Source organism: Faecalibacillus sp. (assembly GCF_047023275.1).
Classification (GTDB): domain Bacteria; phylum Bacillota_I; class Bacilli_A; order Erysipelotrichales; family Coprobacillaceae; genus Faecalibacillus.
Genome location: NZ_JBKYAR010000002.1, coordinates 57672 through 114034, shown reverse-complemented (window position 1 = coordinate 114034; position 56363 = coordinate 57672). Strand labels below are relative to the sequence as shown.

Sequence of the window (56363 nt, the reverse complement as noted above, 5' to 3'; positions counted from 1 at the left end):
ACATCTAAATCAATGATTGGTTTAGCTGCTAGTAAAGGAACAGAAGTGCTTCCTACATGTTCAACAGCAAGCACTAAATCTTTTAAAGCTTCTTCTATTTCCCCTTTAATTTGATTGAAATCATTTACCCACTTCGAATCATAATCTACAACTTCAATATGTTCTGTTTTCATCTTTCAATATCTCCACATAAACGCTCACAAACAAGATTCATACAACGCTTTTTATGTGCTTCATGTAATGGATGATTTTGAAAATTCTTTAAAGCTTCTAAATTTTCAAACTCACTATAAAAAACAAGATCATAACCTGAAGTCAAGTTTTCTTCCATTTCCACACATAATAAGCCTTCAATTCCTTCTAAAGTTTGAACTGATTCTTTTAATTTTTGAAGTGTTTCTTTTTCTAAATGGTTTTCTTTAACTTCTTTTGTATAATTCCAAAATAAAATATGTCTAATCATTTTCATCACCTACTTTTATTATTTCTTTAACAATTTCTTCAATTGTTTTATTAGAAACATCAATTTTATATGTATTTAATTTTTGATACATTTCTAATCTTTCTACACTACGAGCAAGGACATCTGGTTTTCTAATTCCTTGATCAATATCTTTTTGAATACGTTTTTCTAAAGCTTCTTTTTGACAAACTAAAGAAATCGCTATTACTTTTACATCATTTAAATCTAGGCGTGAAAGCAGATCATCGATAATACTTTGTTCATGCATTACCCAACAAAAAATAATATGATCAAATACACTGCATTTTAAATCATTATTCAATAACATGCAGATATTCTCTAAAACTAACTTTTTTGTTTCTTCATTAACCATGAACGGATGCATATCCCAACACCAATCACCATCTAAAAATACACTTTTATCTAATTTTGTTTTTAAAACTTGGCATGTGGTTGTTTTGCCAACGCCCATTGTTCCACCTATTAAATATAATTTTTTCATACAAATACCTCAAATTTGATTCTACATTAAATATTTTAACATATATTAAAATAGAATTGATTTATTTATGATTATCAATTATTATTTTTATATAAAAGAGAGTAGTTAGCATCTTCGATGTTCTAATAATCGTCATCACGCTTATAGCCGGTTATTATGAGTAAATAACGAGACTTTTATCAATCAATTTTTTTGATGCGATAAAAGTCTTTTTTGTTGACTTTTTCGCAAGAAAGGGGAAAACATGGAATATATTTTATTAATTATTGGTTTTATTTTTCTAATTAAAGGTGCTGATTTATTTGTTGAGGGAAGCTGTAATCTGGCAAGATTTCTAAAAGTACCCAGTGTAATCATTGGTTTAACGATTGTAGCAATGGGAACGAGCGCGCCAGAAGCATCGGTAAGTATACGTGCTGCATTTACAGGAAATAACGAAATAGCTTTAAGCAATATTATTGGTTCTAATATTTTTAATGGTTTAATTGTTGTTGGTATCTGTGCTTTTTTAGCTTCATTTAAAACAGATAAAACGATTTTAAAAAAGGATCTTCCTTTTAATATCATCGTTACTTTCATTTTACTTATCATGTTATTTGATGGAAAACTTTCAAGATTAGAAGGAATATTTCTTATTTTATTAATGATTATCTATCTTGGAAGAATGATTTATGAAGCGATTTGTCACCAACAAAATGAAGACAACACAAAAACACGTTCTCTATTAACGAGTATTCTATTTATTGTTTTAGGATTAGCTTTCGTTATTTTGGGTGGACAACAAGTCGTTGATCAAGCTTGTATTATTGCTAGAAATTTAGGTGTTAGCGAAAATTTCATTGGACTTACGATTGTTGCTATTGGTACTTCTCTTCCTGAACTTGTAACTTCTATTGTTGCTACAAAAAAGGGAGAAAGTGGTTTAGCTTTAGGTAACGCTATTGGCTCTAATATCTTTAATATCTTATTTATTTTAGGATGTTCTGCGACACTTTCACCACTTACTGTTATAAATGAATCAATTATAGATTGTATTATCTTACTAGTAAGTAGCATTCTACTTTATCTATTTGCAAAAACAAATAAATCAATGAACAGAAAAGAAGGTCTTCTTTGTATTTTACTCTATATCATTTATACAGCTTATTTATTCATTAGATAAATCAAAGAGAGCATTCCAAATAGGAATACTCTCTCCTTTTTAACTCGCTCTTTTCCAAATTATATAACTTGATTTGGTGGCGTACACCGCTTTTTTAACTCCCTCTTAATGGTTGGGAACACCGCTTTTTTTGGTGGATTACCACACAACTTATAAGATTCAATACAATACTTTTTAAAAATTTGAACTATTTTATAGGTATTATTACTTTTTGTTGTTTCATTTTTAATTTTGTGTTGTCTTTTTTCTGTATTTGCATATAATAATAATGTAAATGGCACTTGGTGCGGAAGAAAACTCATGAATAATCATGAGTTTTTTCTTTACATAATTCTTTAATCATATTTAAATATTTTTTCCTATCAGATACTTTTCGTAGTTCATGGGTCTTAGGATTATAAAATCTAATTAATATTTCTAAACTATTACTACGCATTACACAATTACGAATAGAAACCAAACAAAAAATTTTATTAATAAAATCTGGTATCTTTTGTACATTTAAATTCATATTAAATCGCTTTAAATCTTCAAAAATTACATCTTGTTGTTTTTTATCAAGACACGTGAAAACAGTTAACATATTTCCTAAACTCATTCTATCAAAGAAACAATAAATATCTGCATAATTAAAAATTTGTTCTTTTAGTTTTTCTAAATGTGCATTCATATGTTTTATTCTTTGTTCATTATATCTATTTTCTAAAATTGCAGCTCTTATTTTTAAGCCATCAAAAAACATCCTCAATTGATTAGAATCTGTTAATTGATTCAAAGTTAAAATATGATAAGCTGTTATTGACTTGAAATGAATTTCAAAATCTAGTATGTTTTCAATAATCATCGGATATAATTTTCTTTCATTCATAAACAAATCATAATATTCACTAAATTCAACATTCCTTTCGTAAATATGTTCTCCATTTACTTTAATCACTTCTTTTTTTTCATTTGTTTTTGCAAAGTTATGTTTATACGGAGTTATTAAATTTATATAGTTATATTCTAATAATTTCTCACCCGCTATTTTTTTAGACATTATATTAAATTGAACATGCTTTTTATTTTCTAAATACTCAATTTGATTTGAAATTTTTTTCGCTAATTTATATTTTTGAACACGATTTTCATTCATATTATTTCCCCTTTTATTAAAATATATTATATCGAATCATATACTTTCTTCCAAGTAAACCTGCAATATTCAATAAAAATAATACTCTATAAATTTATTGTCTTTTTAACTCTCATCAATTAAGATTAAATTATACGAGGAGGTCATTCTATGATTTATTTAAGTAGCTTTAAATTAAGTAACAAAAAACTTAAAAACCCTAATATTTATCCTTATAGTGTCTTTAAAGATAAATACATTGAACCCTTTTCTTTTGCACCTATTACTATTTTCTATGGAAATAATGGTTGTGGAAAATCTACTCTTTTAAATATTATTGCTGGAAAACTAAAGATAAAAGGAAAAGAAAGCCCTGCAAGCAATAATTATGGTTCAGAAAATTATTGTCAAAGATTTGAAAATGAATGTGCCTATAGTTTGGGAAGTAATGAATACGGTGTTCCTTTTTATCATCTTCCTGAAAATAGTCGTTATATCAAAAGTGAAGATATTCTCTATGAAATTAAAAAAATACAACAAAAAGCAATTTTAGAACATGGATTAACTTATGATTATATGCAAGATGGTTTATCTTTAGAAAAAGCTCAAAGTATTTTGGATCATAAAAAAGAACTTAATTAACCATCTGACACATCTTTTGATTTAACTCCGTTATTCTCACTTTAAACCGAGGAGTATAATCTATCACTTCTTTAAAATATTATATACTTTTCTTAAAGAGGTGGATACTATGGCTAAAAATCAAAAACCAAAAAAGGATTCTTTAATTACTTTAACTAGAAAATATGCAAATAATCATGATGAATGTGTAAAATTCTTTTTTAAAATGAAATGGCCTGTTGGCTTTTACTGTGAAAAATGTGGATGTACACATTACTATTCCATTAAAAGAGGTGATGTCTTTCAATGTAAAGAATGTGGTCATCAACATTACTTACTTTCTAATACTATATTTCAAGATAATAAGCTAGATCTTTATAAATTGATTTTAGGAATGTATCTCTTTTTTACGGCAAATAAAGGTTTGTCTGCGATTGAATTAGCTAATGAATTAGAAATAAATTATAAAACAGCGCTATTACTTTGTAGAAAATGTAGGATTCTTATGTCCCAAAGTAACAGTGAAAAAATTCTGGACAGCTTTTTTTATGAAGCAGACGTTGCTTATATAGGCTCAAAAAGTAAAGAAGAACACAAACAAGGAGTTGCTACTGAACAGCAACCCTTTTTAGTAATGTTATCAACAGATAAAGAAAATAAATATCCAAAATTTTTAAAATTAATGCCAGTAGCTGTAGATAGTACAAATAATATTGTTAGATTCATCTCAAAAAAAGCAATACTTTCAAAAGAAAGAATACTAAACACTGATGGAAAAACAACTTTTTTAGGATTAACTGATAAAATAACATTAAAATCAGAAAAAATACTCTATGATGAAGAAAATCATAGATTGTATTGGCTTAATGTATTAATTGGTGATATAAAGAATAATATTACTGGTATATATCATGGAGTAACTAAACGTGACTTACCTTTGTTTTTGAATGAACAAGAATGGCGTTTCAACCATAGATATACTGGAAAGAACTTCATGAACAAAATACAGAAATATGTTTTGAAATCACATCCATGTCCTAAAAAAGCAATTATTACTGTACTCAATTTATCCGAACCATACTATGCACATGTGTCAGATGGTTAATTAAGAAAAAGAACAAAGAATAGAAAATATTATTTTTTCTCAAGAAAAGTATTCCAATGGAGAAACCTCTTTACAGTTTTTTCAAGAATACCTTATACCTGAAGCGCTTTATTTATTAGATGAACCTGAAGTTTCTTTATCCCCTGCCAACCAGGTTGCATTAGCCCATGAAATTAATAAACTCGCACATTATTTAGGATGTCAATTTGTTATTGCTACTCATTCTCCTTTTATGTTAGGAACTTTAGATGCTAAAATATATAATCTTGATGCTAAAGAATGCCAAGTCACGCCTTGGTATCAATTAGAAAACGTACGTTATTTTTATGACTTTTTCAAAAAACATGAAAAAGAGTTCACTCAATGAGCTCTTTTTTTCTTTACCTTATTGACAAATCATTAAATGTATTATACTGTATTAGTGTACTAGTGACACTAATACAGTTAGGAGGGCTCTATGTTTATAATAGATATTCAAAGTAAAATTCCTATCTTTGAACAACTCAAAAAACAAATCTTAGAGTTTATCTCTATTGGTATTTTACTTCCTAATGATAAATTACCTTCGGTAAGATCTCTTGCAACAGATATTGGCGTTAATCCTAATACTGTTTCTAAGGCCTATCAAGAATTAGAGAACCAAGGTTATATTTATTCCATTAAAGGAAAAGGATGTTTTATTGCTGATAATCAAACTGATCAATTGATTAAAGACGATAAATTAGATGATTTTAAAGGATGTGTCAATGAAATGAAAAAGCATCAAATTACCAAAGACAAATTATTAGAAATTATTGAAGAAGTATATAAGGAGGAAACTGTATGATTGAAATTAAAGATGTGATGAAATCTTTTGAAAATAAAAATGTTTTAAATCATTTAAATGTCACAATTTCCTCAGGAAGTATTTTTGGTTTGATTGGTCCTAATGGAGCTGGGAAATCAACCTTACTTTATTTATTAAATGGGATTTCTAAATGTGATGAAGGAAGTATTTTATTTGATGGAAAAGATGTTTATGAAAATCCTGATGTTAAAAAAGATATTTTATTCATTAGTGATGATCCCTACTATTTTCACTTTGCTACTATTGATGAAATGAAAGATTTCTATCTTACTTTTTATCCACAATTCAATTTAGAAACCTATCAACATTATGTCGATTTATTCCGTTTACCACAAAATAAACCTTTAAAAGACTATTCAAAAGGAATGAAAAGACAAGCAATGTTTGCTTTAGCACTTGCAATTGCACCAAAATATTTATTATTAGATGAAGCTTTTGATGGTTTAGACCCTGTTATGCGTTTAGCTTTTAAAAAAGCTATTAATCAAATCATTGATGAAAATATGACAGTCATTATTTCATCTCATAATTTAAGAGAATTAGAAGATATTTGTGATAGCTTTGGGATTTTAGACAATGGATGTATGACAACATCGGGTGATCTCTATGATATTAAAGATCATATTCATAAAATACAATTAGCTTTTAAAGAAGAATTAAACAAAGAAGAATTCAGTCATTTAGATGTTCTCTCTTTCCATAAACAATCTCGTGTGATTAATATGGTTGTTAAAGGAGACATCAATGAAATTAAAGATTATTTAAGAATGTTCAATCCAATTATGTTAGAAGTTTTACCTGTAAATTTAGAAGAAATATTTATTTATGAAATGGAAAGAAAGGGGTATGGTGTCTATGATTAATAAAGATTATTTTAAATATTTAATAAAACAAAATAAGAAATATCTTATTCTTATTTATGTAATTGGAATCATTATTCCTTTTCTACTAATCAATAAATTTGATTATGCACCTTTAAACGATGAAAATATAACGCGTTTTGCACAAATAATTCCTTTAGCTTATGGATTTATGTTATCTTTTATTGTCCCTATTTATCTGTTTTCTTTTTTACAAAAAAAGAAAAGTAATATACTTTACTTTTCCTTACCAATAAAAAAAGAATCACTTTATTTAACAACAAGTTTATTTTCTTACTTTGCAACTATTGTACCTGTTGTTATTTACCAAATTATAGATCAACTTATTGGTGCTTATATGTTTTCTTTTCCAGCTGACAAATTCATTCTAGCAATAATAATTACAATCGTCCATATGTTTGCAATGAATACAATTGTTACTTTTGTAACTCTCTTAACACAAAATGTTATTGACAGTTTAATTTGTTCAATTGCTTATATGGTTATCCCATTATTTGTCTTTGTTGCACTTAACACTTGTGCAACAAAGGTAGCAGAATCATTTATGTTAGGATATGGAAACTACACACAATCATTAAAAATAATCCTTAGTTATATAAGTCTTATTTATAGTGGTCTTTATCAACATTTGTATTTATTATCACATCTTGTTTCTCGTATCTTTATTTTGTATTGGATTGTTATAAGTGTTATCTTTTATTTTATAAATTATCGTTTATTTTTAACACGTACGGTTGAACAAAGTGAAACATATACAACATCAATCTTTATGTATCCACTTATCATTACCTTAAGTACATTATCAATGATGTTATTTGTCTATGATCTTGAAGATTTAAGAATGACGATTTTAATGTTTTCAATTATTTTTATTCTCTATTTAATTATGTATTATTTTTCAAAGAGAAAAGTTTACTTCACTTGGAAAATACCTTCACTTTTTATTGTTTTAATTGTTGCTTGTATTGGTTTTTCTAATATTTATTTAGATACTAAAGGTTTTAATACAATCTATGAGTTACCAAAAAGCTCTGATGTAGAAAGAATCGTTGTATCTTTTGATCACTATGAAGCAGATACTACAGATGAAAAGACATCTCTCACATTCAACAATCAAAAAATTGAAGATATGAAAATGAAAACTTACACAAAAGATGATAAGAATAATTTTATAAAATGTGTTCATGAAATGATAGATAAAAAACTCATTACTGAATATTATGACCCTACAGATAGTGGCACTTATGAGTTATCTATTTATTTTACAACTAAAAATAGGCTTGATCCAAATAGACATTACACTATTGATGATGAAAACATGCCAGCTGTCATTGATATTCTTTCAAAAAATAAATTAATTTAAATAGGTTGAGCTTTTTCTCAACCTATTTCTATAGAAGGAGTCTTTATGAAAAAAACTACACATATATTATTTACTATTTACATATTTTTAGTCATTTGGATTATACTTTTTAAATTAGCGATTTCTATCGATCAATTACCTCAATTTAGAAGCATTAATTTAATTCCTTTTTATTATCCAAATAAAACAACTTATCAAATAAGAGAAGTTCTTGATAATCTAATTATATTTATTCCATTTGGTCTCTATTTAAAAACATTAAATATTGATAGTAAAAGAACTGTTTTTCTAGGTTTTTTATTTAGCTTTTCATTAGAACTATCTCAATATATCTTTTGTATTGGAGCAAGCGATATTACTGATTTAATTACCAATACAACAGGAGCACTTGTAGGAGTAGGTATTTATTTTCTTTTAAAAAAGATTTTCAAAGATAAAACTAATAAAATTATTTTAACTTTAGCTTCCATAGTAACTTTTTTATTTGTTTCTTTGATTATGATTATACTTATAAACAATTAATGCACATAATTCACAAGTTATACACAATAAAAAAATGAGTTTTCTATACTCATTTTTTATTTACATAAAGCTTAATCTATACTTTATGCACATTAATGATAAAATTGTGCACAAAAAAGTGAATAACTTGAGTTATTCACTTCATTCACAACTATATTCACACTACACAAACAAAAAAACACATCTAGGATGTGCATTTCACAAACTGGCAGGGGTAGTAGGAGTCGAACCCACATCAACGGTTTTGGAGACCGGTATTCTACCATTGAACTATACCCCTAATTAGGTTTGCTCAATTAATATATCATATATTTTATAATTATGCAATAGATATTTGCCTATAAATAAAAAAAATTGTCACATAGGATAATTTTGAGGAGGTTAAATATGAATGAATTAGAATTAACAATATCCTCTATCAAGATACAATCATTTAAAGATATTTATAAAATGAATGTTGCTTTTGATAAAGGAACCATTTTTAAACAACTTGATAAGCCATGGGTGATGCATCGTGGATGATACATTATTACAAATAAGTAAATTAGATTTTTGTATTCAAGATGTTACCTTATTTTTAGATACACATCCTCATGATCAAGAAGCTATAAAATATTATAAAGAAGGGATGAAACATCTTTTAAAGATGAAAGAAACTTATTTAAAAAATGGTGGTGCTCTTACAAATAGAGACGGAAAGAATATTGAAAACTATATCAATGAACCATTTCCTTGGATGAAAGGAGGATCAACATGTGGTTGTATGAAAAACGCTTGCAATATCCCGTTAATGTAAGAAAACCTGATGCTAAAACTGCAAAAATTGTTATTTCACAACTTGGTGGTCCTAATGGTGAACTAGGTGCAGCACTTCGTTATTTAAGTCAACGTTATACGATGCCTTATCCAAGAATTCAAGCCTTATTGACAGACATTGGTACAGAAGAACTTGCTCATGTTGAAATTATTAGTACTCTTTTCTATCAACTTACAAATGGTCTAACACCTCAAGAAATTAAAGAGGGTGGACTAGATGCTTATTTTACTGATCACACTTTAGGAATTTATCCAACAAACAGTGCAGGTATTCCTTTTAGTGCAGATACTTTTCAATCTGTAGGAGACCCTATTTCTGATTTAACAGAAAACATGGCTGCAGAACAAAAAGCAAGGACGACATATGACAACATTCTTGCTTTAAGTAAAAATGAAGATGTTAATAAAGTCATTCGTTTTTTAAGAGAAAGAGAAATTGTTCATTATCAACGTTTTGCTGAAGGTCTTGAATATGTCAAGAGTCAATTAGATAAGAAAAATTATTATGCTTATAATCCTTCATTTACTTCATCAAAACGTGAACAAGTATGTGAATAAGGTGAATAACTTAAGTTATTCACCTTTTATGCACCCTATTCACATTTCCCCCACAAATATTCACTTAAATCAATTGCTAAAAACGTTTGTATTTCTTGATTTATATCCTCATTAATTTTAGAAATCCTTCCTTTATTTTCTACATAAACATCAATATATCTTTTTTTAGCAGGGATTTGTTTACAAAAAAAGTTCTTATTTTTTCCTTTATAGATACAATTTAATTGTTGATAACTCACCCATAATCTTTTAATTTCATTATCTTTTATCAACAAATGAATAAAGTCCTTTTCTTGAAGATAAAAATCATTTTCGGTGACTACACCTTTATTGACTGCTTTTTTAATAATGTAAGATAAATATTGCATTGCATAACGATCTTCATCACAAATATAAACATGTGCACACTTTAACATCATTCTTGTAAAAAGAATGGCCATTTCTTCATGTTTAAAAATAAGTTCATCTTGCGTGTCATTCACTTTTAAATCATTATAAATTGTTTGAATCGTTTCAAAATCACAAAATCCATAACTATACATATTTCCTAATGTATATTCTAAACGGTCTGCAGAAAGTTTAGGAGATTCATTATCACAAAGAGGATATAAATGATAATTACAAACATCATCTATCTTTAAATGATACCTATGAATTAAAGAAACTAACGAACTATCTCGTTCGATTATTTTTTTCGTATCTAACTCTGTTGATTCTTGTTTTAAATAATCTTGATGATAGAAATCAATTGTATGTGCAAAAACAGGAGTTGCTATATCATGAAGCAAACCTGCTGTTGCCTGTTTAAAATCATGTGTAAAATGATAAACAATTAAAGCAACCCCTATACTATGTTGATAACGTGAATATGGAACAATATTTGAAAAGAAATCAAAAGCAGTATATTCAACTCCACAATTCATTCCAATATCTTTAAGTCTTTGCATTGATAGCGCCTGTATAAAATTATTTATAAACTCTATCTGTTCTTTTTCATAGATTTTCCATAATTTTTTCAATTTTTTTCAACTCCTTAAAATCATAAATTATATACATTTTATCATACTTTTTTAAAGTATATTAAAATATGGTAAAATTTATTTTAATATTTTTTTAAAATAAAGCTTGATTAAAATGAAAATATATGTATAATTATAAGGGCAGTGACGGGAAGTAGCACAGCTTGGTAGTGCACCTGGTTTGGGACCAGGGGGTCGCAGGTTCAAATCCTGTCTTCCCGACCATTTATAAAATTGGGGCCATAGCTCAGCTGGGAGAGCACCTGCCTTGCACGCAGGGGGTCAGCGGTTCGATCCCGCTTGGCTCCACCAATTAATTTAATAAATTTCAATATTATGGCGGGATAGCTCAGTTGGCTAGAGCATTCGGTTCATACCCGGAGTGTCGAGGGTTCGAATCCCCCTCCCGCTACCATTAATATTGCGGAGATTTACCCAAGTCTGGCTGAAGGGACTGGTCTTGAAAACCAGCAGAGGATTAACGTCCTGCGGGGGTTCGAATCCCTCAATCTCCGCCATTTATTAAAAAACTTAATATCGCGGGATGGAGCAGTCTGGTAGCTCGTCGGGCTCATAACCCGAAGGTCGTTGGTTCAAATCCTTCTCCCGCAACCAAAATGGTCTGGTAGTTCAGCTGGTTAGAATGCCGCCCTGTCACGGCGGAGGTCGCGGGTTCGAGTCCCGTCCAGACCGCCAAATGATGGTTCCGTAGCTCAGTCGGTAGAGCAGAGGACTGAAAATCCTCGTGTCGGTGGTTCGATTCCGCCCGGAACCACCATTTTTTTATTTGATTTTACGTATACAAAAAAAGCATCTTACGATGCCTTTTTTTATAATCTTTTTTCAAACCCTCCATGAACCATCGGTCCTTGTGCAAGAGTCACAAATGCTTTTGGATCTAATGAAGAAACAATTTTATTGAGTTGTTGAATTTCATATTTATTGATGGCTACATAAAGGATTTCTTGTTCTGTTTCAGTATAAGCACCTTTACCCATCCAATAGGTAACTCCTCTTCCCATTTGTTCCATAATTGCTTTTTTGATCATTTTATTTTTTGTAAATATTAATACGGCTACATTGATATTTTGTAGATGGAACTTATCTGCTGTTGTATATAAAATAGCAACAAAAACAATTGAATACATGATAATTTTAATATCATAAATAAATAAACATATTCCAAATAAAACAACATTAAATATAATTGATAACTGTCCAGCTTTAAAATCAGGATTTTTCTTAACTAAACAAACTGTTGCAATATCAATACCTCCACAACAACCACTACTACGAAGAGCAAGTCCTACCCCTATTCCACAAATAATTGCTGCAAAAGCAACATTCAATAAAGCATCTTCTACAATTGGTTCTTTAATTGCTGGTAAAATGGATAATAATATTGTTTGAATAATTAAAGAAATAATTGTTTTAAAACAAAATTCTTTATTCATTATTTTATAACCAAATATAAATAATGGAATATTCATTGATAAATTGATAATTCCTAAAATATTAATTGATTTTGGAATAACAATAAACTTATGTATGAAATAATCTATTAATTGTGCTAAACCAATCATACCTCCAAAATTAATTTGATTCGGTGTAACAAATAACCAAATCCCAATTGATAACAACGTTGAACCTAAAATCAAATAAAAATATTGTTCTAATCTTTTATTCATATACTCCCTCACCCATGAAAAGTATAATCTACTTTAGTTTTTTCTACAACAAAAAAAAGAGTCAAATCAATGACTCTTAAAAAATTATTTTTTAATATATTCTGGATATGCTTCACATCCATGTTCTTCTAAATCAAGTCCTACAATTTCTTCTCTTTCAGAAACACGTAAACCAAATAACTTTTTAATAATATAGAAAGTAATTGTAATAGTAATTGCTGTCCAAATACCTACTGATAAAACACCTGTTAATTGTTTAATTAATAAATCAAATCCACCACCGTAGAATAAACCTGTTAAAGTACTTTCTGGTGCAGAAGTTGTCGCAAATAAACCAACAGCAATTGTTCCCCAAATACCATTGCAACAATGTACAGCAACAGCACCTACAGGATCATCAATGTGTAATTTATAATCTAAGAACCAAACTCCAAAGCAAACAAGTAATCCAGCAACAGTACCAATAATAATTGATCCTAAAACATCTGTGACGTCGCATCCAGCAGTGATTGCTACTAAACCTGCAAGTGAAGCATTTAAACACATACCAACATCAGGTTTACCATATTTGACCCAAGTAAAGATCAAACAAGAAACAGTTGCAATGGCTGGTGCCACTGTTGTTGTTACGAAAATTGAACCAAGTTGTGGAACAGTTGTAGCAGCCGCCCCATTGAATCCATACCATCCAAGCCAAAGAATAAATACACCTAAAGCACCAGCAGTAATGTTATGTCCAGGAATAGCGTTAACTTTAACGACTTTACCATTTTTATCTGTATCAAATTTACCAATACGTGGTCCTAAAATTTTAGCACCGATTAAAGCAGAGATACCACCAACCATATGAATCGCACATGATCCAGCAAAATCATGGAATCCTAGTTGTGATAACCATCCACCACCCCAAATCCAATGAGCTTCAATTGGATAAATAAGTGCTGAAATCACTCCTGAATAAACACAATAAGATAAGAATTTTGTTCTTTCTGCCATTGCTCCAGAAACGATTGTTGCTGTTGTTGCACAGAATACTAAGTTAAATACAAAGTTTGAAAAATCAAAGTTTGCATAATTTGTAAATATATCAAATCCTGGTTTACCAATAAAACCAAGTAAGTCTTCACCTAATAATAAACTAAAACCAATTAAAATAAATGTACATGTCCCTATACAAAAATCCATTAAGTTTTTCATAATGATGTTGCCAGTATTTTTGGATCTTGTAAATCCCGCTTCTACCATTGCAAATCCTGCTTGCATCCAAAATACTAAAGCAGCACCAATTAAAAACCATACCGCAAATGTCTCACTCATAATAAATCCCCCTCATTTTTTAAAGTGCATTTTCTCCTGTTTCTCCAGTTCTAATTCTGACTGCTTCTTCAACTGGATAAACAAATATTTTTCCATCTCCTACATTTCCACTAGATAAAACTTCAGTAATTTTATCAATAATGCTTTGTACAATATCATCTTTAACAACTGTTTCAACTCTTAATTTTGAAACTAAGTTAACTGAATAAGTAACTCCACGATATTGATGGGTATACCCCATTTGATTTCCAAATCCCATAATATTGGAAACCATCATTCCTGTAACACCAGAAACTGTTAAGATATCTTTTAAATCTTCTAACTTTTCTGGTCTAATAATGATTTCAAGTTTTTTCATTTGATTTCCCCCTTATATTTTTTGATTTCCGTTCCCCAATAGAAATCTTGACAAAAATATATCACGATGATAATTTACTGTCAATATATTTTTATTAATTTAATATTTTTTTATTACTTTAATAAATAAAAAAAGGAGTCTTACTCCTAATAATAATTTCTAATTACATTGACCATATCCTCAATATAGAGTCTTGCATTATCTATAATTGTCGGATCAATTTCTTTTCTTTGATTAAATGACATTTTAAATGTATATTGTTCCCTCATTAAGGGTAATTGTTGATCTTGACAAAGATGTATCACTTTCATCAATCTTTTATTATTTATAAAAAAGCAATTAATAAGTGCAACATTTTTTGCATTTTGTCTACTTAATGACTGAATAAACTCTAACAATTGTTTATCTTCAAACAATGTATCATCAAACCCTATGACAAGTAAATCAACATCACGCCCTTTTTGATAATGATTTAAGTCTTGTGCATGTGTTTTAACCCATCTTGCCATTTCGTCAGCAACATACTTTATATATTTAGATTTTGTTGTATAAACAATATCAACCTTCATTTTTATCACCTAATTTATTTTAATATAGAAATATGAACTAAAAATGTATTTAACTGTTAATAATTATAACAAAACATTTGCTTATTTGGAGGATTCTATGAAAAAAATAATAAAAATATGTATCATTTTATCTCTTTCTTTTATTTTAACAGGCTGTGTTGATTGTCTGATTTCTTTAAATTATTCTAAAATAAAAAAGCCTACTCTTTATAGTGAACTTACTATTGAACCTCAAGTTTTAGAAAAATATAATATGTCTATCGCACAAATCAAAAAACAATTATTAGAATATGATTTTTTTAAAGATTGGAAAATCAAAAAACAAACATCTTCTTCCCTTTCAATAGAAGCACCTGCTTCTTTTATCAAAGAAATTTCTCAATTAAAAAAACAAAACAATAAATATATTTTAACAATCAACATTAATAAAAAAATATTAGACACTTCAGAATTAAGTCATTATAAAAATACATTAAAACTTTTAAATTCAAGTAATGCCACTTGTAACTTTAAAATTACTATGCCTGGTACTATTATTTCTAGTAATATAGGTAAATATCAACAAAATGTTGTGACTATAAATCTTTTCGAGATTTTTATTGAAGGAAATGATTTATCTTTTCGTGTAATTTCTAAAAAAGAAAATCAACAGCTTTTGCTTTATTTTATTGTTCTCATTATTCTTGCTATTGTGATCTTAACACTTATTTTCATCAAAAAAAGACAAAAAGAATAAGAGATTGCTTTTATTTGACAAAGGTATTTGATAGAATAAAGGCGTTAAAGGAGACAGAAGAATATGAAAAGAAACTGTATTATTGGACAATCTGGAGGACCCACAATCGCAATTAATGCTAGTCTTGCTGGGATTATTCATCGTGCTAAAGCATCTCAAGAATTTGATAATGTTTATGGGATGATCAATGGTATCAAAGGTCTATTGGAAGGTAGATATATGGATTTATTAGAAGAATTTGATGATGGTGATAAAATCAACGCTTTAAAACAAACACCTGCCATGTATTTAGGTTCTTGCCGTTATAAATTACCTACTTTTCAAGATGATGAAGATACTTATGTTAAATTATTTAGAATTTTAAAAGAATTAGAAATCACTGACTTTTTCTATATTGGTGGTAATGATTCAATGGATACCGTTATGAAATTAGATAACTACGCTAAATATATCAATAGTGATATTCATTTTATCGGTATTCCTAAAACAATTGATAACGACTTAATGGGAACAGATCATACACCAGGATTTGGTTCTGCCGCTAAATATGTTGCAGCTTCAATCTTAGAAGTTGTGCATGATAGTTTAATTTATCAATTACAATCAGTGACAATCATTGAAATCATGGGAAGAAATGCAGGATGGTTAACAGCTGCTGCAGCTCTTGCAAGAAATGAATATAATGTTGCACCTGATCTTATTTATTTACCAGAAGTTGTTTTTGATAAAGATAAATTTTTAGTTGATATTCATGAAGTAATGAAAAGAAAAAGATGCGTTGTTATTGCTGTATCTGAAGGAATTAGAGATCAAAACGGTCATTTCTTAGATGATGATAGTAAATACGCTAAAAAAGATGCATTTGGACATGTTTTACATTCAGGAACAGGAAAGTTACTTGAATCTTTAGTATTTAAAGAATTTGGATGTAAAGTAAGAAGTATTGAATTAAATGTATTACAAAGATGTGCTATGCATATTGCTAGTAAAACTGATTTAAATGAATCATTTGTAATTGGTTCTAAAGCTGTTGATAAGGCTTTAGAAAATGTTTCAGGGCATGTAATGGGATTCAAACGTGTATCTAACCATCCTTATGAAATTGATTATATTTCTACTGATGTAAGAGAAGTAGCTAACTATGAACAAAAGATTCCTGTAGAATGGATCAACAAAGAAGGTAATGATATTACTCCAGAACTTTATGAATATTTATATCCACTTATTCAAGGAGAAGTTCATGTCACATATAAAGATGGTATTCCATCATATTATAGTTGTAAACATTTAGAAAAATAAAAGAAAGAAGGAAATGTATTTTCCTTCTTTTTAATGTTTTGCTTTAATATAATAATAACCAAAAATTGTTAAAACAATCGTCAAGGCAATAATAGAAATTGTAATCAATGGCGAAAAGTTAATTGTTTGTATCAAATTCATCATACACCTCCACTAAAGATCAATCGTAAGTGTCACTGGACAATGATCACTTCCCATAATTGATGTTTCAATTGTAGCGTCTATAATTTTATCTTTCAAACACTCACTAACAATAAAATAGTCAATACGCCAACCCGCGTTCTTTTCTCTTGCTTTAAAGCGATAAGACCACCAAGAATAAACTCCTTCTTTTAACGGATAAAGATAACGATACGTATCAATAAAACCATGACTTAATAATTGTGTCATCTTTGCTCTTTCTTCATCTGAAAAACCTGCATTTTTATGATTTGATTGAGGATTTTTTAAATCAATCTCTTGATGAGCAACATTTAAATCTCCACATAAAATAAGTGGCTTATCCAAACTTTCAAGATATGCTAAAAAATCATCTTCCCATTTCATTCGATAAGATAAACGTTTTAATTCATTTTGACTATTAGGAGTGTAACAAGTAATCACATAATAATCTTCAAATTCTAATGTAATCAATCTACCTTCTTGATCATGTTCTTCTTTATTCATTCCATAAAAAACATTTAATGGTTTCTTCTTAGTATAAATAAGTGTTCCACTATAACCTTTTTTTACCGCACTATTTAAATAAAAATCATAACCTTCAATTGTTAAATCAGCTTGTCCACTTTGCATTTTTGTTTCTTGAACACAAAAAATATCAGCATCTAATTGATGAAAACTATCTAAAAAACCTTTTTGTAAACATGCTCTTATTCCATTTACATTCCAACTTACTAATTTCATAGTTACCTCTTTCTCCAATATATTCTATTATATAACATCTCATTCATGATTTGAACGTCTATTTTTAATAAATATGGATATACTAAATTAGGTGAACATAATGAAAAAAAGAACATTTATAATAAATCTTATTATTCCATTACTTGTAGGTGGATTAAGTGCTTGGTTAACACGTCAACAAATGGAAACATATATGCATCTAAATAAACCTTTATTATCCCCTCCAGGATGGTTATTTCCAATTGTTTGGACTTTTCTTTATATTTTGATGGGTATCTCTAGTTATATGATTTATATAAGCCAGGATGATCGTCGAGAAAATGCTTTAATTATTTATACCTTTCAATTATTTATTAATTTTTGTTGGCCTCTTTTCTTCTTTAATCTTCATAATTATTTTATAGCTTTAATGATTTTACTTGTTTTGATAGTTACTGTTATTTATATGATGATTCTTTTTAAACAAATTAATAAAACAAGTTTTTATTTAAATATTCCTTATATTATTTGGCTATTTTTTGCTTTATATTTAAATTTTATGATTTTTATAAACAACTAAAGTAATAAAGAGTTTCTTCCATCGCTCTTGTTTTTAAACGATAATATGTACTTCGAGAATAATAATACACCCACCAATCTTTTCTTTCTTTTTCTATAAACTCTTTTTCAATAATCAATCTACTATCCTTTGATAAACAATCTAAAATAAATTCAAATGTTGAAATTACTTTTTCTAAATCTTCTTTCAACATTAAATCATCATTCAATCGACTTCCTTTATCTTGATAATACAATTTCTTTTCTTTAACAGTATCATATTGAATTGATGGATAAAAACTTTTCTCTTTTAAAAATTTAAGTTGCAAAAGAGCTCTATGATACTTTTTAAACAAATCTTCCAATACATCTTGCTTTTCTTTAAATGTTAATGCTTTCATAAAAAACCTCCTATGTTTATATATGACAATAGGAGGCCTTTTTTCTTTTAAATTATGAAATTTTCTTTAATTTCTTCAATTTCTTCATCATCAAAACCAATATTTAATAAATATCCTTTAGTACTACCATAAGTTTCTCTTAAATAAGCAATAAACTTCATCATCACTCTTGGATCAGAACCTAAGAATTTTTCATCTTCCTGTGGCATCATTTCTTCTAATTGTTTAATCATAGCCATATTATTTTCATAAGATTCTGAATAATCTTTAACAATATCATACTCATGACATCCAGCTAAATCTAACAGCATACAAGCGATAACACCTGTTCTATCTTTACCAGCTGAACAATTAAATAATGTACAATCATAAGGATGATTTAAAAAGATATTAAACACTTTTTTAAACTGTTTTTTATTGGCTTCAATCATAAAAATATAAAAACCACTTAAATCTTGATAATCTTTAATATCATCAGGTAAAACCGATAAGTTTTCATTTTGTAAAAGATCAATATGATAATATTCAATATCTTTATAATCTTTTAAACTATGTGGTTGATGAATAAGTTCATAATCACTTCTTAAATCAATTACTGTACGAATTCCATATTGATAAAATTGTTCTTTTAACTCATCACTTATACCACTAGGACACGTACTTCTTACATATTTATGAGATTTAGTATAATACCCTTCTTGAGTCTCATATCCTCCTAAATCTCTTACATTTGTCATTTTTCCTATGTGAAGTAATCTTTCTTCACGAGATAATTGCATCATCTTTTCTTTCCTCACTAATCTTCAAATGGTCTTATTCTAAGTGTTACTCCAATATTTTGAGCAATTTGTTTACAAATTTCTACATCTTTTTCAGGAATTGTTGTATCAACAATTGTTAAAACAACATGAGGTACATAAGATTTACATTTTTTAGCAAAATCTAATAATTCATCAAAAGACTCAATACCATATTGGCTTCTTGTAAGTTTTAAATAATCTTCTTTATTACTTGTATTTAAACTAATTGAAACAGTATCTAATAACCCCTTAAATTCTGGTGTAATATCTCTTTTATTATATAAAGAAGATAAACCATTTGTATTTACTCTTGTAGGTAAATCAGGTCTTCTTTCTTTTAAATATTTAGCAACTTTCATTAAATCATCATGTCTAATAAGTGGTTCTCCAAAACCACAAAAAACAACTTCTTTAAAATCATTTAAATCATATTTTTCAAATTCTTGAATAATTTCTTCAACAGTTGGTTCTTTTTTTAACCATAAAGAATTATTTTCAATCATTTCTTTAGTTTGTCTTAAACAAAATGTACATGAACATGTACAACGATTTGTTGAATTTACATAACATGTAATTCCTTTAGTACTTTCTAAATGAGCAATATCAATATAACTATTTTTATATAATGTATATAAAATCATTTTATTAATCCTCCAATTCTTTTAATAATGGCTCAAAACATAATCCCATATGAGGATGAGCATCAATATCTACTGAATGTTGAATACATTTAGAAGCAAAATCTGTTGATTTTTTTACAGCTTCTAAAAAACTCTTTCCTTTTAAATAACTTCCAGCAATTACCGCAGAAATAACATCTCCTGTACCACTACGATCTTCACCAATACGTTTAACATATATTTTTTCAATTTGACCATGATCATAAACAAAGTTCAAGATTTGCTGACCAATAGAAATTCCTGTTACAACAATACTTTGTGGACCCATCTTGCTTAATTTTTCACACATGCGCGTAAGTTCTTGTTCATTGTCTGTTTCATGATATTCTTCATCTATTAATGCACATAGCTCTGTTAAATTAGGTGTTACAATTGTAGCATAAGGCATTAAATCTCTCATTTTTTCTTGCATTTCTGGTGTATATGTTGGATATAACTTTCCATGATCACCCATGACAGGATCTACTAAAATAAAGTTTTGTGATGTTTTAAAATCTTTAAAAAATTCTTTAACAATTTCTATTTGTTTAGCTGATCCTAAAAAACCACTACAAATACCATCAAAATCAATATGCATTTTCTTATATGTTTCAATATAATCATTCATCTTTGATGTATAGTCATCAAAAAAGAAATCTTTATGATACGTATTAATGGATAAAATAGCAGTTGGTACAAACGCTGTTTCAATTCCCATTGCAGATATAATTGGTAATTGACAAGCTACTGAACATCTTGATAATCCTGTTACATCATTTACTAATACAATTCTCTTTTCTCTCATCTTTAAAACCTCTTTCATGTATTTTAGCACAATCATGTCTTATTGAGTATCTTTTTTTCATAATTCATATTTGTTATAATGATGATTGAGGTGAAAATAAATGAAAAAAATACTAAAAGTTCTTTTAGTTTTAATGACTGTTGTTTCTATTGCTGGATGTTCTTCTAAAACAACAGAAAAAACAACTAAAAAAACAAAGACATTATCTGGAAACTATCAAGTTGAAATTAAAGTTAAAGATTATGGAACAATTTATGCTGAAATTGATGCTGATACTGCTCCTATTACTGTAACAAACTTTGTTAAATTAAGTAAAGAAAAGTTTTATGATGGTTTAACTTTCCATCGTATTATTGATGGTTTCATGATTCAAGGTGGTGATCCTAAAGGAGATGGAACTGGTGGAAGTAAAGAAACAATTAAGGGAGAATTTTCAGATAATGGAGTAAAGAATCCTTTAAGTCATACACGTGGAGCTCTTTCTATGGCAAGAAGTCAAGATAACGATAGTGCTTCTTCACAATTCTTTATTGTTCAAAGTGACTCTACTTATTTAGATGGTCAATATGCTGTCTTTGGCTACGTTTATGAAGGAATGGATATTGTTGATCAAATTTGTAAAGATGTAAAAGTAGAAGATAATAATGGAACTGTTAAAAAGGAAAACCAACCTGTTATTGAATCTATTCGTTGTAAAAAAATGGCTAATCAAAAAATATAATTAAAAAGAAGCTCAGGCTTCTTTTTTTAATATCTTTTTTAATAATAGAACAGTAATAATAAATGCCGATAAATCCGCAACAGGAACAGCCATAAAAATACCATCTAAACCTATAATTGATGAAAAAATTATAATACAAGGAATTAAAATAATAATTTGTCTTAATAAATTTAAAACACTTGAAATCTTTATTTTACCAACTGCCTGAAAATAGTTTGCACACATTACTTGTGCCCCAATAACAGGTAAACACATAAACCAAATATGTAAAGCATGGCTACATAATTTTACAACATCTGCTTCATTATTAAACATATAAACAATACTTTTCGTAAAAAACTGTACTGCAATAAAACCAATCATAGCAATTACTGTCGCACCTATAATTGCATATTTTAAGGTTTCTTTAACACGATCCATTTTTAAAGCACCATAATTATATGAAATCAAAGGTTGTTGACCTTGCATTAAACCAGTAATCGGCATCAAAATAAGTGTTTGAATACTTGTAACAATCCCAATTGCACTTAACGCTAAATCACCACCATATTTAACAAGTGAAGCATTTAAAATAATATTTAAAACACTATTAGATATTTGCATTAAAAATGCTGGTATTCCTGTTTGAATAATTTGTTTTGAAATATTCAATTTTAATTTCAACAAAGAAATATTTAAAGGTATTAAAGTTCTCTTTCCAAATAAAAATGCCAATTGCCATAAAGCACTTAAAAGTTGTCCTCCAATAGTTGCAAGTGCTGCTCCTTGCATTCCCATATGAAAAAGACAAATTAAAATATAATCAAATAAAATATTAAAACCTGCTCCTATCAATTGAGAAATCATTGCATTCTTAGGATTACCTTGAGCTCTAGAAAAATTATTTCCTGCCATTGCAATACATTGAAAAACAGCTCCATACAAAATAATACTTAAATAACTTTCAGCATAAGGTAAAACCGTTTTAGAAGCACCCAACAAACGTAACATTGGTGCTAAAAAGAGATTTCCTAAAATCATAAAAATAAGCCCTAGTATAATTGTTAAAGTTAAACCATTTCCCATATACTTTCCAGCTTCTTCTTTTTTACCTTGTCCTAAAGCAATAGAAAAACGTGTTGCTCCACCCATTCCAATCATTAAAGAAATAGCCATTAAAACAAGGGTTACTGGATAACAAATACTAATACCAGCTAAACCAATCGATCCTAATTCTGGAGCATTTCCAATAAACATACGATCGACAATATTATAAATTGCATTAACAAGCATCCCTATAATTGCAGGAATTGAAAATTCTACTAATAAAGGTAATATTTTTTTAGTTCCCATTTTATCATCATTTTTCATAGGTATCCTCCAAATTCATTTTCATCTTTAATAACAATTCTTCTAAAAGAAGTTGTTGATTTTGATCAATATCTTTTAACATAACTTCGGTTGTTTCTTTAATAACATTTTTAATTTGAGGATAAAGCATTTTTCCATTAGAAGTTAATGAAAGAATATGATTTCTTTTATCTTCTTGAGAAGTTTCTTTGATAATCAATTGCTTATCCTCTAAAGTTTTTAATATTCTTGTAACTGCACTTTTATCAATTTGTAATCTTTTATTTAAATCTTCTTGTTTGATATTATTTTCTTCATAAATAATTTTTAAGGCTATTGCCTGTCCATGAGATAGACCTATCTCTTTAAGTTGAACATTCATGTAACTATTTTTTTGATTATGAAGAATGGAAATTAAACGTGATAAATTCATAGCTTCCTCCTATAGTTGACACATCAACTTTATCTCATCTTAATTGATATGTCAACTATAGTTATAAAATAATAGAATTTTCTCATGCTGTAGTAATCATTAAAACATGAAAAGTTCATTCTTCTTTTAAATTTCAAAAAAAGCCCATAATTACTAGCTTTTCTAGTATAATAGGCTTTTTATAATTATTTTTTTTGATACAAAATAAAATTTAATACTACCCAAATTAATGTTGATAAAAGATATACTAAATAAAATGTACTATTGTGATTTATCCAAACTAAGACTTCAGTTTCTTTGCTACTTAGAAAAATGCCTATAAACAATATTATAAACATACCCATTAATATTATCTCAAAATATTTAAAATACTTATTACTTTTTTTGTTATCATTTTAACTAAATCGATACCAATAAATAATAAAGTAATTACCTCTATCAAAAAACAAAATAGCATAATATTCACTCCCTATTTATTCCATATATCTTTTATATTTTTAGAATACTTCTTTAATATTAATATAACAAAATGGTTGTTTTTTGTAAATAAAATTGTTTACTTTTTTAAGATTACTCTTATAATTAGAGTGAATAGTTTTAAAATAGTTACTAACATTAAAATAGTTACTAACATTATAGAAAGGAGATGTTTTTATTTGAAAAAAGAAGAAAAAATAATTCATGTCATTAATCGATCAGTAGTTGATACAAACTATATAAGAGATGATAAAATAACATGTTATAGTTTAAAAAACGTTTTAAAAAATTGGATAATAATTTATACTTTTTCTAATTTAATTATTTATCTTGTTCAAAAAACAGGAACAGTATTTAATTTTAATCAAATGTCTTGGTTTTATCCTTTAGTACGTATTTTGTATATTTCCTTGTTTATTTTAGCTTTGATATCTTTTATCTATTTTATCAATAAATCTAAAATGTCAATTAAAGAAAATGATTTTTTAAAATTATATATTATTATTCCTGGATTATTAATTTTTACAAAAGTCATCTTTCCATTATCTTATTATTTAAATACTGATATTTTAATTGGATTGATCAATACAATTTCTTTAGACTTAATTACTTTAATTTTAAGTTCATTGCTATTTAAATTTTATTTTAAAGATAATCGTTTAAATATCTTTATTTTATATAATATATTTATATATTTTATAAATATTGTAGTTGTTTTTTCATTTTCATCTATAAATAACAGTTCAATATTTTTAATTACAGCATATAATTTTATTAATTTTCTACAAGATTTTGGCTTCTTTGTATTAGCACATTTTATTTTTATATTGATTTATATGAAAAAAATAATTAAAAATGAAGAAATCTATATCTAATCAATCAAAAATTTTTGATTCTACGATAAGAATTCAAATTTTGGCTAGTTTATATACTTCACCTTTAACATATAATCAATTAAAAAAAGTATGTCAATGTGCTGATGGAGCAATGACCAATCATACAAATAAGCTTTATGAAGCAGGATTTATTGATGTAAAAAAAGAATTTGTTAATAAAAGACCTCAAACAACCTATTCAATTACAGATTTTGGAAAAAAATCATTTTTGGAATTTGTACAACTTTTAAATGAAGCAATAGAAAGAAATAAATAAATTTATGAAAAAAATTATTACTATATTTATATCAACTATCACATTTATGTTTAGTATAATACCTATCAATGCAATAGAAACTGACAATTACCATATTTCTAATATAAATTTAATGTTACAAAACATAAATAAGACATATCATACACAATTTCATATCTATGAAAAAATGAATATTACGAAAATCAACTAAATAAATATTTTGAAATGGATTATCAAACTTATATTTCATCAATATCAACTATTAACCAAACTGAACTTTATGAAAACTGTATTGAAATAATAACAATGGATCCTCAAATAGAAATAACTATCAACAATGAAGTATCGACACATTCGACATCTGCTAGTAAAACTTTATCTTTTAATAGTGGTAGAAATCGAATGGCTTTAAAATATAAATACACAACAAAAAACTCTGTCAAATACTTTGATACATCCTATAAACCTACAATAACTGTAACTAAAGTTGCTACAATAAACTATTTTGAAATGTCAAGTTATACAGGAAATTTTAAAAATTCAAATAAAACATACTCTGTAACTGCAAAAGGTAACATAGTTACTTATGTAGGAAAAACTAGTAAAAATTTCGTAGTAAATTTCAATTTGAACTAACAGCTATTCAACATAAATGTTATGTTTGCTGTAAATAAAATATAATAACTTATAATAGCTTTCTATAACTCTTTTTATCTTAACAATAATCAAAAATTCAATTATTTTATCAAGTTAATTAAAATAATTGAATTTTTCTTTACTTAATAAAATTAAATCCTAAAACGATAAAATTTAACTGAATATCAATCAAAAAAATCCACCAGAAACTGATAGTTTTACTTTCATTGTCATTGCTTTCCCCTAGACCTCTGTTATTCTGTGATGTTTGCTTACTGTCGCTAATCTCCCATAAAAAAATTATCAAATTCCATTCACATTAGTTTAGACATTCTATCCTCTTGTATTTGATTCATTATATACTCTCATTGATATTTCATATTACACTACTTTTGATATATTATGACACTACTTTTTTATTTTAGAAATTCATAAAACTTGACTTTGGTTGTATTTCTATTAAAAGAAAATGAGGATAATAACATTGACAATTGTACCAATTACATTACTAGATATATTTCAAGACCTAATCATATTATTGATAAAAAGCCAAGAGATGATAATACAACCATCATGAAATATGAATATATACATAACTCTTTTGAAGAAAGTGCTCCCTACTGACGAACTCTAAAAGGAAAATACACAAATGATTGCAGACGACTATAAATAAATACAAAAACTTGATAAATATACCCATTATAGTTATTACATGAATACAGAAGAAAATAGAAAATTTATAAATTACGCAAATGTATAGTGCTTTAGTATGATTTTTTATATATTATCTTTACCAATACATACAAATTTTTAATAGATAAAAAATAACTCCATTATTATTTCATCAATGTTTTATTTTAAGCTATGATATTTGAAACTGCTTTTCAAAATCTTGTGGTTTAATGGTCTAGAATTAAAACAAACCTTTCCGTAATAGTAACCAATGCCAATGGATTAGCTATTTGCAATTTATAAGTTATACGATATTAAAAAGTTAGATATCGTTATTCCTAAATTATCTCTTTCAAATAATTTTTTCTTATTCATCTTTGTCATAATCATTTCTCTATTCTTAAGATTATTAAATATATTTTTAAATTAATTACTTAATTATTTGAATATTAATTAAAAACATCATTATTAGTTGTCAACTATTCTCTTAAACCATTATCATTTAAGTAGGTTTACCATTTATTGTGTTATCAATATTTAATACATAGCAAGACATCATAATAGAGTATACAAAAACATGAGGCATCCTTTATAGGAAAAACCTCATGTAATCTAATTAACTCTATTTCAAAAATATCATGTTATTTCATAAAGCTTTCATCAAATATTCTAGTATGCTTTAGCAAAATAAACAACCTTTTTAGCTGGTTTACCACAAATTGGACAAACATCATCAAATAGTTCTTCATCTTCTTTAATACATCTTGATGTAGCTCCTGTTTCTTCTTTGATTTTAGCTTCACAAGCATCATCTTCACACCACATCATACGAATATATCCAGCTTTTGTATTTAAGATTTCTTTAAATTCATCATATGTATGAGCTGTTCTAATATTTTCATCTCTGAATTTTAAAGCTTTTGCATACATTTCGTCATGAATTTGATCTAATAATTGATGGATTGTATTTGGTAATTCTTCAGATAAAGCATAAACTTCTTTTGTACCATCTAATCTTTTAGCAAGAACACATTGTCCTTTTTCAATATCTTTTGGTCCAATTTCAAGTCTTAATGGAATTCCTCTCATTTCAGCATCTGCAAATTTATATCCTGGTGTTTTATCGCTTGCATCTACTTTTACACGTAAACCTGCTGCTTTTAATTGTTTTTCAATTTCATAAGCTTTATCTAAAACGCCTTCTTTATGTTGCATAACTGGAACGATCATTACTTGGATTGGTGCTACTCTTGGTGGTAAAACAAGTCCATTATCATCTCCATGAACCATGATAATAGCTCCAAGTAAACGTGTTGATGCTCCCCAAGAAGTTTGATAAACATATTCTTGTTTATTATCTTTATTTAAGAATTTAACATCAAAAGCTTTCGCAAAACCTTGACCAAAGTAATGTGAAGTTCCTGATTGTAAAGCTTTTCCATCATGCATTAAAGCTTCCATTGTATAAGTTTCTTCAGCTCCTGCAAATTTTTCACTTTCAGTTTTACGACCAGTAACCATTGGAATAGCAAGTAAATCTTGAGCTGTACTACGATAAACTTCTAACATTTGTAAAGTTTCTTTTCTTGCTTCTTCTTCAGTTGCATGAATTGTATGACCTTCTTGCCATAAGAATTCAGAACCACGTAAAAATGGTCTTGTTGTTTTTTCCCAACGTACAACTGAACACCATTGATTATATAATTTTGGTAAATCACGATAAGAATTTACAATTTTTGCATAGTGTTCACAGAATAATGTTTCAGATGTTGGACGAATAATTAAGTTTTCATCTAAATCATCTAATCCACCTTTTGTAACAACTGCACATTCTGGTGCAAATCCTTCTACGTGATCAGTTTCTTTTTGTAATAAAGATTGAGGGATCAACATCGGCATATAAACATTTTCATGTCCTAATTCTTTAAATTTTTGATCCATATGTTTTTGAATTTGTTCCCACATTGCATAACCATACGGACGATAAATAATAAACCCTTTCACATTGCTATAATCCATTAATTCAGCTTTACGACATACATCTGTATACCATTTAGCAAAATCAACATCTCTAGCAGTAATAGCTTCATTTTTCTTATTATTTGCCATATTTTTTCCTCCTCTAAAATGCTCCTCTATTTTACTATAGAAATGATAAACAAGCAAGTTTAGATCATTTGAATTACACTTTGTTTTTGTTGACGTTCAACAATAATTTGTCTTTCAATTCGATCCTTTAAATCACTCACATGAGAAATAATCCCTATCAACTTATTTTCTTGATGTAATTCCATCAAACAATTCATTGCTTGATCTAAAGATTGACTATCTAATGAACCAAAACCTTCATCTATAAAAAGCGTATTTAATTCAATACCCCCTGCATAATCTTGAACCATTCTAGAAAGTCCTAATGCAAGTGATAAAGCAGCTTTAAATGATTCTCCACCAGAAAGTGTTTTAATGCTTCTCATTTGTCCACTTTCTTGATCAAAAACATCTAACTCCAACCCTTGTTGACTTCTTCCTTTACCCGCTTCATCTTTTCTCAACAATTGATATCTTCCCTGTGTCAATTGTTTCATAATCACATTGGCATAAATCAACATATTTTCAAAATAAGTTGCTAGAACATATCTTTCAATAGAAACACGCGCATTGTTTTTACCACTTGCTAAATTGTATAAATCTAAATAACGTTGATATTGATCTTCATCTTTTTCTAATTGTTGATTGATTTTTTGAACGTCTTTTATCATTTTTTCTTTTAAAGAATAATTGATTTTTATTTTTTCTAAAGCTTCATCTTTTTCTTTTATTTGTTGTGTATTTAAAGAAATACTTTCATTTAAGGAAGTAAGATCCATATAAGTTGTATCTTTAACTTCATTTTCTAATGAAAGAATTTGTTCATTTAAACTTTTTAAAGAAACTAAATACTCTTGATATTTCTTTTCTAATGTATTTAATTGCTTGATTTTAGAAATAAAAGATAAAAATTCATCTTCACTTGCAAAAGCTTTTAGAGCATCTTGATAGTTATTTTTAATGACTTCATAAGCTTCTTGTTCTTGAATAAGTTGTTGATTGAATGTTGTAACCTTAGTTTTTAATTCAAGGTATTGATTTTTGATATATTCATAACTTTGTTGAATACTTTCAATTTCTTTAGAAAGTTGTTGATATTGTTGTTGTAATAATTGATAATTCTTTGATACTTCACCTATTTCATAATCTTTCATTGTTTGATCAACTTTACCAGATAATTGATGTATTTGGATTTGAATATCTTCTAACTGCTTTTCTTGTTTATGATTTTTATTTTCATAATCATCTTTATCCTTTAATGAAAGAGCTACACTTTTCTTTAGTTTTTGAATATATTTCATTTCATCTTGCAAATTTAAATACTCTTTTTTTAATCTTTCTTCATTTTTAGATAAACTATCTAATTCTTTAATAAAGATTTCTTTAGAAATTTCTTCTTGAATATTTAATTCACTTGAAAGCTGTTGTATTTGTTTAAAAAGTAATTCTTTTTTTTGATCTAACAATAAAATACTTTGTAAGATTTCTTGCAAATGATTTTCTTGTTGTTTTGATTTCTTAACTTGTTGATCTAATTTTTCTTTTGTAATATCTTCTTTTTCTATTTGTGCTGGATGAGGATGATGTAAAGAGCCACAAATAGGGCATGGTTTTTCATCTTCTAATTGCATCGCAAATATTCCTGCTTGCTTTCTAAAATAGAGTTTTTCCATTTGTTGGTATTGTGTTTTTTCAAATTCTACCTTTTTCTCTACTTGTGTATAATTTTCTTGTAAATCACTCTTGTCTTCATTTATTTTTAATGTTTGATCATAGTAATCAAATAATTGATGAATTTTTGTTTTTTGTTCATTAAGTCTTGTATATTGTTGTTTAACAAGTTCATATTTTGATTGAATTTGTTGTTCACTTTGAATTCTTTCTTGGTCTCTTTGTAAACCATTTTCAAACTTTTCTTTCTTTTTTAAAAAAAGTTTATGTTCTTCATCTAACATATGATAATGTTGTTTTAAGGTTTGTAAATTTTGATAATCTTCTTGATATTGATAAATTTGATTCATCAATTGTTTTGTTTTTTGAATATCTGTTTGTAATTTTTCTTTACTTTGTTGTTTATCAGTAAGTGTTTTAGCTTGTTGTTTATTTTTTTGATACTCGTTTTCTAATGCTAATAATTTTTTTTGACTATCTTCTTGATTAAGTTTTATTGTCTTTAATTTTTGTTGTTGTTTTGTATAAGTTTGATAAAGATAAGATGTTTCTTGTGCTTTTTTTAATGATTTGATTGTTTGGTTTAACTCTTGATAATCTTTATCTTGTTGTTTTAAATCTTGATAGTGTTGTTTTAAATCTTTTAATTGAATAATACGTTGATTTTGAAGACGATAAAGTTGTAGCTGTTGTTTTTGTTTTTCTGTTTGTTGTTTGAGTTGATCAAGTGCTTTTTGTTGACTTGCAATTTGTTGTGTTTGTTGAGTTAGATATTGATCATAGTCTTCTATTTGTAATTCTTGTACTAAATCTTTTCTTTTATTTAATAACAAATCATAACGATCTTGATAAACTTTTAAATGTTCTTTCAGTTTTTCTTCTAACTTTTGGTATGTTTCACTATGAAATAATTCCCTGAGTACTTTTTCTCTTTCATCACTAGAAGCCATAATAAGTTTAGTGAATTCACCTTGAGCAATCATACATATTTGTTTAAATTGTTGATCATCTACTCCTAATAAAGAAACCATTTTTTGATTTACTTCTTTAACTCCTTCTACCATTTTTCCATCTGGTAAAGTAAGTAAAGCTGTTGGTTGTTTAGGCGTTTTTTTACCTTCTAAATAATATTTAGGACTTCTTTTAATTAGATAATTTTGTTGATGTAAAGAAAATGAAAATTCTACATATGTAGGTTGTTCATTTTCAGCATGATCACATCTTAAACTGTCTATTTGTCGTATTTGTCCACTTGTTTTACCATATAAAGCAAACATCATCGCATCAAAAATCATAGTTTTTCCACTACCTGTAGGACCAGTAATCAAAAATAATCCATCTTCTTGAAATGATTCAAAATCAATTGTAATAACTTTTGGATAAGGTCCAAATGCTGATAATGTAAGATTAATGGGCATCATCTTCTTCTACCTCCTCTAATAATTGTTGAATGATTTTTTCGCTTTCTTGACTGATTGCTTCACCTTTCATTTTTTCATAAAATTCTTTAAAGATTTCTAATGGTGATTGTTTTTCAACATCTAATGAAGATGCTGTTTGTTGAGTTTTAAGCTTTTCTAATGAACGATATGTGATTTGTAGAAGGTATGGATATTTTTCTTTTAAAAAGTCATAAGCATGTCCAATGACTTGCTTATCTAATAATTCAACAGCTATAAAATCATTTTCATTGTTTGGATAATGTAAAACCTCTTCATATTTTCCAGTTAATTTTATTAAATCTCTTTGTGGCTTTAAAGGAATGATTTTTGTTGTAACTCCTTGTTTATCAATACTTACTTCTACCATTCCTTTTTTTTGATTAACTTCATCAAATGAATATTTCATTAAACTTCCAGCATATCTTACATAATCATATTTAATTTTTTGACTTGCATGAATATGCCCTAAAGCCACATAATCAAAATCTTTACATAAATCAACATCAATAATTTCACTGCCTCCTACTGATAATATTACTTCACTTTCACTTCTAATAACTTCTTTATTTCCAGCAATAAATTGATGTGTGACAAGGACTTTAGGATGATCTTCTACAAAATTTTGTTGATTTAAATAATAAGCAAAAGCATCTTGATACGTTTTTAAATCCTCTTTTTCATATAAATAACGTATATAAGAAGGTTTAAAAAATGGGACTAAATAAAAATAAACCCCCTCTATTTCAATGGGCTCAATTTCTTTTTCAGGATAACTTACAATATACAAACCTTGACTTTGAAGCAAGGAACTAGCAAAATTAAGTCTTTCACTACTATCATGATTTCCTGAAATCATTAAAACCTTTTTATGATAATGAAGAATCATTTTCTTTAAAAAATCATTTAATGCTGCAATACTTTCTTTAGAAGCAATTGCTCGATCATAAACATCTCCAGCAATAACTAAAGTATCAATATTTTCATGAACCATATAATCCATCACTTGATTTAATAAATCTATTTGAATCTCTAATAAATTATTTTGATAAATAATTTTTCCTAAATGTAAATCAGCTAAATGTATAAATTTCATAAAACCTCCAAATCTAAACAATATATCCTTTTAAGATAATCTCCTCGATCAAAATTTTTCTTTAAAGATGCAGGGACTTCTTTAGTTTCAAGATATTTAAAAGGTAATGATTCTATAATTTTACGACTTGCAATATTATGCGGAGAACAACTAATCATTAATTGCTTAAAACCTTTTTCTCTAGCAATTTCAAACAACAACAAACAAGCTTCCTTACTATAATGATGTCCCCTATAAGCTTCTTCTATCGTATAACCAATATGACCATCATAATATCTTTCTTCATTACTACCTTCTCTTAAAACAATTCTTCCAACTTCTTGATGATCTACCATAATTAAATAAATATAATAAGGTTTCCATCCTGGAAGTAAATTTTCTTTTTCATATGATAACAATTCTAATTCCATAAAATCACCTATTTCCATTGTATCACTTATCTTTATACAAATTAATAATATAATTTCTTTTAAATCCTAAAAATTACCCTTTATATCATTATACTCAAATACCAATGAATAATCTCCTGTCCATAAATAAACGCTATCACAATACCAATAGATAAATAAGGACCAAAAGCAAGATAACTTTTCTTATCTACCTTTTTTTGAATCAATAAATAAACACTATAACTTCCAGCAAGAATAATCGCTATTAAAGCTGCTAATAAACTCTTTTTCCATCCCAGTCCAATTCCAGCAGCCCCCATTAGCTTAATATCTCCTCCACCAAATGAATCTGTAATCATTAAATTTAAAACAATCATACACATCGAAACACAAATCATTCCTAAAAGACTTTCAACGATTCCTTGTTGATTAAAACACATCAAAGCAAGGGAAATAATCAATAAAGAAACATTCAACCCATCAGGAATAATCATTGTATCAAGATCAATCATTGATATTGCCAGTAGAATCATTATCATCATAAACACCAATACCATTTGTAAACAAGCTCCAAATTGATAAAAACAAAACATTCCTATCAAACCACCAAAAATTTCAATCGTGAATCCTCTTTTAGAAATCATCTTTTGACAATAACGACATTTTCCTTTTAAAACAATAAAACTTATAATAGGAATCAAATCATACCATCTTAATATTCTTTGACAATGATCACAATGACTTCTTCCTTTTATAAAATCTTCATTTTTTGGAAGACGTTCTATCACAACATTGATAAAACTTGCAATACATGTTCCAATAATAAAAGTATAGATATACGTTAATATTTTTAATGAGTCCATATTTTCTCCTTTTCTTTTAAAATTTTCATCTTCTGTTCATATAAAAAAATATAATAAAAAAGAGGTGAATTTATGTTTTTAAACAATAAAGAATTAAAAAAATACATGTACTTAATAAGTTATGCAGCTATCGCACTAGCAATTGTTTTGAATTTATCTACTGTCTTTAGTTTTATTCAGAAAATTTGGCAACTTATTGTTCCTTTTTTAGTAGGATTTTGTATTGCATTTATTTTAAATATTATCACTAAACAATTAGAACAAAAGCTTTTAAAAAATGTTAAAAACAAAAGAATGCTTTCATTTATTTTAACTCTTGTTTTATTTATTACTTTTCTATTACTTATTTGTTTTATTGTTGGACCTGAGCTTGTTCATTCTATAAAAGAAATTGTAAAACTAGCTCCTCATGCCTATGAACAATTACTAAACTTTTTAAAAGAAAATAGAAACATCATGAATGGTAGCTTTAAAAATATAATTGATTCAATTATTTCTTTAGATATTGATTTATCTGCACTCTATGAAACAATTATGAATAATTGGCAAAGTCTTTTCCATTCAGGCTTTTCAATTTTATCTAATACAATCAATAACTTATATACTTTCTTTATTGGTTTAGTTTTTTCAATCTATTTACTTTTTTCTAAAGAAACTCTATCTAAACAACTTAAAACAACCTCTATTGTTTTAATTGGAAAAGATAAAACAGATAAGCTTTGTCAAATCATAAAACTTTCAAATGACACATTTACAAGCTTTATAACTTGTCAATGTCTAGAAGCTTGTATTCTTGGAAGTATGTTTATCATTTCTATGAGTATTTTAAAAATGCCTTATGCTTTATTAATGGGCATTGTCATTGCAATTACAGCCCTAATCCCTGTTTTTGGTGCCTTTATAGGTTGCTTTGTAGGAATTATCATGATTGGTATCGTTAACCCTATTCAAGCTTTAGAATTTCTTGTTTTATTTCTCATTTTACAACAAATTGAAGGAAACTTCATTTATCCTCATGTTGTCGGTAATTCAGTAGGTCTTCCTTCTATTTGGGTTTTTGTAGCTGTCATTATTGGTGGAAACTTAATGGGCATCATGGGAATGTTCTTATTTATTCCTTTAACATCTATTATCTACACTCTCTTTAAAAACTATATTAAATCTTCTATACATGAATAAAAGTTGGAGTTTTTACTCCTCTTTTTGTGTTTCTATTATACAATAATCAAATTATTTTACCTAGTTATTATAAAAACTTGAGACAAACTTAAAACAAATTTGAGACTTCCTAAATTTATAGCTAAGAAATTTAGAAAAAAAGAAAAGACTAAACTTATAAGTCTAGTCTTCTTGAACATCTTCTACAATTTTATTAACAATATCATCTAATGTTCCATCATTTTTTACATGATAGTGACAACTATCTAAATAAAGTTGATGTCTTTCATCAAAAAGTTGATAAAGTTTTTCTGGTCCATCTTTTAATAATGGTCGATGTGCTATTTCTACATCAGTTACAATATTATCTACAGGTCGATCAATATAGAAAACAGATCCTGCTTGTTTTAAAACATCTCTATTTTTCTTTCTCTTGATGACTCCCCCTCCTGTAGAAATAATATATCCATCAAGTTTCGCCATATCCAAACATGCTTCACTTTCTCTATCCCTAAAATAATCTTCTGAGATTGCAAACATATCAGGTATTGTACATTGATATTTCTTTTCAATATATTCATCCATATCAATGACTGGCATTTTTAATTTTTCTGATAATAATTTGGAGATGGTTGTTTTACCACACCCCATGATTCCCACTAATATAATATTTTTCATTCTTACGCCCTTTTATAATTTCCCAATACTTTTAATGTTGTACTATTTGCTTTCATTTTATTAATAGCACGTTGAATTCTTTCTTCATGCATATTTCCTTCAAAATCAATATAGAAATAGTATTGCCAATATTGTGTTTCAATTGGTCTTGATTCAATACGATCCATATTAATTTGACTTTGTTTAATTGTTTGTAACATGTTATCTAATGCTCCAACTTGATGTGGTAAAGTGAAAATCACTGAAACTTTATCACTTTCTTTTGGACAAATAAGTTCTTTTGAAATCACCATAAAACGTGTTCTATTGTTTTTCTTATTTTGTACATTTTCTTTTAACATTTCTAAACCATAAAGTTTACATGCAAGTGGTGATGCAATTGCTGCTTTAGTTGGATCTTTTGAATCCATTACATATTTAGCAGCCATAGCTGTATCTTGAAATGGTCTTTGTTCAATATAACGATGTTGATATAAAAATTCACTTGATTGTGCTAATCCTTGTGGATGTGAGTAAACTTGTCTGATATCTTCAATCTTTGTTCCTGGAAGTGCCATTAAACATTGACTGACATTAACTGCTGTTTCTCCTACAATATAGAAACCATATTTTCTAATTAAATCATAGTTATCATTAATTGAACCTGTTAAACTATTTTCAATTGGTAAAACACCATAATCAATTTCTCCATTTTCTAAAGCTACATAAACATCTTCAAAATCTTTATAACCAATATTTTTAGTTCCTTCACCAAAGAAATTTTCTACAGCACTTTGTGAAAAAGCTCCTGCAATTCCTTGATAACCTACAACAGGATTCTTTTTAAATTCTGTTTTAATATTTTTATCTAATTCAAGAGGTAATAAATCTGATTGATAAGATTTAGAAACTGTCATCATTTCTTGAATAAAACATCTTGCATATTCTTTTAATTGATCATTATTTAAACGATTTAAATTTTTTTCAATAACTTCTCTTTCTCTTTCAGGTTGAAAGATTTCTAAATGGTTTTCAATTTTATATTCCACTACACTTTTAGAAAGAGCCATACGTTTTTCAAAAAGTTCCATTAATTGTTGATCAATTTCATCTATTTCAATTCGACATTGTTTTAAATCTTTCATACTTATTCCCCCATCATATCAAGTATTCCTAAAGCCATCATTGCTTCTACAACAACAACTGCTCTTTGAACAATACAAGTATCATGTCTTCCTTTTATTTCTAATTCAACATTTTCTTTTGTTTCAATATTAATCGTCTTTTGTTTTTTAGCAATTGAAGGTGTAGGTTTAAAAGTAACCGTACAACTTACAGGCATACCATTTGTAATACCACCAGTGATTCCTCCATTATGATTTGTAGAAGTTTTTACATTTCCTTCTTCATCATAATAATAACAATCATTAGCTTCACTACCTAACATTTCATCAATACTTTCTCCATCACCAAAAGAAACACTTTTAACGGCTGGAATTGAAAACATTAAAGAAGATAAATGACTTTCTAAAGAATCAAAGAAAGGTTCACCTACTCCAGCAGGAACATGTAAAGCAACACATTCAACTTTTCCACCAACACTATCTAAATTTTCTTTAGCTTTTAAAATAGTTTCTTCCATTTTTTCAAAAACATCATCTTTAATTGTTGGATATTGTTTTTCACTCAATTTTGATAATAAAGCATCATCAACATCCACTGGAAATTTTTCATCTTTGATTTTTCCAATTGATAAAATATGTGCCCCTACTTGAATTCCTTTTTGTTTTAAAATTTGTTTAGCAATATTTCCCGCAAAAACGATTGGAGCTGTAATTCTTCCAGAAAAATGACCACCCCCACGGACATCATTAAATCCTTTATATTTAATATAAGCTGGATAATCACTATGTCCTGGTCGCATATTTGTTTTAAGTAAAGAATAATCTTTAGAATGTTGATCACTATTATAGATGACTCCTGTAAGAGGTGCCCCTGTAGTAATGCCATCTTGCAATCCTGATAAAATTTCGACTTGATCAGCTTCTTTTCTTGCTGTGGACATTTTATTTTGTCCTGGTGCTCTTCTTTTCATATCACGCGAAACTTCATCTAAATCAATTTGAATACCGCTAGGAAGATTGCCAATGGTAATACCAATAGCTTTTCCATGGGATTCACCAAAAATTGTAAGTTCTATATTATTTTTATAAGTTGCCCCCATCAATCTTTCCTCCTAACATCTCGAAATCTTCCCAAAAACTTGGATAAGATTTTTTTACACATTCTTTATTATCAATAATGATTGGTTCTTGACATACAGTAGAAGCAATCGCAAGCATCATGGCCATACGATGATCATCATGACTAGACACATTTCCACCAGTTAAAGTTTCTACACCATCTAATTCCATAGATGATTCATGTTCAACTGCATGTGCTTTTAATTTATTTAATTCTTCTACCGTTGCTTGAAGACGATCACATTCTTTAATACGTAAACGTCCGGCATTGATAACTTCACTATGTCCATTTGCAAGTGCTAAAGCAAGAGAAACAACTGGAATAACATCAGGACATTGGCTCGCATCCACAGTTGTCGCTTTTAAACCATGACTCACCACTTTAATTCCTTCATCATTTTCCACAATTTCACAATTCATCTGTTTTAAAAAATCAATTGTTGCTTTATCACCTTGTAAAGAATCTAAATTTAAATCTAATAATGTAACATCGTTTCCTAAAGCACCTGCTACTAAATAGAAAGCTGCTTGAGAAAAATCAGATTCAACACGATAATCTCTTGCTTTATATTCTTGTCTACCTCTTACAATAAATTGTTTATATTCATGATTAATAACTTCAATACCATAAAGCTTTAAGATTTGTAAAGTTAAATCAATATATCCTTTACTTTCAAGTGGTGTCGTAATTTCAATAATAGAATCAAATGATAATAAAGGAAGTGCAAATAATAAACCAGTAATAAATTGTGATGAAATATTACCTGGAATACGATATAAATCAGGTTTTAATTCACCAACAACATTTAAATCTAAAACATTTTCTCGATATAAATAACCAATATTTTGTCTTTCAAAAATTTCATAATAAGTATCTAATGGTCTTTTCCCTAATTGTCCTCTTCCTATAAAACGTACTTTATTTTCTTTAACAAGAGAAATAGGTACCATAAAACGAAGTGTAGATCCTGATTCTTCACAATCTATTTGTACTCCTGGCATGGTATTATTTTTAGTAAACGTATAGTTTCCATTAATAATTAAATAATCTTCATGTTGTTCTATGATTGTTCCAAGTGCTTCCATTGCATGAATTGTTGCTTTAATATCTTGAGAATATTCAATATGATCAATTCTTGAAATACCTTTAGCAAGACTAGCAGCAATAATTGCACGATGTGCTAATGATTTTGAAGGTGGAACAGATACTTTTCCTTTTAGTTTTGTAGGAATTAACTTAATTTGACTCATTTTATACCCTTTCTTTTTTTAATAAAAATTCTTGATTTGTTTGATAAACATAACTATCTCCTATTTCTTTTAATAAAACAACAGATAATGAATTATTAATATTCTTTTTATCTAAGGAAATAGCTTGAATAAGATTCTTTGTTTCAACTTGACATTCATAAGGTAAATTATATTTTTGTAAAATTTCTTTAATTTGCATGGAAGATCCTGCTTTTGTCAAATCTAGACTTTCAGCAAGTTTTGTAATTTGATACATTCCAATACCTACTGCTTCACCATGAGAATATTTTTCATAATGATAATATTGTTCAATTGCATGAGCATATGTATGACCAAAGTTGAGTAATAAACGATCACCAAAATCAAATTGATCTTTTTCAACAACTTCTCTTTTGATGTTGACACAATTATATATGATTTCATCAATAAATTCATAGAGTTCTTCAAAATTTTGATAAGAATTTAATTGATCAAATAATTTTTTATCTTTAATACATCCATATTTAATAACTTCTCCCATGCCATCACTAATAAAATGTGGATCTAATGTCTTTAATGTACATGGATCAATCAAAACCATTGAAGGATGATAAAAAGCCCCAACAAGATTTTTACCTTCAGGTAAATCAACTGCCACTTTTCCACCAACAGAACTATCCACTTGTGCAAGTAATGAAGTTGGTATTTGGACAAGTTTAACACCTCTTAAATAACTACTTGCAACAAATCCTGCCATATCACCAATCACACCACCACCTAAAGCAATGATTAAGTCTGTTCTAGTAAGTTTAAAATCTAAACATGCTTTATAAAGTGTTGGTAACATATCAAAACGTTTTGATTTTTCTCCATGAGGAACGATAACATGATTGACTTTAAAATCTTTTTCAAGATTTAAAGTCAAATCATCACCATACAAAGGATAAACTTGATCATCGGAAATGATCATAATTTTCTTTCCTTTAAAAATTTCTTTTATTTTTTCATTTGCATGTTTTAAAATATTTTTTTCTATATAAATAGGATAACTATGTTCCTTTAAATTAACGATCATTTCCATTTTAATCACCTTAAATTTCTTTACCTACTGCATCTGCAATTGGTTTTATTTCTTTCATTAATTGTTCGAATTTGGCTGGTTTTAATGATTGTGGTCCATCACATAACGCTTTTTCTGGATTGTTATGCACTTCTATCATTAATCCATCACATCCTGCTGCTAATGCTGCTTTTGCCATTGGATTCACTAACCACCATTTTCCTCCGGCATGACTTGGATCGATAATGATTGGTAAGTGTGTCAATTCTTTGATCACTGGGATTGCTTGTAAATCTAATGTATTTCTTGTATATGATTCAAATGTTCTTACTCCTCTTTCACATAAGATGACATTTGGATTTCCACTTGCCATGATATATTCTGCTGACATGATCCATTCTTGATATGTTGCACTCAATCCTCTTTTTAACAAAATAGGTTTCTTTGTTGCTTTCCCTACTTTCTTTAATAAATCAAAGTTTTGCATGTTTCTTGCTCCTATTTGAATCAAGTCTACTTTTTCAATGAATTCATCTAAGTATTCTGCATCCATCAATTCTGAAACGATTGGTAGTCCTGTTGCTTCTTTAGCTGCTACTAGAATATCTAATCCTGCTGATCCCATTCCTTGGAAGGCATATGGTGATGTTCTTGGTTTGAATGCTCCACCTCTTAAAAGATTTGCTCCTGCTGCTTTGGCTGCTTTAGCGATTTCAATGACTTGTTCCTTGCTTTCTACTGAACATGGTCCTGCAATCACTGCTAGATGTCCACCACCAATTTTAACGCCACCAACATCAATGACTGAATCTTCTGGATGGAAAGCTCTATTAGCTAATTTATATGGTTCTGATACATGCATGACCTTTTCTACGGCTGGATCGACTTCAATCGATTCTGGATCTACTTTTGTTGTATCTCCAATAATTCCAATAACTGATTGTGTTGCCCCATTTACAACATTTACTCTTAACCCTAATTTTTCTACTGATCCTGATACTTTTTCTACATCTTCTTTAGATGCTGTTGATTTCATTACAATAATCATATTAATTGTCCCCTTTTCTTCATTTCCCTTGATATAAATAAAAAAGCTCTCATCCTCTAAGGACGAGAGCTATCGCTTCGTGATACCACCTTTGTTTATTAGTATATTACTATACTAACCTCATCGAGTACAATCATACTCTTCCACTTTAACGGGTGTAACCGGAGATGCCTACTTAAAACTGTTCAACACTCTACTCCAAGATGAATTCAACAAAAATCTCTACTTTCCTTTTCACCTACCAGGAAATCTCTACGCTAAAGATCAACGTCTACTCTTTCTTTTCACAGTATTTATATCAAATGTGATTACATTATATACAAATTGTCACCATCTGTCAACCATTTGTTTTAAATATAATAAAAACATCTCATCAGAGATGTTATCATCACTTGGAGCGGGTGATGGGAATCGAACCCACGTAGTCAGCTTGGAAGGCTGAAGTTCTACCATTGAACTACACCCGCAAGTATGGTGCCCGAAACCGGACTCGAACCGGTACAGCTGTTACACCGGCAGATTTTGAGTCTGCTGCGTCTACCAATTTCGCCATTCGGGCTTGTGTGCCTTATTATTATAACAAGACCTTTATTATAAAACAAGCAAAAAATAAAAAAAGAGTATTCCCTACTCTAATTTATCTTTAAAATCATTCCATTTTTCTTCAGTAAAATTTTTTACGCGATCAATCCCATTTTCTACATCATCTACAGCATCTTGAAAAACACCTTCCCCATTTCCATAATAATGCATCATCAATGTTTTCGTTTTCTTTCCTAATTCTAAAATTTCTTTTTCTTCACTTGATAACTTTTGATCTGTATTTTTTTCTATATACTCTAATCGACTTGCAGCTTCATAAACTTTTTTAGCTTCCTCTTGATTGTCTTGAGTAATTCCTTCTTTGATTTTATCATAACCATCTAAAATTGTTTGTGTTAAAGCTTTAACATCTTGTTTAGAGGTATCATTTTCAACATCTTGATCTATCTGATCAAAATCATCTTTTACATCATCCCAAGCAATTTCTACATTCCCTTTAAAACCACTATCTGTTGTTTGATTTCTACAGCCTGTTAAAGTAAAAGTACAAGTTATTAAAAGTATCAACGTTATAATATATCTTTTCATTTTATTCCTTCTTTCATTTCTAGTATGTCCTTGATATTTTATTTCATACTTTTATTGAAGAAAAAGCATGTTTTCGATAAAATATAAAAAAAAGAGGAATGATTATGACAAATAAAGAAAGATTTATAGAATTATATAAAACAAATATAAAAAGACCTGGAAGTGAAAAACTTCTTGAATATTTATTATCTCCACATTCTGATTTCTTTGAAGCACCTGCCAGTGCAAGATTTCATGGAAGCTATGATGGTGGATTACTTGAACATAGTTTAAATGTATATGATTGTTTGAAAGATTATCTTCAAAGAGAAAGAGTGAAAGATACATATCAAATGCATTATAGTGAAGAAACAATTGCGATTGTTTCATTATTACATGATTTATGTAAAATTAATTGTTATAAAAAGGGAACACGTAATGTTAAAAAAGATGGTCAATGGATTCAAGTACCAAACTATGAATATGATGATCAATTACCTTATGGTCATGGTGAAAAAAGTGTTTATATGATCAGTGGTTATATGCGTCTTACAAGAGAAGAAGCTTTTGCGATCAGATATCATATGGGCTTTTCTGGAAATGAAGATGCTAGAAATGTTGGAAAAGCTTTTGAAATGTTTCCTATTGCTTTTGCATTAAGTGTTGCCGATATGGAAGCAACTTATTTTATTGAGGGGAAAATGTAATGAATGAATTATTTATTGAACGAATGAAAGAATTATTAAAAGATGATTTTGATGCTTTTATTAATTCTTTAAATGAAAATGAAGTTAAAGGATTTTATTTAAATCCTTTAAAAAAGGATGTTTTAAATCATTTAAATCATCAGTATATAGAAAAACATCCTTATGTAGATGGTGGGTATTATTTTGATTATCTTCATTATCCATTAGGAAAAAGTCCTTATTTTATGTGTGGACTTTATTATATTCAAGAGCCAAGTGCTATGAGCGTTGCATCATGTTTAGATATCAAAGAAAATGATTATGTTTTAGATATGTGCGGTGCTCCTGGAGGTAAGACGTGTTATGTTGCCAGTCGTCTTTCTAATGAAGGATTAATGATTGCTAATGATATTTCTAAATTACGTGCTTCTATTTTATCAAGTAATATTGAAAGATTTGGATTAAAAAATACAATTGTAACAAATTGTGATCCTTTAAAAATGAAGTTTAAAAGTTTTTTCGATAAGATTATTTTAGATGCTCCTTGTTCTGGAGAAGGTATGTTTAGAAAGGATAAAGAAGCTATCAATACTTGGTCAATGCAAAAAGTAAATGAATGTGCTTATATTCAAAGAAATTTAATTGATCAAGCTTATCAAATGCTTAAAAAAGATGGAATTTTAATTTATTCTACATGTACTTATTCTTTAGAAGAAAATGAAAAACAAGTTGAATATATGATCAATGAATTAGGAATGAAATTACTTCCTATTGATAAAAAAGAAGGCATGTCTGATGGTTTTATTGAAGGGACTATTAGAATGTATCCTCATATTAATCGTGGTGAAGGACAATTTATAGCTATGTTACAAAAAACAACAGAAACAGCTGTTTCAAAAGAAAAAATCTTAAAACCAAATTTAAAGAAAGAACAGTTACAACTTGTTCAAAAGTTTTATCAAGAAAACTTAAATATTTCTGTACCACCTTATCTTTATCAATCAAATAATCATGTCTATGCCATTTTAAATCATTTTCCTGAACTTCCAATCAAAGTTTTAAGAAATGGTCTTTATTTAGGAGAATGTAAAAAAGGGAGATTTGAACCAAGTCTTTCACTTGCTCTTACTTTAAATAAAGAAGATGTTAAAAGATCTTATGATTTTAAATGTGATAGTCAAGAAGTAAAAGATTATCTTTCTGGTTTAACATTAAAAGGAAATAATCAAAAAGGATATGGTGTTATTTTTGTAGATGGTTATCCTCTTTCTTTCTATAAAGAAAGTAATAATCAAGTTAAAAATTTATATCCTAAAGGACTTAGACGATGAAAAGATATTTAGAAATTGAAAAAATTGTTTATCAAGAACTTGAAAAAAACTGTTTTGGAAATAAAAAAAGACAAGGCTATCGTCATTTATTTGGAGTATCAACCTTGTGTATTGCCTATAGTCATTATATGCAATTAGATGATGAATTATGCGCTATCATGGGACTTTTACATGATTATTCCGTTTATAAAAATAATACTTCATTTAATCATGCTCAACTTTCAAGTGAACTTGCTAGAAAGATATTAGAAGAAAGTTTATTGTTTGAAAATGAAGAAATGGATATTATCGTTCAAGCTATTAAAAATCATTCAACTAAAAATAAAGTTCATGATGCTTATAGTGAACTACTTAAAATGTGTGATGTTTTAGAAACTTATTATCATGATCCTGATTGTATTTTTGATAAACATCATCAAAAATATATTGAAAAAGCATCATTACTTCTTAACAAATAAAGAACCTTAACGGTTCTTTATTTTAATTCTTCTAATATAATTTTAGCAATCTTTTTGTTATGAATAATATAACTGCTATGATCTTCTCCTTCGAGAATTCTAAACTCACAGTTTTTAATATGATGTGAAATACGTTCAATATGATCTAATTTAATTAAATCATCACTTCCTGCAAGTAGTAATGTTTTAGCTTCTATTTGATGAAGTTGTTGATTAGAAATATGGGGTTCTTCTAACATCATTTTAATTAAAGGATTTTTTGTTTTTTGATATTGTTCCTTCATTTCTTGATAAACTTCTAATATAACACCATTGGGTTTAACATTGACTCCTGCAAGAATTAAATGATCTACAAGTTTTGGATAAAGACTTCCTATTAATAAACCAATAATTGCTCCATCACTACTTCCCATTAAAGAAACATCTTTTAATTCAAGTTGTTCAATCATTTCTTGGATATCCTTTGCCATATCTAGATAATGATATTCTAGAACTTTATCACTTTGACCATGTCCTCTAGAATCAACAGCATAAACAGTATAATGCTTTTTTAATAATTCTATAGCTTCATCAAAAATACGATGATCTTCTTCATTTCCATGAAGTAAAATTAAAGGTTTCCCTGTTCCTTGTTTTTCATAAAACAAGCGCACACCATTTACATGTATAAACATTAACAATACTCATCCATACACGCTTGAATTCTACTTTGAACAAGAGCAGCAATTTCAGGTGTTTTTAAATCTTTATATTCATCATATTCAATTGGTTTTAAATAATGAATTTGTGCTTTTACGGGTTTAATTGTATTGTTATCAAATACTTGATAACAATCAATCATTGCTACTGGAACAATTGGACAATGAGATTTTAAAGCAATTTTAAAGGTTCCACCTTTAAATTCACCCATTTTATTTCCTTGTTTAGAACGTGTTCCTTCTGGATAAATAACACAATTCATACCTGCTTCTATTTCTTTAGAAACATTTTTGACCATTTTTGCACCATCTCTAATATTACTACGATCTAAAGCATAATAGTCTAATGTTTTAACAACATCTTTAATTAAAATTGTAGATGCTAATTCTTTTTTTAATACAAATTTAGCTGTTTTATCATGTGTTTTAAAAACAGCCACAATATCAAATAATCCTTGATGATTAGGAGTAATGAGATATCCATTTTCTTGAGGAAGATTTTCTAAACCATAACATTCTAAATCTACTCTTGCTTTTTTTACAATTTCATCAGCAACATTATGTATAAATTGATATCCTTCATCAATTGTTGGATATTTTTCTTTATTTTGATATTGTTTTAATTTATAAAACCACCAATAAGGTAATTTAAAAATACATCTTAATACAACTAAAATAATTCTTTTCATATAATCATCCCTTTTTATATATTTGTAATGTAAATGTTTCTAATTGTTCTTGTTTCACTAATTTAAAATCAAAATCATCAAACTTAGGAAAATAAGTTTCACCTTCATGTTTTCCTGGTATTCTAGAAATAATCAACTCATCTACATAAGGAAGTGCTTGCTTATAAATAGAAGCCCCTCCACAAATAAATAAATCTTCCTTTTTATTTTTATATTCTTGAATCGTTTCTACTAAATCATGTCTTACTTCTACACGTTCATCATCTAATTCACCACGTGTTACAACAATTGTTTTTCTATGAGGAAGTGGTCTTCCTATTGCCATGTATGTTGTTTTTCCCATTAAAATTGTTTGATGAAGTGTTGTTTTTTTAAAATGTTGTAAATCTTCTTTATTATGCCAAGGCATTCCATTAGAAGAATCTTTTTTACCAATTAATAAATCATCATCTGTTGCTACAATAATAGAAATCATTAGACACTCACCTTTCCAACAAGTTTACCATGAGATTGATAATTTTCAATTTTTATATCATCTATTGTAAAATCAAAAATAGATTTAACTTCTGGATTTAAAACAAGTTGACATTTAGGATAAGGAGTTCTAGAAATTTGTTCCTTAACAACACCAAAATGATCTTTATAAATATGAGCATCTCCTATAGTATGCACAAATTCCTTTGGTTTGTACCCACATACTTGAGCAAGCATTGCTGTAAATAAAGCATAAGATGCAATATTAAATGGTACTCCTAAAAATGTATCTGCACTTCTTTGATATAATTGACAACTTAAATATTTTTTATCATTGCTTACATAAAATTGTAAAAAAGCATGACATGGTGGAAGTGCCATTTCATCAACTTCTGCTGGATTCCAGGCACAAATAATATGTCTTCTTGAAAATGGATTATTTTTTAATGAATCAACAAGTTTTGCTACTTGATCAACACCCTCATTATTAAAATTACGCCATTGTCTACCATAAACTGGTCCTAATTCACCATATTTAACAACAAATGGATCATCTGCTGGTAATTCTTTGATTTTAGCAACAAATTCTTCTAAAGTTTCTCCATGAAAATCTTCACTTTTCTTAAAAGCCTCATAAGGCCATTCATTCCAAATCTTCACATTTCTATCAACAAGATATTTTATATTAGTATCTCCTTTAATAAACCATAATAATTCTTCAGCAATAGGTCTTAAAAACATTTTCTTTGTTGTAAGTAAAGGAAAACCATCTGTTAAATCATAACGTGTTTGATAGCCAAAAACACTACGTGTTCCTGTTCCTGTACGATCATCTCTATCTTGACCGTTTTCTAATATATATTGACACATATCTAAATATTGTTTCATTTCATTCACCTCTTTGTCAATTATATAGAAAATCATCTCAAAAAAAAAGAGGATTTCTCCTCTTAATCATATCTATGTCGATATTCTTCCATCATTCCTTTAAAGATTTCACCATTTGTAGGTGGTGTAAAGGTTACAGCATTTGCTCCTGCTTGAATAACTTCTCTAACTGTTTCTTCTGTTGGTCCACCAGTAGCAATAATAGGGAAATTAGGATCAATTTCTCTTAATTTTTTAACGATTTTAACAGTATCTTTTCCTCCAGATACATTTATAATATTTGCTTTTGTATGTAACATTCTTTTTTCTAAATCTTCATTTAAAGAAACAATTGTTAAAACAACAGGAATATCAATATCATCTGCTAGATTTTGAACAAATTCAGTTGTTGTTGGTGCATTTAAAACAACAGCTGTTGCTCCATGTAACTCTGCATCTAAAGCAATCGATTCAACACGTTTACCGGCAGTTGTTCCACCACCAACACCAACAAAAACAGGTCTTTGCGCAACTGAAATAATTGCTTCTGTAATTTGTATTGTTGGTGTAAAAGGATAAACTGCAATAACAGCATCCGCATTACAATTAGCAATCACCGCTACATCTGTTGAAAAAACGAGTGATTTAATTCTTTTTCCATTAATTAAAACTCCTGTAGCTTCACGATAAACTTCAGGTACAAGAATTGTATGACTTCTAAGTTGTGTATTAATTTTAGGTATTGCTTTATTCATAAAATCCTCCTTAATGTCTTTGAATATAATGATAAGTTGCTCCAATTAAATTTGCATCATTGCCAAATTGACATACTTTAATATTTGGTCGTACATGTGCATGCGTTAATTGAGAAAAAATAATATCTAATTGTTCATTGACTTTATCTAATAAATCACTTCTTGATGAAATAGCTCCACCAATAATGATCATGCTTGGATCATAAGCATATTGTAAATTATAAATACCCATTGCAAGAGTACGATAATATTCATCAACATATTTTTTATAAACTTCATTATTATCTGCTTGATCAAAAACTTCTTTACCATCTAAAGTATGATAATCAACGCCTAATTCCTTAGCTACTCTTTTAGTTACCGCAACAGTTGATCCATCATCTGACCATGTATAATATTTCTTTTCATCTTGATCATATCTCATAATCATATAACCAAATTCTCCACCATGTAATGCATTTCCATGATGAACATGACGATCTTTAATAACTGCTCCACCAATTCCTGTCCCACTAACAATAAAACAGCAATCATTTTCATGACATGCAACACCTTTCCATACTTCTGCAAGGGCCGCACAGTTAGCATCATTTTCAAATTCAACATCTTTATTTAAACGTTGTTTTAAATCTTCTTTAATATTTGGACCATGAATATAATCGATAGCACTTGAACCATAAATAATACCACCATCACTATCAACAGCTCCTGGCATTGATAAAGCGATTCCTTCTACATCTTGATATTCATGAGCTACATTTTCTATTTCTTGATACATTTTTTCTAGTGTATCTGGTGTTTTAAATTTATTTGATGAAGACACTTCTCCTTCTTCATTTACAACAGCATATTTGACAGATGTTCCCCCAACATCAAACGCTAAATATTTTTTCATAAGTCTCTCCTTTCGTTTCTTACATTATTATAGTATATTTTTTTGAACAAATCATTAACATCCTTATTTTATAAACACCTTATTCCATTCATCACAATTTCTTTCCAATAATTCAAAATCAACCGTTGCTAATTTTATATAATTATAAGAAGATTTTCTTTTTTTCAGTTTATAAACAATTTGTGCTCGTCTCAATATATCCTCTTGATTTTTAAAACTTCTTAAAACCTGAACTTGATCTATTAATAATCCCTTATACTTTAAATCTTTTTCTAAAAAAATATTAAACTCATGATAACATCCTTCAGGAACAGGAATCATATTATTAAATAATAACTTTCCTAGATATGATTCAACCGTTGGATTTCCATTAAATATTCTTTTAATAGTTGGAACTCGTGTAAATTGAACTCTTTTATGACCATCTTGATCATTATAATAATCTCTTTTATCAGGTGAAGATAATGGAACAAAATACTTATAACCATTTATTAATACTTTTATAGCAATAAATTTTCTTTGATGATTTCCACTATTATGTATTAAAACTTTTGAATCTGCTTTGTATAAATATTCCATATATTGACTATCAATTTCATATAATTTCATAAATATAGCTCCTTTTAGATAATAAAAAAACGAAGAGGTTATCTCTTCGTATAAGTATTTGATTTCTTATAAGAAATCTATGATTTTTTAGCTCCCACTATTTGGCAGGGAATCTCCTGATTTTTTAGCTCCTACTGTTTGGCAAGGAATTTCCTGATTTTTTAGCTCCCACTGTTTGGCAGGGAATCTCCTGATTTTTGAAGACAATTTCTCCACTGTTATAATAGCAATTTTTGTCTCAAAATACAATTGATTTATTAAGATTATTCATCTATTTTTAATACATGGATTCCATGGTGTTGACAATAATTCAATAAGCTTTGATTATCTATTTCATGACGTAGAAAAACTTCAATCCATTGTTCTTTCTTTTCAATTGATGATACATTTTCTAAAGAAGTAAGTGTTGTTATTTGGTCATTATTTAAATCATCAACATATAAAACCTTATAATCAAGTCTTTCAATTTTAAAAATAACAGGTCTTGTACCATCATTACAACAAGTAATCATCGTATTTTCATCCTTCATCCAACCTTTCATGATTGAACCACCTTGAAGGCCTGTATAAATATATCTAGAAATAGCATCCCATACCTCCGAGCAAAAAGGCATTTTACTTCCACCAGCAATCATCTCTGGATTCCCTTTTGTTTTAACAAGAGTATTTAAGCCACCATGCCAATAGTCATCTTTGCCACCATATCTTTCAAAAATAAATTCATCTCCTACTTGATAACAAGGACAAGGTCCTGACTTAGGATCATGACAGTATTGTTCTTGTAAATCAACATAACATTTTTTATCAATAACTGTAACCTTAACTTTATGAAGCATAATCTTTCTCCTATTTATATTTTAATTTACATATTAAGATAATAGATGATAAAACAAACGTAATACCATTTGCTATAATAAGTGCTCCATCATGAATCATTAAACCATAAATAAACCATAAAAAGATACCTGTTACATTCATGATATACATTAATAAAGAAATACCTTCTGTATCTTTTGTTTTAATGACTTTGAAAGCTTGTGGCAAAAATGAACCTGTTGTTAATATCGCTGCAATGGTTCCTATCATAATTATTCTCCTAAATCATTACCATTACTTTGAATAACTCTTTGATACCAATAAAATGAATCTTTTTTATAACGTTTTTTAGTTCCTTTACCTAAATCATCATTATCTACATAAACAAAACCATATCTTTTTTGCATTTCTCCAGTTCCTGCAGAAATAAGATCAATACATCCCCAAGGGGTATAACCCATTAAATCAACACCATCTATTTCAATAGCATCTTTCATAGCTTGAATATGTTTTCTTAAATAATCAATACGATAATCATCATGAATCTTTCCGTTTTCAAATTGATCTAATGCTCCTAAACCATTTTCTACAATAAATAAAGGTAGTTGATATCTTTCTTGTAGTTGATTTAACGCTATTCTTAAGCCTATAGGATCAATTAACCAACCCCAAGCACTTTTTTCAAGATACAGATTAATAACAGATGTTGTCATATTTCCACTTGTCGTTTCTTGTTTTGGATCACCAGAAACACAAGAACTTGAATAATAACTAAAACCAATATAATCTACTGTGCCTTCTTTTAATATATTTAAGTCACCTTCTTGAATTGGTAAAACAATTCCTTTTCTTTCATATTCTTTTAATTTATATGAAGGATAAGCCCCTCGACATTGAACATCCATATAAAAATGCCTGATTTGATCATCTTTCATTTTCTTTAATTCATCAATTGGATTACATGTTAAAGCATAACAAGCTGTATAAGCAATCATCATTCCTACTTTCATATCAGGATTGATTTGATGTGCCAATTTAACAGCTTTAGCACTGGCTAAAAATTGATGATAAGAACCAACGGCTTTAGATTGATCATCATTTTTAACCATACCTCCAGCATAGAGTGGTAGAATTTCCATATTGTTGATTTCATTAAAAGTCATCCAATATTTCACTTTATTTTGATATCTAGTAAAAACAGTTTTACAGTATTCAACAAAATAATCAACACATCTTCGATCAATCCAACCACCCATTTCATTAACAAGTTGTAATGGTGTTTCAAAGTGGAAAAGTGTGACAACCGGTTCAATACCATACTTTAAACATTCATCAAATAAATCATCATAAAATTTCAAACCTTCTTCATTAACTTTTCCATATCCTAAAGGATAAATACGTGACCAATTAATAGACATACGATAACATTTAAAGCCCATTTCTGCCATTAAAGCAATATCTTCTTTATAATGATGATAATGATCAACAGCCTCATGTGTTGGATAATATTCATTATCCAAACATTGAACAATCGCCCCTTCAGGTAAATCATCATATGGAAAAACAACTTGTGACCCTACTTTTCCATCAGGCGTTTTAAAAGTGACACGTCTTTGAATATTCTTTCTACCATCTCCACGTGTAACACAATCAGCTGAACAAAGTCCTTTACCATCACCATGATAATTTCCTTCAAATTGGTGAGCTGCACTCGCTCCACCCCATAAAAAATCTTTTGGAAATGCCATCCTACTCACCCATTAATGCTTTAGCAAAGGCATATACCTTTTCACCATTCATAGTACCATAATCTCTCATATCAATAACATCAAAAGGAACACTTAATCCTAACTCTTGAATCTTTTGTTCAATATTTTTCTTTTCATATCTTACTTGTGGTCCAAGTAAACAACAATCCACTTCTTGTAATCTTTTAATTCCTTCTGAAATCGGTAAAGCAAAAATATGGACCTCATCACCTAAAGCCTTTGCTGCCTTTTCCATTTTTGTAACTAATAAACTTGTAGACATTCCTGCCCCACATACTAACATAATATTTTTCATTTTCTCTTACCTCCACTTGTCATTATAGAAATTGTAAGTGTTTTCACAAGGCTTTAAGTTGATTGTGTAACATTGTTTACAAGAATAAAAAAACAAGATGTAACAATGTTACATCTTATCAAAAAAGATAGCGGTATGAACCTTTGTCATCTGTTTAGCTTTTTCAATATCATATGAATATAAAGTTGAAAATAGACAATCAAAAATATATTTAACAGTTATATGAAATTGTAGTTCATCAAAACGATCTTTATTTGTATAAAAAGGAATAGCTAATACGTAATCACATCTTTTTGATAAGATATTTTCTTGATGATTCGTAATAGCAATCGTTTTAATATGCCTTCTTTTTAAAGTTAAAGCACAATTTAAAAGTGTTTCATGCAAAGCATATTTACTAATAATAATGACTAAATGATCATGAGGAACATTCATACTGGCATAAATTTGTTGATCTGTTTCATGATAAACCTGTACGATCTTTCCTAATGAACTTAAATAATGTAAAGCATATTTTCCTAAAATCGCATTACAATCATTAGCGATTATATCAATATATTGATGTTGATAACATGCATCGATTATTTCTTGAAATGTTTCTAAAGAGATTTTATTTTTAAAATCATTCATCGCTTCAATTTGTATTTTTTCAACTTTATTTAAAACAGATAATGCTTTTTCATGAGAGGTTATTTGACTTTCTTCATTATTATTTTTTAGTTTAGAAATAATATTATATTTAAAATCATTATAATTTTGATAACCTAATTTCTTGACAAAACGTACTATAGTCGTTGGTGAAGTATACGTTTTTTCAGCCAATTTTCTTGAAGATAACTTTGGTAAAACATCTAGATTTTCTACCATATATTCAAGTATTTCTTTTTCAGTTTCAGTAAGCTTTATTTTCTTTGATAATTCTTCTACGATTTTCATAAATTTTCTCCTACCAAGATTTATATTGTTTAGGCTCAATATTATACTTATTACACTTACGATAAAGTGTACTTAATGGCATATCTAACAACTTAGCCACTGTTTTCATATGTCCATGTTCTTGTTTTAATAAACGTATAATTTCTCCATATTCAACAACTTCAGGGGATTTAATTTGATCTGTTTGACCACTGGTATATTTTTGTGTCATATAGCTTGTGACAATATTTGCAGGTAAATCATTAAATAATAAAATCTTTGTTTTAGAAATATTAATTAAATGTTCCATCGTACTTTCAAGCTCTCGAATATTCCCTAACCAATTATAATTCACTAAAACTTCACTGCATTCTTTTTCAATCCCTGTGATCTCTTTTCTTAAAATATGACTATACTTATTTAAATAATAAGAAACCAAAGGCATAATATCATCTCTTCTTTGTCTAAGAGGTGGAATAACAATATTCATGACATTTAATTTATAATAAAGTTCTCCTTTAAAAAGCTGTTGATTAACACGATATAATAAATCTGCTTGTGTTGAAGCAATCATACGAACATCTATTTTTCTTTGATGAAGTATTTTATTATTTAAAAACTCAAAAAGCTTAGATTGACATTCAAATGACATATATTCAATTTCATCTAAAAACAATGTTCCCTTTTCTGCAAGTTCAATCTTTCCCATTTGATAACTCTTTTCATCACCAAATAATTCAATTTCCATCATTTCATTAGGAATCGCACTACAATGAAGTGTTACAAAAGGTCCACTTCTTCTTAAAGAATCATTATGAATAGCTTGGGCTGTTAATTCTTTACCTGTTCCACTTTCTCCTACAATTAAAACATTAGAATCTGTTTTAGCAGCCATTTTTCCTAACTCTTTTACTTTATTCATTGCGATAGATTCTCCAATAATATCATCAAAAGAATATTTAGCTATATAACCTACTTTCATACTTGTTTCCATTTTAAAATCATTAAATGATGTCATCATCATAAGATACATATCTTTTTGTTTATTTTCTTGTAAAGGTATAAATTGTAGTGAAAGAGGTATTTTTAGATGATTCTTTTTAGTGAGTGTATAAGGAGTACTTTGATGACTTTTTGGTAATAATGAAAAGTCATCAATAAAGAAATCATTTAAATGATGATTTAATAAATCTGTATTGATTTCTAAAATCTTTGCTGCTTGTTCATTATATTGCATGACTTTATAAGAAGAATCTAACAAAATAAAACCTTGTGAAATATTATCAACAACATTTTGTAAGATATTATTAGCTTGCGTTAAACGTAATTCATTTTCAATTGCTTGTATCATAATAATGAGAGCACTCATAATAAAAGGTTGATAATTCTCCATCTTTCCAGTAATACAAATACTACCTACTTGTTGATTTCCAAGCGAATGAATCGGTGCACTAAAACAGGATAAATCATGATATAAGGTACGATAATGTTCATAACCTTGTAATAAAATAGGTGAATCTTCATGTAAACAAACAGCTAGTGAGCTTGTTCCACAAGCTTCTTCTGAATAATCAATACCATTTTCAACAAGTGCTTTTGTCATTAATTTTTTTAAATCTTGATTTTCTGCTGATACATTTATAAGTTGTCTTCCTTTATTATCAGCAAGTAATACGTTTTGAGTTGCTGTTTGAGCCACTTGATAAAACTTAATCATATAAGGTAAAGCAACTTTAATAAGTGTTTCATTTTTATTTATTAAATCTTGCAATTCGTCTTTTGAAAGCTTTGTTGGTGCTGAATAAGGATTAATTCTTCCAACAGATCTTTTCCATGAATTTAAAATACGATCATCCAATCCCTCTAAATGATCAGGTAATTTTTCAAAACCAGCAATATAACGATTCCAATACTCTTTTATCTTTTCATGATTATATTCCATAATGTATTCTCCTTTTCTTCTATTATATCTAAAAATGAGAAAAAAATGAGAATTTTTTTATTTTATTAGAAGAAAATGATAAAAAAAACAAATTATTTTTAATTAAGTTAAGATAGAAATAGAAAAAAGGAAAGAGGAAAATAAAATGAATTATGAAAAGTTATTAGAACCTATTCAAGTAGGAAATCATATTTGGCGTAATCGTATTGTAATGCCTGCATGCGAAACACGTTTAAGTAATCCTGATGGTTCATCAAGTAGAGAAATGGCAGACTATTATGGTGAAAGAGCAAAAGGTGGTGCAGCTGCCGTTATTGTAGAAAATACCTTTGTTGATAATAAAGAAAGTCGTAGTTCTTTAGTTTCAAGTGGGATGTATAACGATCATATGATTGCTTCTCACTATTATGTATCACAAGCTATTAAAGAAGGTGGAGCTGATGCTATTCTACAAATCTCTCATGGTGGTAGACAAGCAAGTGCAGGTGCTACTGGTTTACAATGTGTTGGTCCAAGTGCTATTCCTTGTAAATTCGTCCAAAGACAACCTCGTGCTTTAACTAAAGAAGAAATCGTAGAAATTGAAGATTGTTTTGCGGCAGCCGCTTTAAGAGCTAAGATGGCAGGCTTTGATGGAGTAGAAATCCATGGAGCTCATGGTTATCTTA

At 28.1% G+C, this 56363-nt stretch carries 62 protein-coding genes, 10 tRNA genes, 1 pseudogene and 1 other annotated feature (2 of these 74 cut by a window edge); of the genes and pseudogenes, 29 read left to right on the top strand and 44 right to left on the bottom strand.

What is annotated here, in order from left to right:
• The 3 genes in view from ACLVEP_RS01560 to ACLVEP_RS01550 are tightly spaced (each overlapping or abutting the next) and all read right to left on the bottom strand, a layout consistent with a single transcriptional unit that may run on beyond the window.
• Window positions 1-173, bottom strand: partial view of a GrpB family protein gene (locus tag ACLVEP_RS01560; RefSeq protein ID WP_117481375.1) — the 5' end (the start) only. The gene continues 340 nt to the left of window position 1, outside the view; the window shows 173 of its 513 coding nt (coding positions 1-173); it begins with the start codon at window positions 171-173; its stop codon lies off the left edge, out of view.
• Window positions 170-463, bottom strand: coding sequence for a Dabb family protein (locus ACLVEP_RS01555; RefSeq protein ID WP_172583781.1), 294 nt, complete (start codon window positions 461-463; stop codon window positions 170-172). Before ACLVEP_RS01555 ends, ACLVEP_RS01560 begins: the two co-directional genes overlap by 4 nt.
• The gene (locus ACLVEP_RS01550; RefSeq protein ID WP_119362958.1) at window positions 456-965 is read right to left on the bottom strand and encodes an AAA family ATPase; all 510 of its coding nucleotides are present in this window, start codon (window positions 963-965) and stop codon (window positions 456-458) included. Before ACLVEP_RS01550 ends, ACLVEP_RS01555 begins: the two co-directional genes overlap by 8 nt.
• A 244-nt stretch (window positions 966-1209) precedes the next feature.
• Here ACLVEP_RS01550 and ACLVEP_RS01545 point away from each other — a divergent pair, with 244 nt between their 5' ends.
• The gene (locus tag ACLVEP_RS01545; RefSeq protein ID WP_119362957.1) at window positions 1210-2127 is read left to right on the top strand and encodes a calcium/sodium antiporter; all 918 of its coding nucleotides are present in this window, start codon (window positions 1210-1212) and stop codon (window positions 2125-2127) included.
• Between the two features lie 298 nt (window positions 2128-2425).
• On the opposite strand, the gene ACLVEP_RS01540 is transcribed toward ACLVEP_RS01545, so the two are convergent.
• Window positions 2426-3262 carry an Abi family protein gene (locus tag ACLVEP_RS01540; RefSeq protein ID WP_412582347.1) on the bottom strand — a complete coding sequence of 279 codons (837 nt, stop codon included), beginning with the start codon at window positions 3260-3262 and terminating at the stop codon, window positions 2426-2428.
• A gap of 150 nt (window positions 3263-3412) precedes the next feature.
• On the opposite strand from ACLVEP_RS01540, the gene ACLVEP_RS01535 reads away from it, so the two are divergent.
• From ACLVEP_RS01535 to ACLVEP_RS01505, 7 genes are all read left to right on the top strand, one after another.
• On the top strand, window positions 3413-3883 hold the full coding sequence (locus ACLVEP_RS01535) for an AAA family ATPase (protein ID WP_412582345.1): 471 nt from the start codon (window positions 3413-3415) through the stop codon (window positions 3881-3883).
• A gap of 109 nt (window positions 3884-3992) precedes the next feature.
• Window positions 3993-4967, top strand: a complete 975-nt coding sequence (locus ACLVEP_RS01530) for an IS1595 family transposase (RefSeq protein WP_257360652.1) — start codon at window positions 3993-3995, stop codon at window positions 4965-4967.
• A gap of 19 nt (window positions 4968-4986) precedes the next feature.
• Window positions 4987-5334, top strand: coding sequence for an AAA family ATPase (locus tag ACLVEP_RS01525; RefSeq protein WP_412582367.1), 348 nt, complete (start codon window positions 4987-4989; stop codon window positions 5332-5334).
• A gap of 90 nt (window positions 5335-5424) precedes the next feature.
• Entirely contained in the window at window positions 5425-5793 is a 369-nt protein-coding gene (locus tag ACLVEP_RS01520) for a GntR family transcriptional regulator (RefSeq protein WP_412582344.1), read from the top strand.
• Entirely contained in the window at window positions 5790-6677 is an 888-nt protein-coding gene (locus ACLVEP_RS01515) for an ABC transporter ATP-binding protein (protein WP_412113741.1), read from the top strand. Before ACLVEP_RS01520 ends, ACLVEP_RS01515 begins: the two co-directional genes overlap by 4 nt.
• Entirely contained in the window at window positions 6670-8058 is a 1389-nt protein-coding gene (locus tag ACLVEP_RS01510; protein WP_412582343.1) for a hypothetical protein, read from the top strand. Before ACLVEP_RS01515 ends, ACLVEP_RS01510 begins: the two co-directional genes overlap by 8 nt.
• Window positions 8059-8103: 45 nt before the next feature.
• Window positions 8104-8580: a VanZ family protein gene (locus ACLVEP_RS01505; protein WP_412582341.1), complete on the top strand. Its 477-nt coding sequence runs from the start codon at window positions 8104-8106 to the stop codon at window positions 8578-8580.
• Between the two features lie 206 nt (window positions 8581-8786).
• Here the strand turns inward: ACLVEP_RS01505 and ACLVEP_RS01500 are convergent.
• Window positions 8787-8860, bottom strand: a tRNA-Trp gene (locus tag ACLVEP_RS01500).
• Between the two features lie 107 nt (window positions 8861-8967).
• On the opposite strand from ACLVEP_RS01500, the gene ACLVEP_RS01495 reads away from it, so the two are divergent.
• The 3 genes from ACLVEP_RS01495 to ACLVEP_RS01485 are packed head-to-tail and all read left to right on the top strand — an operon-like array spanning window position 8968 to window position 9954.
• On the top strand, window positions 8968-9102 hold the full coding sequence (locus ACLVEP_RS01495; protein WP_412582340.1) for a spore coat associated protein CotJA: 135 nt from the start codon (window positions 8968-8970) through the stop codon (window positions 9100-9102).
• Window positions 9095-9376, top strand: a complete 282-nt coding sequence (locus tag ACLVEP_RS01490; protein ID WP_412582339.1) for a spore coat protein CotJB — start codon at window positions 9095-9097, stop codon at window positions 9374-9376. The genes ACLVEP_RS01495 and ACLVEP_RS01490 overlap by 8 nt, the downstream gene beginning before the upstream one ends.
• Window positions 9334-9954, top strand: coding sequence for a manganese catalase family protein (locus ACLVEP_RS01485; protein WP_412582337.1), 621 nt, complete (start codon window positions 9334-9336; stop codon window positions 9952-9954). Before ACLVEP_RS01490 ends, ACLVEP_RS01485 begins: the two co-directional genes overlap by 43 nt.
• 35 nt (window positions 9955-9989) lie before the next feature.
• On the opposite strand, the gene ACLVEP_RS01480 is transcribed toward ACLVEP_RS01485, so the two are convergent.
• A complete protein-coding gene (locus ACLVEP_RS01480; protein WP_412582336.1) occupies window positions 9990-10973 on the bottom strand; it encodes an HD domain-containing protein in 984 nt (327 codons plus the stop codon).
• A 148-nt stretch (window positions 10974-11121) separates the two neighbouring features.
• Between ACLVEP_RS01480 and ACLVEP_RS01475 the strand changes: the two genes are divergently transcribed.
• From ACLVEP_RS01475 to ACLVEP_RS01445, 7 genes are all read left to right on the top strand, one after another.
• A tRNA-Pro gene (locus ACLVEP_RS01475) sits at window positions 11122-11198 on the top strand.
• A gap of 11 nt (window positions 11199-11209) precedes the next feature.
• Window positions 11210-11285: transfer RNA gene (locus ACLVEP_RS01470), tRNA-Ala, on the top strand.
• Window positions 11286-11311: 26 nt separating this feature from the next.
• Window positions 11312-11388, top strand: a tRNA-Met gene (locus tag ACLVEP_RS01465).
• 10 nt (window positions 11389-11398) lie between these two features.
• Window positions 11399-11491, top strand: a tRNA-Ser gene (locus ACLVEP_RS01460).
• A 20-nt stretch (window positions 11492-11511) separates the two neighbouring features.
• Window positions 11512-11588, top strand: a tRNA-Met gene (locus ACLVEP_RS01455).
• A 4-nt stretch (window positions 11589-11592) separates the two neighbouring features.
• Window positions 11593-11669: transfer RNA gene (locus tag ACLVEP_RS01450), tRNA-Asp, on the top strand.
• 6 nt (window positions 11670-11675) lie between these two features.
• A tRNA-Phe gene (locus ACLVEP_RS01445) sits at window positions 11676-11751 on the top strand.
• Window positions 11752-11803: 52 nt separating this feature from the next.
• On the opposite strand, the gene ACLVEP_RS01440 is transcribed toward ACLVEP_RS01445, so the two are convergent.
• The 4 genes and pseudogenes from ACLVEP_RS01440 to ACLVEP_RS01425 form a co-directional block, all read right to left on the bottom strand.
• Window positions 11804-12661 (bottom strand): YitT family protein, encoded by an 858-nt coding sequence (locus ACLVEP_RS01440; RefSeq protein ID WP_412582334.1) that lies wholly within the window; start codon window positions 12659-12661, stop codon window positions 11804-11806.
• A gap of 108 nt (window positions 12662-12769) precedes the next feature.
• A pseudogene (locus tag ACLVEP_RS01435) lies at window positions 12770-13978 on the bottom strand (ammonium transporter); the annotation flags it as partial.
• Window positions 13979-13997: 19 nt separating this feature from the next.
• A complete protein-coding gene (locus tag ACLVEP_RS01430) occupies window positions 13998-14336 on the bottom strand; it encodes a P-II family nitrogen regulator (protein WP_412582332.1) in 339 nt (112 codons plus the stop codon).
• 146 nt (window positions 14337-14482) lie between these two features.
• Entirely contained in the window at window positions 14483-14905 is a 423-nt protein-coding gene (locus tag ACLVEP_RS01425) for a hypothetical protein (protein WP_412582331.1), read from the bottom strand.
• A 97-nt stretch (window positions 14906-15002) separates the two neighbouring features.
• Between ACLVEP_RS01425 and ACLVEP_RS01420 the strand changes: the two genes are divergently transcribed.
• Together ACLVEP_RS01420 and ACLVEP_RS01415 are read left to right on the top strand one after the other, a co-directional pair.
• Complete coding sequence (locus ACLVEP_RS01420; RefSeq protein WP_412582329.1) at window positions 15003-15641, top strand: hypothetical protein; 639 nt, start codon at window positions 15003-15005, stop codon at window positions 15639-15641.
• Between the two features lie 63 nt (window positions 15642-15704).
• Window positions 15705-16940, top strand: a complete 1236-nt coding sequence (locus ACLVEP_RS01415) for a 6-phosphofructokinase (RefSeq protein WP_412582327.1) — start codon at window positions 15705-15707, stop codon at window positions 16938-16940.
• A gap of 153 nt (window positions 16941-17093) precedes the next feature.
• Here ACLVEP_RS01415 and ACLVEP_RS01410 read toward each other — a convergent pair whose 3' ends face one another.
• Entirely contained in the window at window positions 17094-17843 is a 750-nt protein-coding gene (locus ACLVEP_RS01410; RefSeq protein WP_318000529.1) for an exodeoxyribonuclease III, read from the bottom strand.
• A gap of 100 nt (window positions 17844-17943) precedes the next feature.
• Between ACLVEP_RS01410 and ACLVEP_RS01405 the strand changes: the two genes are divergently transcribed.
• Window positions 17944-18402: a TspO/MBR family protein gene (locus ACLVEP_RS01405; RefSeq protein WP_412582325.1), complete on the top strand. Its 459-nt coding sequence runs from the start codon at window positions 17944-17946 to the stop codon at window positions 18400-18402.
• Here the strand turns inward: ACLVEP_RS01405 and ACLVEP_RS01400 are convergent.
• The 4 genes from ACLVEP_RS01400 to ACLVEP_RS01385 are packed head-to-tail and all read right to left on the bottom strand — an operon-like array spanning window position 18389 to window position 21045.
• Window positions 18389-18781, bottom strand: coding sequence for an MG284/MPN403 family protein (locus tag ACLVEP_RS01400; RefSeq protein ID WP_318000531.1), 393 nt, complete (start codon window positions 18779-18781; stop codon window positions 18389-18391). The genes ACLVEP_RS01405 and ACLVEP_RS01400 overlap by 14 nt on opposite strands.
• 47 nt (window positions 18782-18828) lie before the next feature.
• Entirely contained in the window at window positions 18829-19563 is a 735-nt protein-coding gene (locus tag ACLVEP_RS01395; RefSeq protein WP_412582323.1) for a tyrosine-protein phosphatase, read from the bottom strand.
• Window positions 19564-19577: 14 nt separating this feature from the next.
• Window positions 19578-20222 (bottom strand): TatD family nuclease-associated radical SAM protein, encoded by a 645-nt coding sequence (locus ACLVEP_RS01390; RefSeq protein WP_318000533.1) that lies wholly within the window; start codon window positions 20220-20222, stop codon window positions 19578-19580.
• Between the two features lie 4 nt (window positions 20223-20226).
• Window positions 20227-21045, bottom strand: coding sequence for a pyridoxamine kinase (locus ACLVEP_RS01385; RefSeq protein WP_318000534.1), 819 nt, complete (start codon window positions 21043-21045; stop codon window positions 20227-20229).
• A 100-nt stretch (window positions 21046-21145) separates the two neighbouring features.
• Here ACLVEP_RS01385 and ACLVEP_RS01380 point away from each other — a divergent pair, with 100 nt between their 5' ends.
• Window positions 21146-21766 (top strand): peptidylprolyl isomerase, encoded by a 621-nt coding sequence (locus ACLVEP_RS01380; protein ID WP_412582320.1) that lies wholly within the window; start codon window positions 21146-21148, stop codon window positions 21764-21766.
• A gap of 12 nt (window positions 21767-21778) precedes the next feature.
• Here the strand turns inward: ACLVEP_RS01380 and ACLVEP_RS01375 are convergent, their stop codons facing one another.
• A complete protein-coding gene (locus ACLVEP_RS01375) occupies window positions 21779-23116 on the bottom strand; it encodes an MATE family efflux transporter (protein WP_412582318.1) in 1338 nt (445 codons plus the stop codon).
• The gene (locus ACLVEP_RS01370) at window positions 23106-23528 is read right to left on the bottom strand and encodes a MarR family winged helix-turn-helix transcriptional regulator (RefSeq protein WP_412582316.1); all 423 of its coding nucleotides are present in this window, start codon (window positions 23526-23528) and stop codon (window positions 23106-23108) included. The genes ACLVEP_RS01375 and ACLVEP_RS01370 overlap by 11 nt, the downstream gene beginning before the upstream one ends.
• 656 nt (window positions 23529-24184) lie before the next feature.
• Here ACLVEP_RS01370 and ACLVEP_RS01365 point away from each other — a divergent pair.
• Window positions 24185-24880 carry a hypothetical protein gene (locus ACLVEP_RS01365; protein ID WP_412582315.1) on the top strand — a complete coding sequence of 232 codons (696 nt, stop codon included), beginning with the start codon at window positions 24185-24187 and terminating at the stop codon, window positions 24878-24880.
• Window positions 24861-25157, top strand: coding sequence for a transcriptional regulator (locus tag ACLVEP_RS01360; protein WP_412582313.1), 297 nt, complete (start codon window positions 24861-24863; stop codon window positions 25155-25157). The genes ACLVEP_RS01365 and ACLVEP_RS01360 overlap by 20 nt, the downstream gene beginning before the upstream one ends.
• Window positions 25158-27113: 1956 nt before the next feature.
• On the opposite strand, the gene proS is transcribed toward ACLVEP_RS01360, so the two are convergent.
• The 5 genes from proS to ACLVEP_RS01335 form a co-directional block, all read right to left on the bottom strand.
• Window positions 27114-28553: a proline--tRNA ligase gene (gene proS, locus ACLVEP_RS01355; protein WP_412582312.1), complete on the bottom strand. Its 1440-nt coding sequence runs from the start codon at window positions 28551-28553 to the stop codon at window positions 27114-27116.
• Window positions 28554-28612: 59 nt separating this feature from the next.
• On the bottom strand, window positions 28613-31624 hold the full coding sequence (locus tag ACLVEP_RS01350) for an AAA family ATPase (RefSeq protein ID WP_412582311.1): 3012 nt from the start codon (window positions 31622-31624) through the stop codon (window positions 28613-28615).
• Window positions 31611-32738 carry an exonuclease SbcCD subunit D gene (locus ACLVEP_RS01345; RefSeq protein WP_412582309.1) on the bottom strand — a complete coding sequence of 376 codons (1128 nt, stop codon included), beginning with the start codon at window positions 32736-32738 and terminating at the stop codon, window positions 31611-31613. The genes ACLVEP_RS01350 and ACLVEP_RS01345 overlap by 14 nt, the downstream gene beginning before the upstream one ends.
• Window positions 32735-33148, bottom strand: coding sequence for a GNAT family N-acetyltransferase (locus tag ACLVEP_RS01340; RefSeq protein WP_318000632.1), 414 nt, complete (start codon window positions 33146-33148; stop codon window positions 32735-32737). The genes ACLVEP_RS01345 and ACLVEP_RS01340 overlap by 4 nt, the downstream gene beginning before the upstream one ends.
• An 80-nt stretch (window positions 33149-33228) precedes the next feature.
• Complete coding sequence (locus tag ACLVEP_RS01335) at window positions 33229-33990, bottom strand: prepilin peptidase (protein ID WP_412582306.1); 762 nt, start codon at window positions 33988-33990, stop codon at window positions 33229-33231.
• A 72-nt stretch (window positions 33991-34062) separates the two neighbouring features.
• Between ACLVEP_RS01335 and ACLVEP_RS01330 the strand changes: the two genes are divergently transcribed.
• Window positions 34063-35169: an AI-2E family transporter gene (locus ACLVEP_RS01330; protein WP_412582304.1), complete on the top strand. Its 1107-nt coding sequence runs from the start codon at window positions 34063-34065 to the stop codon at window positions 35167-35169.
• Window positions 35170-35331: 162 nt separating this feature from the next.
• Here ACLVEP_RS01330 and ACLVEP_RS01325 read toward each other — a convergent pair whose 3' ends face one another.
• The 9 genes from ACLVEP_RS01325 to ACLVEP_RS01285 all read right to left on the bottom strand — a co-directional run bounded on the left by ACLVEP_RS01325 (window position 35332) and on the right by ACLVEP_RS01285 (window position 42517).
• Window positions 35332-35826, bottom strand: a complete 495-nt coding sequence (locus tag ACLVEP_RS01325; protein WP_412582303.1) for a shikimate kinase — start codon at window positions 35824-35826, stop codon at window positions 35332-35334.
• A 2-nt stretch (window positions 35827-35828) separates the two neighbouring features.
• Complete coding sequence (gene pheA / locus ACLVEP_RS01320) at window positions 35829-36950, bottom strand: prephenate dehydratase (RefSeq protein WP_412582302.1); 1122 nt, start codon at window positions 36948-36950, stop codon at window positions 35829-35831.
• Window positions 36951-36952: 2 nt separating this feature from the next.
• Window positions 36953-38029, bottom strand: coding sequence for a chorismate synthase (aroC, locus tag ACLVEP_RS01315; protein ID WP_412582300.1), 1077 nt, complete (start codon window positions 38027-38029; stop codon window positions 36953-36955).
• Window positions 38013-39299, bottom strand: a complete 1287-nt coding sequence (gene aroA, locus ACLVEP_RS01310) for a 3-phosphoshikimate 1-carboxyvinyltransferase (RefSeq protein ID WP_412582298.1) — start codon at window positions 39297-39299, stop codon at window positions 38013-38015. Before aroA ends, aroC begins: the two co-directional genes overlap by 17 nt.
• 1 nt (window position 39300) lies before the next feature.
• Window positions 39301-40359, bottom strand: a complete 1059-nt coding sequence (aroB, locus tag ACLVEP_RS01305; RefSeq protein WP_412582296.1) for a 3-dehydroquinate synthase — start codon at window positions 40357-40359, stop codon at window positions 39301-39303.
• Between the two features lie 10 nt (window positions 40360-40369).
• Window positions 40370-41386: a 3-deoxy-7-phosphoheptulonate synthase gene (gene aroF, locus ACLVEP_RS01300; RefSeq protein WP_412582294.1), complete on the bottom strand. Its 1017-nt coding sequence runs from the start codon at window positions 41384-41386 to the stop codon at window positions 40370-40372.
• Between the two features lie 55 nt (window positions 41387-41441).
• Window positions 41442-41683 (bottom strand) — a binding site (T-box leader).
• Between the two features lie 96 nt (window positions 41684-41779).
• A tRNA-Gly gene (locus tag ACLVEP_RS01295) sits at window positions 41780-41853 on the bottom strand.
• 5 nt (window positions 41854-41858) lie between these two features.
• Window positions 41859-41945 (bottom strand) — tRNA-Leu (locus tag ACLVEP_RS01290).
• Window positions 41946-42013: 68 nt separating this feature from the next.
• Window positions 42014-42517 (bottom strand): hypothetical protein, encoded by a 504-nt coding sequence (locus ACLVEP_RS01285; protein ID WP_318001185.1) that lies wholly within the window; start codon window positions 42515-42517, stop codon window positions 42014-42016.
• 104 nt (window positions 42518-42621) lie between these two features.
• Here ACLVEP_RS01285 and ACLVEP_RS01280 point away from each other — a divergent pair, with 104 nt between their 5' ends.
• From ACLVEP_RS01280 to ACLVEP_RS01270, 3 genes are read left to right on the top strand one after another with little or no spacing between them, the layout of a single operon-like run.
• Window positions 42622-43203, top strand: a complete 582-nt coding sequence (locus ACLVEP_RS01280; protein ID WP_412582291.1) for a hydrolase — start codon at window positions 42622-42624, stop codon at window positions 43201-43203.
• Window positions 43203-44513, top strand: coding sequence for an RsmF rRNA methyltransferase first C-terminal domain-containing protein (locus tag ACLVEP_RS01275; protein WP_412582289.1), 1311 nt, complete (start codon window positions 43203-43205; stop codon window positions 44511-44513). Before ACLVEP_RS01280 ends, ACLVEP_RS01275 begins: the two co-directional genes overlap by 1 nt.
• Complete coding sequence (locus ACLVEP_RS01270) at window positions 44510-44971, top strand: HD domain-containing protein (RefSeq protein ID WP_412582288.1); 462 nt, start codon at window positions 44510-44512, stop codon at window positions 44969-44971. Before ACLVEP_RS01275 ends, ACLVEP_RS01270 begins: the two co-directional genes overlap by 4 nt.
• A gap of 17 nt (window positions 44972-44988) precedes the next feature.
• Here the strand turns inward: ACLVEP_RS01270 and ACLVEP_RS01265 are convergent, their stop codons facing one another.
• From ACLVEP_RS01265 to ACLVEP_RS01205, 13 genes are all read right to left on the bottom strand, one after another.
• The gene (locus ACLVEP_RS01265) at window positions 44989-45645 is read right to left on the bottom strand and encodes an alpha/beta hydrolase (protein ID WP_317991669.1); all 657 of its coding nucleotides are present in this window, start codon (window positions 45643-45645) and stop codon (window positions 44989-44991) included.
• The gene (locus ACLVEP_RS01260) at window positions 45645-46358 is read right to left on the bottom strand and encodes a lysophospholipid acyltransferase family protein (protein ID WP_412582285.1); all 714 of its coding nucleotides are present in this window, start codon (window positions 46356-46358) and stop codon (window positions 45645-45647) included. Before ACLVEP_RS01260 ends, ACLVEP_RS01265 begins: the two co-directional genes overlap by 1 nt.
• A gap of 4 nt (window positions 46359-46362) precedes the next feature.
• Window positions 46363-46833 carry a dihydrofolate reductase gene (locus ACLVEP_RS01255; RefSeq protein WP_318001087.1) on the bottom strand — a complete coding sequence of 157 codons (471 nt, stop codon included), beginning with the start codon at window positions 46831-46833 and terminating at the stop codon, window positions 46363-46365.
• Window positions 46833-47720 carry a thymidylate synthase gene (gene thyA, locus ACLVEP_RS01250; protein ID WP_412582283.1) on the bottom strand — a complete coding sequence of 296 codons (888 nt, stop codon included), beginning with the start codon at window positions 47718-47720 and terminating at the stop codon, window positions 46833-46835. The genes ACLVEP_RS01255 and thyA overlap by 1 nt, the downstream gene beginning before the upstream one ends.
• Window positions 47721-47782: 62 nt before the next feature.
• Window positions 47783-48454, bottom strand: coding sequence for a hydrolase (locus tag ACLVEP_RS01245; RefSeq protein WP_032091681.1), 672 nt, complete (start codon window positions 48452-48454; stop codon window positions 47783-47785).
• Between the two features lie 10 nt (window positions 48455-48464).
• Window positions 48465-49349 (bottom strand): ROK family protein, encoded by an 885-nt coding sequence (locus ACLVEP_RS01240; RefSeq protein ID WP_318001090.1) that lies wholly within the window; start codon window positions 49347-49349, stop codon window positions 48465-48467.
• Window positions 49350-49412: 63 nt separating this feature from the next.
• On the bottom strand, window positions 49413-49958 hold the full coding sequence (locus tag ACLVEP_RS01235) for a type III toxin-antitoxin system ToxN/AbiQ family toxin (RefSeq protein ID WP_412582280.1): 546 nt from the start codon (window positions 49956-49958) through the stop codon (window positions 49413-49415).
• A gap of 263 nt (window positions 49959-50221) precedes the next feature.
• Window positions 50222-50794: a TIGR04076 family protein gene (locus ACLVEP_RS01230; protein ID WP_412582279.1), complete on the bottom strand. Its 573-nt coding sequence runs from the start codon at window positions 50792-50794 to the stop codon at window positions 50222-50224.
• Between the two features lie 10 nt (window positions 50795-50804).
• On the bottom strand, window positions 50805-51044 hold the full coding sequence (locus ACLVEP_RS01225; RefSeq protein WP_412582277.1) for a SemiSWEET transporter: 240 nt from the start codon (window positions 51042-51044) through the stop codon (window positions 50805-50807).
• 2 nt (window positions 51045-51046) lie between these two features.
• A complete protein-coding gene (locus tag ACLVEP_RS01220; RefSeq protein ID WP_412582276.1) occupies window positions 51047-52522 on the bottom strand; it encodes a glycoside hydrolase family 1 protein in 1476 nt (491 codons plus the stop codon).
• Between the two features lies 1 nt (window position 52523).
• The gene (locus tag ACLVEP_RS01215) at window positions 52524-52838 is read right to left on the bottom strand and encodes a PTS sugar transporter subunit IIB (protein WP_412582274.1); all 315 of its coding nucleotides are present in this window, start codon (window positions 52836-52838) and stop codon (window positions 52524-52526) included.
• Between the two features lie 108 nt (window positions 52839-52946).
• A complete protein-coding gene (locus ACLVEP_RS01210; protein WP_412582272.1) occupies window positions 52947-53774 on the bottom strand; it encodes a MurR/RpiR family transcriptional regulator in 828 nt (275 codons plus the stop codon).
• 10 nt (window positions 53775-53784) lie between these two features.
• Window positions 53785-55695, bottom strand: a complete 1911-nt coding sequence (locus tag ACLVEP_RS01205) for a sigma-54 interaction domain-containing protein (RefSeq protein WP_412582270.1) — start codon at window positions 55693-55695, stop codon at window positions 53785-53787.
• Between the two features lie 145 nt (window positions 55696-55840).
• Between ACLVEP_RS01205 and ACLVEP_RS01200 the strand changes: the two genes are divergently transcribed.
• A protein-coding gene (locus ACLVEP_RS01200) for an FAD-dependent oxidoreductase (protein WP_412582268.1) crosses the window boundary here: on the top strand, window positions 55841-56363 show its 5' end (the start). Its footprint extends 1400 nt past the window's final position; only the first 523 of its 1923 coding nucleotides appear in the window; it begins with the start codon at window positions 55841-55843; its stop codon lies off the right edge, out of view.

Bases quoted from the DNA above. Each gene is read 5' to 3' on its own strand.
- ACLVEP_RS01545 (WP_119362957.1), top strand. From the start codon at position 1,210: ATGGAATATATTTTATTAATTATTGGTTTTATTTTTCTAATTAAAGGT.
- ACLVEP_RS01440 (WP_412582334.1), bottom strand. From the start codon at position 12,661: ATGAATAAAAGATTAGAACAATATTTTTATTTGATTTTAGGTTCAACG.
- ACLVEP_RS01330 (WP_412582304.1), top strand. From the start codon at position 34,063: ATGTTTTTAAACAATAAAGAATTAAAAAAATACATGTACTTAATAAGT.
- ACLVEP_RS01280 (WP_412582291.1), top strand. From the start codon at position 42,622: ATGACAAATAAAGAAAGATTTATAGAATTATATAAAACAAATATAAAA.
- ACLVEP_RS01230 (WP_412582279.1), bottom strand. From the start codon at position 50,794: ATGCTTCATAAAGTTAAGGTTACAGTTATTGATAAAAAATGTTATGTT.
- ACLVEP_RS01225 (WP_412582277.1), bottom strand. From the start codon at position 51,044: ATGATAGGAACCATTGCAGCGATATTAACAACAGGTTCATTTTTGCCA.
- ACLVEP_RS01245 (WP_032091681.1), bottom strand. From the start codon at position 48,454: ATGAATAAAGCAATACCTAAAATTAATACACAACTTAGAAGTCATACA.
- ACLVEP_RS01495 (WP_412582340.1), top strand. From the start codon at position 8,968: ATGAATGAATTAGAATTAACAATATCCTCTATCAAGATACAATCATTT.
- aroF (WP_412582294.1), bottom strand. From the start codon at position 41,386: ATGATTATTGTAATGAAATCAACAGCATCTAAAGAAGATGTAGAAAAA.
- ACLVEP_RS01370 (WP_412582316.1), bottom strand. From the start codon at position 23,528: ATGAATTTATCACGTTTAATTTCCATTCTTCATAATCAAAAAAATAGT.
- ACLVEP_RS01420 (WP_412582329.1), top strand. From the start codon at position 15,003: ATGAAAAAAATAATAAAAATATGTATCATTTTATCTCTTTCTTTTATT.
- proS (WP_412582312.1), bottom strand. From the start codon at position 28,553: ATGGCAAATAATAAGAAAAATGAAGCTATTACTGCTAGAGATGTTGAT.
- ACLVEP_RS01215 (WP_412582274.1), bottom strand. From the start codon at position 52,838: ATGAAAAATATTATGTTAGTATGTGGGGCAGGAATGTCTACAAGTTTA.
- ACLVEP_RS01340 (WP_318000632.1), bottom strand. From the start codon at position 33,148: ATGGAATTAGAATTGTTATCATATGAAAAAGAAAATTTACTTCCAGGA.
- ACLVEP_RS01430 (WP_412582332.1), bottom strand. From the start codon at position 14,336: ATGAAAAAACTTGAAATCATTATTAGACCAGAAAAGTTAGAAGATTTA.
- ACLVEP_RS01400 (WP_318000531.1), bottom strand. From the start codon at position 18,781: ATGAAAGCATTAACATTTAAAGAAAAGCAAGATGTATTGGAAGATTTG.
- pheA (WP_412582302.1), bottom strand. From the start codon at position 36,950: ATGAAAGATTTAAAACAATGTCGAATTGAAATAGATGAAATTGATCAA.
- thyA (WP_412582283.1), bottom strand. From the start codon at position 47,720: ATGAAACAATATTTAGATATGTGTCAATATATATTAGAAAACGGTCAA.
- ACLVEP_RS01385 (WP_318000534.1), bottom strand. From the start codon at position 21,045: ATGAGAGAAAAGAGAATTGTATTAGTAAATGATGTAACAGGATTATCA.
- ACLVEP_RS01520 (WP_412582344.1), top strand. From the start codon at position 5,425: ATGTTTATAATAGATATTCAAAGTAAAATTCCTATCTTTGAACAACTC.
- ACLVEP_RS01555 (WP_172583781.1), bottom strand. From the start codon at position 463: ATGATTAGACATATTTTATTTTGGAATTATACAAAAGAAGTTAAAGAA.
- ACLVEP_RS01265 (WP_317991669.1), bottom strand. From the start codon at position 45,645: ATGTTTATACATGTAAATGGTGTGCGCTTGTTTTATGAAAAACAAGGA.
- ACLVEP_RS01350 (WP_412582311.1), bottom strand. From the start codon at position 31,624: ATGATGCCCATTAATCTTACATTATCAGCATTTGGACCTTATCCAAAA.
- aroC (WP_412582300.1), bottom strand. From the start codon at position 38,029: ATGGGGGCAACTTATAAAAATAATATAGAACTTACAATTTTTGGTGAA.
- ACLVEP_RS01405 (WP_412582325.1), top strand. From the start codon at position 17,944: ATGAAAAAAAGAACATTTATAATAAATCTTATTATTCCATTACTTGTA.
- ACLVEP_RS01345 (WP_412582309.1), bottom strand. From the start codon at position 32,738: ATGAAATTTATACATTTAGCTGATTTACATTTAGGAAAAATTATTTAT.
- ACLVEP_RS01425 (WP_412582331.1), bottom strand. From the start codon at position 14,905: ATGAAGGTTGATATTGTTTATACAACAAAATCTAAATATATAAAGTAT.
- ACLVEP_RS01530 (WP_257360652.1), top strand. From the start codon at position 3,993: ATGGCTAAAAATCAAAAACCAAAAAAGGATTCTTTAATTACTTTAACT.
- aroB (WP_412582296.1), bottom strand. From the start codon at position 40,359: ATGGAAATGATCGTTAATTTAAAGGAACATAGTTATCCTATTTATATA.
- ACLVEP_RS01515 (WP_412113741.1), top strand. From the start codon at position 5,790: ATGATTGAAATTAAAGATGTGATGAAATCTTTTGAAAATAAAAATGTT.
- ACLVEP_RS01275 (WP_412582289.1), top strand. From the start codon at position 43,203: ATGAATGAATTATTTATTGAACGAATGAAAGAATTATTAAAAGATGAT.
- ACLVEP_RS01205 (WP_412582270.1), bottom strand. From the start codon at position 55,695: ATGGAATATAATCATGAAAAGATAAAAGAGTATTGGAATCGTTATATT.
- ACLVEP_RS01220 (WP_412582276.1), bottom strand. From the start codon at position 52,522: ATGGCATTTCCAAAAGATTTTTTATGGGGTGGAGCGAGTGCAGCTCAC.
- ACLVEP_RS01375 (WP_412582318.1), bottom strand. From the start codon at position 23,116: ATGAAAAATGATGATAAAATGGGAACTAAAAAAATATTACCTTTATTA.
- ACLVEP_RS01535 (WP_412582345.1), top strand. From the start codon at position 3,413: ATGATTTATTTAAGTAGCTTTAAATTAAGTAACAAAAAACTTAAAAAC.
- ACLVEP_RS01505 (WP_412582341.1), top strand. From the start codon at position 8,104: ATGAAAAAAACTACACATATATTATTTACTATTTACATATTTTTAGTC.
- ACLVEP_RS01415 (WP_412582327.1), top strand. From the start codon at position 15,705: ATGAAAAGAAACTGTATTATTGGACAATCTGGAGGACCCACAATCGCA.
- ACLVEP_RS01210 (WP_412582272.1), bottom strand. From the start codon at position 53,774: ATGAAAATCGTAGAAGAATTATCAAAGAAAATAAAGCTTACTGAAACT.
- ACLVEP_RS01540 (WP_412582347.1), bottom strand. From the start codon at position 3,262: ATGAATGAAAATCGTGTTCAAAAATATAAATTAGCGAAAAAAATTTCA.
- ACLVEP_RS01260 (WP_412582285.1), bottom strand. From the start codon at position 46,358: ATGAAAAGAATTATTTTAGTTGTATTAAGATGTATTTTTAAATTACCT.
- ACLVEP_RS01235 (WP_412582280.1), bottom strand. From the start codon at position 49,958: ATGAAATTATATGAAATTGATAGTCAATATATGGAATATTTATACAAA.
- ACLVEP_RS01255 (WP_318001087.1), bottom strand. From the start codon at position 46,833: ATGATTTCTATTATTGTAGCAACAGATGATGATTTATTAATTGGTAAA.
- ACLVEP_RS01550 (WP_119362958.1), bottom strand. From the start codon at position 965: ATGAAAAAATTATATTTAATAGGTGGAACAATGGGCGTTGGCAAAACA.
- ACLVEP_RS01335 (WP_412582306.1), bottom strand. From the start codon at position 33,990: ATGGACTCATTAAAAATATTAACGTATATCTATACTTTTATTATTGGA.
- ACLVEP_RS01485 (WP_412582337.1), top strand. From the start codon at position 9,334: ATGTGGTTGTATGAAAAACGCTTGCAATATCCCGTTAATGTAAGAAAA.
- ACLVEP_RS01410 (WP_318000529.1), bottom strand. From the start codon at position 17,843: ATGAAATTAGTAAGTTGGAATGTAAATGGAATAAGAGCATGTTTACAA.
- ACLVEP_RS01360 (WP_412582313.1), top strand. From the start codon at position 24,861: ATGAAGAAATCTATATCTAATCAATCAAAAATTTTTGATTCTACGATA.
- ACLVEP_RS01395 (WP_412582323.1), bottom strand. From the start codon at position 19,563: ATGATGCAATTATCTCGTGAAGAAAGATTACTTCACATAGGAAAAATG.
- ACLVEP_RS01285 (WP_318001185.1), bottom strand. From the start codon at position 42,517: ATGAAAAGATATATTATAACGTTGATACTTTTAATAACTTGTACTTTT.
- aroA (WP_412582298.1), bottom strand. From the start codon at position 39,299: ATGAGTCAAATTAAGTTAATTCCTACAAAACTAAAAGGAAAAGTATCT.
- ACLVEP_RS01325 (WP_412582303.1), bottom strand. From the start codon at position 35,826: ATGAAAAATATTATATTAGTGGGAATCATGGGGTGTGGTAAAACAACC.
- ACLVEP_RS01270 (WP_412582288.1), top strand. From the start codon at position 44,510: ATGAAAAGATATTTAGAAATTGAAAAAATTGTTTATCAAGAACTTGAA.
- ACLVEP_RS01390 (WP_318000533.1), bottom strand. From the start codon at position 20,222: ATGATTTTATATACATTATATAAAAATAGTTATATTGATATTGCTCAT.
- ACLVEP_RS01240 (WP_318001090.1), bottom strand. From the start codon at position 49,349: ATGAAAAAATATTTAGCGTTTGATGTTGGGGGAACATCTGTCAAATAT.
- ACLVEP_RS01510 (WP_412582343.1), top strand. From the start codon at position 6,670: ATGATTAATAAAGATTATTTTAAATATTTAATAAAACAAAATAAGAAA.
- ACLVEP_RS01380 (WP_412582320.1), top strand. From the start codon at position 21,146: ATGAAAAAAATACTAAAAGTTCTTTTAGTTTTAATGACTGTTGTTTCT.